Source organism: Paeniglutamicibacter sp. ZC-3 (assembly GCF_025847175.2).
GTDB classification, from domain to species: domain Bacteria; phylum Actinomycetota; class Actinomycetes; order Actinomycetales; family Micrococcaceae; genus Paeniglutamicibacter; species Paeniglutamicibacter sulfureus.
In genome coordinates this window covers 1-57,671 of record NZ_JAOYTG010000004.1, presented here as the reverse complement: position 1 = coordinate 57,671, position 57,671 = coordinate 1, and the positions used below count along the sequence as shown (strand labels likewise).

44 protein-coding genes and 2 tRNA genes are annotated in these 57,671 nt (G+C 66.9%); 20 read left to right on the top strand and 26 right to left on the bottom strand.

Annotated features, from left to right (window positions below):
- Positions 1-41: 41 nt before the first annotated feature.
- Positions 42-254: a hypothetical protein gene (locus tag OIU93_RS06365; RefSeq protein WP_264269251.1), complete on the top strand. Its 213-nt coding sequence runs from the start codon at positions 42-44 to the stop codon at positions 252-254.
- Positions 255-282: 28 nt separating this feature from the next.
- Here the strand turns inward: OIU93_RS06365 and OIU93_RS06360 are convergent, their stop codons facing one another.
- A complete protein-coding gene (locus tag OIU93_RS06360) occupies positions 283-654 on the bottom strand; it encodes an iron chaperone (protein ID WP_264269250.1) in 372 nt (123 codons plus the stop codon).
- A 178-nt stretch (positions 655-832) separates the two neighbouring features.
- Between OIU93_RS06360 and OIU93_RS06355 the strand changes: the two genes are divergently transcribed.
- Both OIU93_RS06355 and cls read left to right on the top strand, forming a co-directional pair.
- Complete coding sequence (locus OIU93_RS06355; protein WP_264269249.1) at positions 833-2,299, top strand: carboxylesterase/lipase family protein; 1,467 nt, start codon at positions 833-835, stop codon at positions 2,297-2,299.
- A 143-nt stretch (positions 2,300-2,442) separates the two neighbouring features.
- Positions 2,443-3,951 carry a cardiolipin synthase gene (cls, locus tag OIU93_RS06350; protein ID WP_264269248.1) on the top strand — a complete coding sequence of 503 codons (1,509 nt, stop codon included), beginning with the start codon at positions 2,443-2,445 and terminating at the stop codon, positions 3,949-3,951.
- A gap of 206 nt (positions 3,952-4,157) precedes the next feature.
- On the opposite strand, the gene OIU93_RS06345 is transcribed toward cls, so the two are convergent.
- The 3 genes from OIU93_RS06345 to OIU93_RS06335 form a co-directional block, all read right to left on the bottom strand.
- Complete coding sequence (locus OIU93_RS06345) at positions 4,158-4,949, bottom strand: ABC transporter ATP-binding protein (RefSeq protein WP_264269247.1); 792 nt, start codon at positions 4,947-4,949, stop codon at positions 4,158-4,160.
- Positions 4,942-5,865, bottom strand: coding sequence for an ABC transporter permease (locus OIU93_RS06340; RefSeq protein ID WP_264269246.1), 924 nt, complete (start codon positions 5,863-5,865; stop codon positions 4,942-4,944). Before OIU93_RS06340 ends, OIU93_RS06345 begins: the two co-directional genes overlap by 8 nt.
- 93 nt (positions 5,866-5,958) lie before the next feature.
- Positions 5,959-6,966: an ABC transporter substrate-binding protein gene (locus OIU93_RS06335; protein WP_264269245.1), complete on the bottom strand. Its 1,008-nt coding sequence runs from the start codon at positions 6,964-6,966 to the stop codon at positions 5,959-5,961.
- A gap of 416 nt (positions 6,967-7,382) precedes the next feature.
- Between OIU93_RS06335 and hrpA the strand changes: the two genes are divergently transcribed.
- A complete protein-coding gene (gene hrpA / locus OIU93_RS06330) occupies positions 7,383-11,369 on the top strand; it encodes an ATP-dependent RNA helicase HrpA (protein WP_264269244.1) in 3,987 nt (1,328 codons plus the stop codon).
- A gap of 154 nt (positions 11,370-11,523) precedes the next feature.
- Here the strand turns inward: hrpA and OIU93_RS06325 are convergent, their stop codons facing one another.
- The 3 genes from OIU93_RS06325 to OIU93_RS06315 all read right to left on the bottom strand — a co-directional run bounded on the left by OIU93_RS06325 (position 11,524) and on the right by OIU93_RS06315 (position 13,822).
- The gene (locus tag OIU93_RS06325) at positions 11,524-11,952 is read right to left on the bottom strand and encodes an HIT family protein (protein ID WP_264269243.1); all 429 of its coding nucleotides are present in this window, start codon (positions 11,950-11,952) and stop codon (positions 11,524-11,526) included.
- 9 nt (positions 11,953-11,961) lie between these two features.
- Positions 11,962-12,897, bottom strand: coding sequence for an alcohol dehydrogenase catalytic domain-containing protein (locus tag OIU93_RS06320; protein WP_264269242.1), 936 nt, complete (start codon positions 12,895-12,897; stop codon positions 11,962-11,964).
- Between the two features lie 67 nt (positions 12,898-12,964).
- Positions 12,965-13,822 (bottom strand): sulfurtransferase, encoded by an 858-nt coding sequence (locus tag OIU93_RS06315; protein ID WP_264269241.1) that lies wholly within the window; start codon positions 13,820-13,822, stop codon positions 12,965-12,967.
- Between the two features lie 302 nt (positions 13,823-14,124).
- Here OIU93_RS06315 and OIU93_RS06310 point away from each other — a divergent pair, with 302 nt between their 5' ends.
- Positions 14,125-15,147 (top strand): PLP-dependent cysteine synthase family protein, encoded by a 1,023-nt coding sequence (locus tag OIU93_RS06310; protein WP_264269432.1) that lies wholly within the window; start codon positions 14,125-14,127, stop codon positions 15,145-15,147.
- 33 nt (positions 15,148-15,180) lie between these two features.
- Here the strand turns inward: OIU93_RS06310 and OIU93_RS06305 are convergent, their stop codons facing one another.
- Positions 15,181-15,858: an MBL fold metallo-hydrolase gene (locus OIU93_RS06305; RefSeq protein ID WP_264269240.1), complete on the bottom strand. Its 678-nt coding sequence runs from the start codon at positions 15,856-15,858 to the stop codon at positions 15,181-15,183.
- Positions 15,859-16,056: 198 nt separating this feature from the next.
- On the opposite strand from OIU93_RS06305, the gene OIU93_RS06300 reads away from it, so the two are divergent.
- On the top strand, positions 16,057-16,497 hold the full coding sequence (locus OIU93_RS06300; RefSeq protein WP_264269239.1) for a Fur family transcriptional regulator: 441 nt from the start codon (positions 16,057-16,059) through the stop codon (positions 16,495-16,497).
- 174 nt (positions 16,498-16,671) lie between these two features.
- Here OIU93_RS06300 and OIU93_RS06295 read toward each other — a convergent pair whose 3' ends face one another.
- From OIU93_RS06295 to OIU93_RS06275, 5 genes are all read right to left on the bottom strand, one after another.
- Entirely contained in the window at positions 16,672-17,550 is an 879-nt protein-coding gene (locus OIU93_RS06295; RefSeq protein WP_264269238.1) for a metal ABC transporter permease, read from the bottom strand.
- Positions 17,551-17,555: 5 nt separating this feature from the next.
- Positions 17,556-18,353 carry a metal ABC transporter ATP-binding protein gene (locus OIU93_RS06290; protein WP_264269431.1) on the bottom strand — a complete coding sequence of 266 codons (798 nt, stop codon included), beginning with the start codon at positions 18,351-18,353 and terminating at the stop codon, positions 17,556-17,558.
- A 40-nt stretch (positions 18,354-18,393) separates the two neighbouring features.
- Complete coding sequence (locus tag OIU93_RS06285) at positions 18,394-18,555, bottom strand: hypothetical protein (RefSeq protein WP_264269237.1); 162 nt, start codon at positions 18,553-18,555, stop codon at positions 18,394-18,396.
- Between the two features lie 177 nt (positions 18,556-18,732).
- Positions 18,733-19,800 carry a hemolysin family protein gene (locus OIU93_RS06280; protein WP_264269236.1) on the bottom strand — a complete coding sequence of 356 codons (1,068 nt, stop codon included), beginning with the start codon at positions 19,798-19,800 and terminating at the stop codon, positions 18,733-18,735.
- Complete coding sequence (locus OIU93_RS06275; RefSeq protein ID WP_264269235.1) at positions 19,797-21,176, bottom strand: hemolysin family protein; 1,380 nt, start codon at positions 21,174-21,176, stop codon at positions 19,797-19,799. The genes OIU93_RS06280 and OIU93_RS06275 overlap by 4 nt, the downstream gene beginning before the upstream one ends.
- 482 nt (positions 21,177-21,658) lie before the next feature.
- Here OIU93_RS06275 and OIU93_RS06270 point away from each other — a divergent pair, with 482 nt between their 5' ends.
- From OIU93_RS06270 to OIU93_RS06260, 3 genes are all read left to right on the top strand, one after another.
- Entirely contained in the window at positions 21,659-25,453 is a 3,795-nt protein-coding gene (locus OIU93_RS06270) for a multifunctional oxoglutarate decarboxylase/oxoglutarate dehydrogenase thiamine pyrophosphate-binding subunit/dihydrolipoyllysine-residue succinyltransferase subunit (protein ID WP_264269234.1), read from the top strand.
- Positions 25,454-25,598: 145 nt separating this feature from the next.
- On the top strand, positions 25,599-26,204 hold the full coding sequence (locus OIU93_RS06265; protein WP_264269233.1) for a GDSL-type esterase/lipase family protein: 606 nt from the start codon (positions 25,599-25,601) through the stop codon (positions 26,202-26,204).
- A 102-nt stretch (positions 26,205-26,306) separates the two neighbouring features.
- A complete protein-coding gene (locus OIU93_RS06260; RefSeq protein ID WP_372342882.1) occupies positions 26,307-26,381 on the top strand; it encodes a 50S ribosomal protein bL37 in 75 nt (24 codons plus the stop codon).
- Between the two features lie 129 nt (positions 26,382-26,510).
- Here OIU93_RS06260 and rsrA read toward each other — a convergent pair whose 3' ends face one another.
- Positions 26,511-26,777, bottom strand: a complete 267-nt coding sequence (gene rsrA, locus OIU93_RS06255) for a mycothiol system anti-sigma-R factor (RefSeq protein ID WP_264269232.1) — start codon at positions 26,775-26,777, stop codon at positions 26,511-26,513.
- The gene (locus OIU93_RS06250) at positions 26,777-27,430 is read right to left on the bottom strand and encodes a sigma-70 family RNA polymerase sigma factor (RefSeq protein ID WP_264269231.1); all 654 of its coding nucleotides are present in this window, start codon (positions 27,428-27,430) and stop codon (positions 26,777-26,779) included. The genes rsrA and OIU93_RS06250 overlap by 1 nt, the downstream gene beginning before the upstream one ends.
- 452 nt (positions 27,431-27,882) lie before the next feature.
- Between OIU93_RS06250 and aroA the strand changes: the two genes are divergently transcribed.
- The 6 genes from aroA (at position 27,883) to OIU93_RS06220 (ending at position 32,819) form a co-directional block, all read left to right on the top strand.
- On the top strand, positions 27,883-29,190 hold the full coding sequence (gene aroA / locus OIU93_RS06245) for a 3-phosphoshikimate 1-carboxyvinyltransferase (protein WP_264269230.1): 1,308 nt from the start codon (positions 27,883-27,885) through the stop codon (positions 29,188-29,190).
- Between the two features lie 4 nt (positions 29,191-29,194).
- The gene (gene rsgA, locus OIU93_RS06240) at positions 29,195-30,298 is read left to right on the top strand and encodes a ribosome small subunit-dependent GTPase A (RefSeq protein WP_264269229.1); all 1,104 of its coding nucleotides are present in this window, start codon (positions 29,195-29,197) and stop codon (positions 30,296-30,298) included.
- A gap of 115 nt (positions 30,299-30,413) precedes the next feature.
- Complete coding sequence (gene hisN / locus OIU93_RS06235; protein ID WP_264269228.1) at positions 30,414-31,214, top strand: histidinol-phosphatase; 801 nt, start codon at positions 30,414-30,416, stop codon at positions 31,212-31,214.
- The gene (locus OIU93_RS06230; protein WP_264269227.1) at positions 31,214-31,855 is read left to right on the top strand and encodes a metal-dependent transcriptional regulator; all 642 of its coding nucleotides are present in this window, start codon (positions 31,214-31,216) and stop codon (positions 31,853-31,855) included. Before hisN ends, OIU93_RS06230 begins: the two co-directional genes overlap by 1 nt.
- Positions 31,856-31,878: 23 nt before the next feature.
- Complete coding sequence (locus OIU93_RS06225; RefSeq protein WP_264269226.1) at positions 31,879-32,382, top strand: CrcB family protein; 504 nt, start codon at positions 31,879-31,881, stop codon at positions 32,380-32,382.
- A complete protein-coding gene (locus OIU93_RS06220) occupies positions 32,379-32,819 on the top strand; it encodes a CrcB family protein (protein ID WP_264269225.1) in 441 nt (146 codons plus the stop codon). Before OIU93_RS06225 ends, OIU93_RS06220 begins: the two co-directional genes overlap by 4 nt.
- A 59-nt stretch (positions 32,820-32,878) precedes the next feature.
- Here OIU93_RS06220 and OIU93_RS06215 read toward each other — a convergent pair whose 3' ends face one another.
- The 5 genes from OIU93_RS06215 to OIU93_RS06195 form a co-directional block, all read right to left on the bottom strand.
- Positions 32,879-33,757: a DUF2568 domain-containing protein gene (locus tag OIU93_RS06215; protein WP_264269224.1), complete on the bottom strand. Its 879-nt coding sequence runs from the start codon at positions 33,755-33,757 to the stop codon at positions 32,879-32,881.
- Between the two features lie 1,441 nt (positions 33,758-35,198).
- A tRNA-Met gene (locus tag OIU93_RS06210) sits at positions 35,199-35,272 on the bottom strand.
- Positions 35,273-35,495: 223 nt separating this feature from the next.
- Positions 35,496-35,569 (bottom strand) — tRNA-Met (locus OIU93_RS06205).
- Between the two features lie 113 nt (positions 35,570-35,682).
- The gene (locus OIU93_RS06200) at positions 35,683-38,610 is read right to left on the bottom strand and encodes a UPF0182 family protein (RefSeq protein WP_264269223.1); all 2,928 of its coding nucleotides are present in this window, start codon (positions 38,608-38,610) and stop codon (positions 35,683-35,685) included.
- Between the two features lie 273 nt (positions 38,611-38,883).
- Complete coding sequence (locus tag OIU93_RS06195) at positions 38,884-40,047, bottom strand: PDZ domain-containing protein (protein ID WP_264269222.1); 1,164 nt, start codon at positions 40,045-40,047, stop codon at positions 38,884-38,886.
- A 220-nt stretch (positions 40,048-40,267) separates the two neighbouring features.
- Between OIU93_RS06195 and OIU93_RS06190 the strand changes: the two genes are divergently transcribed.
- Complete coding sequence (locus tag OIU93_RS06190; RefSeq protein WP_264269221.1) at positions 40,268-41,755, top strand: zinc-dependent metalloprotease; 1,488 nt, start codon at positions 40,268-40,270, stop codon at positions 41,753-41,755.
- Between the two features lie 135 nt (positions 41,756-41,890).
- Here the strand turns inward: OIU93_RS06190 and OIU93_RS06185 are convergent, their stop codons facing one another.
- Positions 41,891-42,553: a M48 family metallopeptidase gene (locus OIU93_RS06185; RefSeq protein ID WP_264269220.1), complete on the bottom strand. Its 663-nt coding sequence runs from the start codon at positions 42,551-42,553 to the stop codon at positions 41,891-41,893.
- A 192-nt stretch (positions 42,554-42,745) separates the two neighbouring features.
- Between OIU93_RS06185 and OIU93_RS06180 the strand changes: the two genes are divergently transcribed.
- Positions 42,746-43,786 (top strand): ThiF family adenylyltransferase, encoded by a 1,041-nt coding sequence (locus OIU93_RS06180; protein WP_264269219.1) that lies wholly within the window; start codon positions 42,746-42,748, stop codon positions 43,784-43,786.
- 9 nt (positions 43,787-43,795) lie between these two features.
- Here the strand turns inward: OIU93_RS06180 and OIU93_RS06175 are convergent, their stop codons facing one another.
- Both OIU93_RS06175 and nudC read right to left on the bottom strand, forming a co-directional pair.
- A complete protein-coding gene (locus tag OIU93_RS06175; RefSeq protein WP_264269218.1) occupies positions 43,796-45,937 on the bottom strand; it encodes an ATP-dependent DNA helicase UvrD2 in 2,142 nt (713 codons plus the stop codon).
- Positions 45,938-45,940: 3 nt separating this feature from the next.
- Positions 45,941-46,906 (bottom strand): NAD(+) diphosphatase, encoded by a 966-nt coding sequence (nudC, locus tag OIU93_RS06170; RefSeq protein WP_264269217.1) that lies wholly within the window; start codon positions 46,904-46,906, stop codon positions 45,941-45,943.
- A 201-nt stretch (positions 46,907-47,107) separates the two neighbouring features.
- On the opposite strand from nudC, the gene OIU93_RS06165 reads away from it, so the two are divergent.
- Both OIU93_RS06165 and OIU93_RS06160 read left to right on the top strand, forming a co-directional pair.
- On the top strand, positions 47,108-48,619 hold the full coding sequence (locus tag OIU93_RS06165; RefSeq protein ID WP_264269216.1) for a macrolide 2'-phosphotransferase: 1,512 nt from the start codon (positions 47,108-47,110) through the stop codon (positions 48,617-48,619).
- Between the two features lie 157 nt (positions 48,620-48,776).
- On the top strand, positions 48,777-49,514 hold the full coding sequence (locus tag OIU93_RS06160; RefSeq protein ID WP_264269215.1) for a hypothetical protein: 738 nt from the start codon (positions 48,777-48,779) through the stop codon (positions 49,512-49,514).
- A 71-nt stretch (positions 49,515-49,585) separates the two neighbouring features.
- Here OIU93_RS06160 and OIU93_RS06155 read toward each other — a convergent pair whose 3' ends face one another.
- From OIU93_RS06155 to OIU93_RS06145, 3 genes are read right to left on the bottom strand one after another with little or no spacing between them, the layout of a single operon-like run.
- The gene (locus tag OIU93_RS06155; protein WP_264269214.1) at positions 49,586-53,074 is read right to left on the bottom strand and encodes an ATP-dependent DNA helicase; all 3,489 of its coding nucleotides are present in this window, start codon (positions 53,072-53,074) and stop codon (positions 49,586-49,588) included.
- The gene (locus OIU93_RS06150; RefSeq protein WP_264269213.1) at positions 53,071-56,427 is read right to left on the bottom strand and encodes an ATP-dependent DNA helicase; all 3,357 of its coding nucleotides are present in this window, start codon (positions 56,425-56,427) and stop codon (positions 53,071-53,073) included. Before OIU93_RS06150 ends, OIU93_RS06155 begins: the two co-directional genes overlap by 4 nt.
- A gap of 8 nt (positions 56,428-56,435) precedes the next feature.
- Positions 56,436-56,858, bottom strand: a complete 423-nt coding sequence (locus OIU93_RS06145; protein ID WP_264269212.1) for an MGMT family protein — start codon at positions 56,856-56,858, stop codon at positions 56,436-56,438.
- A 122-nt stretch (positions 56,859-56,980) separates the two neighbouring features.
- Between OIU93_RS06145 and OIU93_RS06140 the strand changes: the two genes are divergently transcribed.
- The gene (locus OIU93_RS06140) at positions 56,981-57,661 is read left to right on the top strand and encodes a 3'-5' exonuclease (RefSeq protein ID WP_264269211.1); all 681 of its coding nucleotides are present in this window, start codon (positions 56,981-56,983) and stop codon (positions 57,659-57,661) included.
- The last annotated feature ends 10 nt before the right edge of the window (positions 57,662-57,671 follow it).

The window sequence follows — 57,671 nt, the reverse complement described above, 5'->3', positions numbered from 1 at the left end:
GCCCGATGCGCACGGCAGGGAACGGGAGAAGACTTGGTGTCATGATGAGATTCCCCTCGCAGATCACATGCTCGCGCACGACCAAGGTCACGCGCGTGGCCGTCGCCCTCGCGGCACTGGCCGTCCTTGCCGCCTCGATCTTCGGCCTTTCACATGCCCTGCAGCCGGTGCCGGACGAGCCGCCGGACGCGTGGCATGCACCGACCGGATTCCGCGCCGGCCATAGCCCGATTCCCGCGATTTCCGCACTCTGAACCCGGGGCGGGAGGAGCCTGGCCTTCGTTACATCCAGCGCACGTATTGCTCCCGGAATTCCTTTTCCCTGGCCGTGGCCACCAGCTTGATGAGGTCCAGTGGGAGCGGCTCGTCGTGCGGAAGCTGGATGGATCCCTTGCCCAGCGTGTAGCCGCCCAGCTCCCCGGCGAGCGCCGCGCGTGAGCTGGGCGTGGTGTAGAGGTTGATGTGCTTGGAGAACACCGCGTAGGCCACCAGGATGGTGTCGTCCACGAAGGCAGGTTGCCCCCACTTGATCTGGACGCTGGCGCGGGGCAGCGTCTCGCACAGCGCCTGGTGCAGTGCCCTGGCGCGGGGCTGGAGTTCGGCGGGGACATTGCCGAGGTACTCCTCGGGGGTGGTGCCCGTGATCTTGGCCATGGTGCTCCTTGGGGTTCGGGAAAGGCGCCCCTCGATGGCGGGAGGGACATCGATCTGGCTACATTCTGCCCCATGGGGACCCCGGGAGATCCTCCTGTTCACCCCCCCTGCCCTTGGAGCGGGAAGCCGACTAATCTGGATTTAGGCGTTGGTGTCGCTGGATACGGGAGTGGTCTTGATGGGCCTTGGCAATGATCCGCATGGCATTTCGCTGGTCCGCGACACGCCCTGCGGCCCGGTGGAAGGCGTACTCATCGGCGGCGTCGAACGCTTCCTGGGGATTCCCTATGCCGCCGCGCCCGTGGGCAGAAACCGTTTTGCCGTCCCCACGCTCCCGGAACCCTGGAGCGAAACCCTGGCCGCCGGCCACTACGGACCCACCGCCGGACAGGTCCCCTATTCCGGGGCACTTGGCACGCTACTGCCCACCGTCGTCATTCCCGGCGACGCGTGCCTGAACGTGAATGTCTTTGCCCCCGCCAAGCGCACCTCGGGCTTGCGCCCGGTGCTGCTGTGGATCCACGGCGGGTCGCTGCAGCACGGGTCCAACGCGCTGCCCGGCTACGACGGCACCGCCTTTGCCCGGGACGCGGTGGTCTTCGTCGCGGCCAACTACCGGCTGGGCGCCGAGGGATTCTCGCTGCTGGAGGACGCCCCTCCGAACCTGGGGCTTGCCGATGTCATTGCCGCCCTGGAATGGACCAGGGCCAACATCGCTTCCTTCGGCGGGGACCCGGAGCAGGTCACCCTCATGGGACACGGGGCCGGCGGCACCATGGTGGCAGCACTGCTGGCACACCCGCGCGCCTCCTCGCTGTTCGCGCGCGCCATCATCCAAAGTGCCCCGCTGACCGCCTTGCCCCTGTCCCGGGCCCGACGGATGACCCAACGCATCGCCAAGGACCTGGGCATCGAAGCCACCCGGGAGGAATTCTCCGCCCGCACCCCCGCCGAGCTGCTGGCTTCCCACCTCCGGGTGGCAGCCGATTCAACGCCGTTGAATGGCGGTCCGGCCCATGGGCTGGCGATCGAGCCGCTGCTGGTGCCCCGGGACCCGCTGGAGGCCATGCTCGCCGGTGCCGGAATGGACACTCCCCTGTTGATCGGCACCACAACCCAGGAGTTCCGACTCTGGCTGGGGCCCACTGGCCGCGGCGCCAAGGTCTCCAGGGTGCACCTCGCTGTGGCGCGGCGGAAGGCCGGCATCTCCAAGGAGGCGCAGCGGCTCTACGGGCGCAATCGCCCCGGTGCCGGACCGGGTGAGATCCTGGGCGCCCTGGCCACCGACAAGGTGTTGCGGGTGCCGATGTACACGCTGGCGGATGCCAGACGCTACGCCGGAGGGCAGACCCAGGTCTACGAGTTCGCCTGGCACAGCCCGGTCCAGGACCTGGGCGCGGCACACCGGATGGAACTGCCCTTCGTCTTTGACAATCTGGGCACCAAGGACGCTGCGGGGCTGGTGGGCGAGGAGGCACCGCAGTCCCTGGCCACTGCCATGCACGAGGCCTGGGTCTGCTTTGCCACCCTGGGGTACGCCGAATGGCCGCACTGGGACATCCGCCGCCCGGTGAAGACGTTCAACGGACTGGGCAACGACGTCGTCTTCTCCCCGCGCGACGACGAGGCAGGGGCGATCTGCTGACGCCGCGATCCCCCGCCGACCTCGCCCGGCACCCCGTCACGGCGCTTCCCGTGGCCCACCCCCCCGTGGCGTCGCTGCCGGTTGCGGGCTTCGGCTAGCGTAGCTTGGGGAATGAACAGCGGAATTCGGGGAAAGTTGCATACATGTTTACAGGTGCCTGGTGGTGGGCGACCGCGCTGGTGGTCCTGGATTTGGCCATTCGCGTCCTTGCCGTGGTCTTCGTCCCGCGCAACCGCCGCCCCACCTCCGGGATGGCGTGGCTGCTGGCGATCTTCCTGATCCCCTACTTCGGGGTCATCGCCTTCCTGCTGATTGGTTCGCCCAAGCTGCCGCGAAAGCGCCGCGAGGTGCAGGAGGAGATCAACACGTTCATGCGCTCGATCAGCGCCGAGGAACCCCACGATGAAGCCCGCGGGAAAAACCCTGCCTGGTTCAACTCGCTGGTGGAGATGAACAACGCCTACGGCGGCCTACCCCTGTTGGCGGGGAACTCGGGCCGACTGCTGGGCGACTACGAGCAGACCATCCAAACCATGGCCGATGCCGTCGATGCGGCCACCGACCATGTCCACGTGCAGTTCTACATCCTCAGCGTGGATGCGACCACCGCCGGGTTCTTCGACGCACTGGAACGGGCCATTGCGCGCGGGGTGCGGGTGAACGTGATGCTTGACCACTGGGCCTCACGCGGCAAGCCGCACTATGCCGCCACCAAGGCGCGCCTGGATGCGATGGGCGCGGACTGGCGACTGATGCTTCCCCTGCAGCCGTTGAAGGGCAAGTTCCAGCGCCCGGACTTGCGCAACCACCGCAAGATCCTGGTCATCGACGGCACCGTCGGCTACATGGGCTCGCTAAACATGATTTCCCGCGACTACAACGTGAAGAAGAACATTGCCCGCGGCCTGAAGTGGAAGGAACTGGTCCTGGAGCTGCACGGACCGGGCGTGGCCACGCTGGATGCGGTGTTCATCTCCGACTGGTATTCCGAGACCGGGGAGGTCATCATCGAGGGCGTGCGCCGGGCGGAGCTGGTGGCCAGCGGCGATTCGCCGGGCCGACTGGGCACAGCGCTGATCGAGCACCGCGATGAGCGCGGAACCATGCTCACCCAGGTGGTCCCCTCGGGCCCGGGGTTCGAGCGCGAAAACAACCTGCGGCTCTTCCTGGGGCTGATCCACGCGGCCCAAAAACGCATCGTGATCACCTCTCCCTACTTCGTGCCCGACGAATCGCTGATGTACGCGGTCACCTCCGCTGTCGCCCGCGGGGTCCCGGTGGACCTGTTCGTCTCGGAGGTCGGGGACCAGGCGCTGGTCTACCATGCGCAGCGCTCCTACTACGAGGAACTGCTGCGCGCCGGGGTGCGGATCTACCTCTACCCGGCCCCGTACATCCTGCACGCCAAGCACTTCACCATCGACGACGAGACGGCGCTGATCGGCTCCAGCAACATGGACATGCGTTCCTTCGGCCTGAACATGGAGGTCTCGATGCTGGTGCGCGACGCGGGCTTCGTGGCGCAGATGCGCGAGGTCGAGGACGGATACCGCGGAGTCAGCCGGCTGCTCACGCTCGAGGAATGGCTCAAGCAGCCGCTGCGCTCCACGGTGCTGGACAATCTGGCCCGCCTGACCTCGGCGCTGCAGTAACAGCACCCGCCCGTTCACCGCCGACAGGGCAACCACCCCGCCCCGCGCAGCGCGTTGCCGAAAATGACCGGCGGGAAACGCACAAAGGAGCGGCACCGCCTGAACCGGGCAACCCCCGTTTCGGGGATCGCTCGTGTCTTGGCGTTACCGCTCCCTTGAAGGCTCCTCGCCTCCCTCAGGAGGCAGGCGCCGGGGCGTGGTCCGGGTTACTGAAGCATGGTCCGGTCATCGAGCTGGGCACCCTTGATCTTCTCGAACTCGTGCAGCAGGCCGGGAACCGTCATCTTGGCCTTCTGGGCCGAGTCCAGGTCCAGGATGATCTGTCCGTCGTGCATCATGATCAGTCGCGTCCCCAGGCGCAGGGCCTGTTCCATGTTGTGCGTGACCATCAACGTCGTCAGCTGGTGGCGCACGACGATTTCCTCGGTCAGACGTGCCACCAGCGCCGCACGCTGCGGGTCCAGTGCCGCGGTGTGCTCGTCGAGCAGCAGGATCTTGGGTCCGGAGAACGTGGCCATGAGCAGGCTCAGCGCTTGGCGCTGGCCACCGGAGAGCAGCCCGACCTTGGCCTTGAGCCGGTTTTCCAGGCCGAGTTCCAGCGAGCGCAATTCCTCCACGAACTTCTCGCGCTTGCGTTTGGTGACACCGGAGGCCAACGCACGCAAGGTGCCGCGGCCCAGGGCCAGCGACATGTTCTCTTCGATGGTCATGTTGGGCGCGGTGCCGGCCATCGGGTCCTGGAACACCCGTCCGATGAATCGGGCGCGTGAGTGGTCGGGAAGCTTGGTCACGTCCTTCCCGGCGATGCGCACCGCCCCGGTGTCGGGGCGAAGCTTGCCGCCCACCATGTTCAGCACCGTGGACTTGCCCGCTCCGTTGGAGCCGATCACCGTGACAAACTCGCCGTCGGTGAGCGTCAGGTTGATGTCGCGCAGCGCCTTGCGCTCGTTGACGGTTCCCGGGAAGAACGTCTTGTTCAGGTTGGTGATCTCAAGCATCGACGCCCACCTCCTTTTTGTCGTCGGTGGTGACGGACTTGCTGCGGATGCTGATGCGGTTGGCGAACTTCCCGAAGCCCTTCCACTGCGGCAGCAGCAGGGCGATGACCACCAGGACCGCAGAGATCAGCTTCATGTCGTTGACCTCGAGTCCGGCATTCAGTGCCAGCTGGATGACCAGGCGGTAGGCAACGGAGCCGAAGACGACGGCCAGCGCGGCAATCCAGATGAACTTCTGGCCGAAGATGGCCTGGCCCACGATGACCGACGCGAGGCCGATCAGGATGACGCCGATGCCCATGCCGATGTCGGCGAAGCCCTGAAACTGGGCGATGATCGCGCCGGAGAGTCCGACCAGGCCATTGGAGAGCGCCAGGCCCAGGATCTTCTGGTTGTCGGTGTTCACGCCGAGGGACCGGATCATTTCCTCGTTGTCGCCGGTGGCTCGCATGGCCAGGCCGACGTCGGTGCGCAGGAACCACACGATGGCCGCCACGGCAACCAGGCAGCCCAGGAACATCAACCCGACGGAGGTCCAGGTCCCCAGCCACTGGTTCTCGCGCAGGAAGGTCAGCACCGTGGTCTCGCCCAGAAGCGGGACGTTGGCCTTGGTCATGATGCGCAGGTTGATCGAGTACAGCGCGATCATGGTCAGGATACCGGCCAGCAGCCCGTCGATCTTGCCCTTGGTGTGGAGCAGGCCGGTGATGACACCGGCGATGGCGCCGATGAAGAAGGCGATGGCGGTGGCAATGAACGGGTTGACGCCATTGACAATCGAGATGGATGCGACTGCTGCGCCGGTGGTGAAGCTTCCGTCAACGGTCAGGTCGGGGAAGTCGAGTATGCGGAAGGTCAGGTAGACCCCGAGTGCCATGATCGCGTAGATCAGGCCTAGTTCAACCGCGGTGATCATGGTGGATCCTAGCGTCTTGGGTATTGGGTAAATGTTGGTGGCCGGTCGGAGCAAGCCGACCGGCCACCGGGTGGAACGCGTTGGCGATCGAGTTTACTTGTAGGTCTCTGCAGCCTCGGAGAGCATGTCCTCCGGGAAGGTCATCCCGATCTTCTCCGCAGCAGTGGTGTTGACGTACAGCTCGACCTGGGTGATGGTCTCGACCGGCATCGTTGCGGCTTCGGCCTCGCCCTTGAGGAGCTTCACGGCCATTGCAGCGGTCTGCTCGCCGAGCTTCTCGTAGTTCAGGCCGTAGGTGGCGGTGGCACCGCGCTTGACGGACTCGCCGTCGGCGGAAATCACCGGGATCTTCTTATCCTGGGCGGTCTGCAACAGGCCTTCCAGAGCGGAAACCACGGCGTTGTCGGTCGGCACGTAGAACGCATCGACGTTCAGGCCCGAGGCTGCCTGCTGGACCTCGGAGGAAGCCGAGATGGCCTTCTCTTCGATGGTCAGGCCGAGTTCGGCCGCTGCGTCCTTGGCCCACTGGACCTGGACCCCGGAGTTGACTTCGCCCGAGGAGTAAACGATGCCAACGGACTTGGCTTCCGGCTTGATCTTCTTGAGCAGCTCAAGCTGTTCCTTGACCGGGTTCTTGTCCGAGGTGCCGGTGACGTTGGCTCCCGGTGCTTCCAGGCTGGAGACCAGCTTGGCTTCCAGGGGATCGGTGACGGCGGAGAAAACGACCGGGATGTTCGTGATCGACTGGGCCGCGGCCTGCGCGGTCGGCGTGGCGATGGCCAGGACCAGGTCCATGTCGCCGTCGCTGGCGAACTTGCCCACCATTGCAGTGTTGGTGGCCTGGTCGGCCTGGGCGTTGGTGAAGTCGTACGTGACCTGGTCGCCCTCTGCGTAGCCGGCGTCGGTCATGCCCTTCTTGAAACCGGTCACCACGGCATCAAGGGACGGGTGGGACACATACTGGGCAATGCCGATCTTCACCGGGCCGGCCGCGGCCGAGGAACCGGTGGCCTCCGGCGTGCTGGATCCGCCACAAGCGGTGAGCACCAATGCGGTGGCCGCGACCGAGGCTGCGATCTGTAGGGACTTGAAGATTTTCATTGTGTTCCTTTCATGACGTGCGAGTGTCATGCCTGGTGTTCGGTTTCGGCCAATTCCGGGCAGTTTTCAGGAGTTTGTGCATCCTCGCCCAAACGGCAGGAAGTTCTCCCCATGAATTGCTTCGATACTACATGTGAAGCTACTCACATTTCTTCCATCTACCCTGAATTGCAAGACAAACGGTGATGCATTCATCATCTTGCCATGCATCTTTCATCAATCGCCATCGATAAACGGACAATTGGTATCCCAGTGTCTAGAGAATCAGACAGTACCGTGGACAAAGCCGTGTTTTGACACCTCAAACGCCCCGAAACGGATGACCGGCCGCCGATCCAAGGCGCCGTGCCACGTGTCCGGCCCGACGGCCGGGCAGGCACAGGCCGCCGACGCCGCTGACATAGACTTGGCTCATCATGGCCCTGACGATTTCCTATCCCGAAGCCCTTCCCGTTTCCGCGCGACGCGATGACATCATGTCCGCCATCAAGGACAACCAGGTGGTCATCGTCGCCGGTGAAACCGGTTCCGGCAAAACCACCCAGCTGCCCAAGATGCTCCTGGAGCTGGGCATGGGCGAACGCGGAATGATCGGTCACACCCAGCCCCGCCGCCTGGCTGCGCGCACCGTCGCCGAACGGATTGCCGAGGAACTGGGAACCAAGATCGGCGAGGACGTCGGATTCCACGTGCGCTTCACCGGCGAGGTCTCCCGGGCCACCAAGGTCAAGGTGATGACCGACGGCATCTTGCTGGCGGAGATCCAGCGCGACAAGCTGCTGAAGAAGTACAACGCCATCATCATTGACGAGGCCCACGAACGCAGCCTCAACATCGACTTCCTGCTCGGCTACCTGCGCCGGATACTGCCCCAGCGGCCGGATTTGAAGATCGTCATCACCTCCGCGACCATCGACCCGCAGCGCTTTGCCGAGCACTTCGCAGCAGCCGGACCCGAGGGCGAGGAGCCGGTGCCTGCTCCCATCATCGAGGTCTCCGGCCGCACCTTCCCCGTGGAACTGCGCTATCGGCCGTTGAACCCGGCCGACGGCATGGACGAGGACGAACTGGACCCCGATGCTCAGGCCGAGGACCGCGACCCGCTCGATGCCATCGCCGAGGCCGTGGATGAGCTCGCCATGGAGGCGCCCGGGGACATCCTGATCTTCTTCCCCGGCGAGCGCGAGATCCGCGACGCCGCCGAGGTGCTGCGTGCCCGGGTGAAGACCAACCGGCGCCTGGCCGGGACCGAGATCCTGCCGCTGTTCGCCCGGCTCTCGCTGGCCGAGCAACACCAGGTGTTCAACCCCGGGAAGAACCGGCGCATCGTGCTGGCCACCAACGTCGCCGAGACCTCGCTGACCGTGCCGGGCATCAAGTACGTCATCGACACCGGCACCGCCCGCATCTCGCGCTACTCCCACCGCACCAAGGTCCAGCGCCTGCCCATCGAACGCGTCTCCCAGGCCAGCGCCAACCAGCGTTCGGGCCGTTGCGGGCGCGTGAGTGACGGCATCGCCATCCGCCTGTACTCGCAGGAGGACTTCGAGACGCGCCCCGCGTTCACCGACCCGGAGATCCTGCGCACCAACCTGGCCGCGGTTATCCTGCAGATGAGCTCCATGGGCGTGGTGCGCACAGCCCGCGACGTCGCGGACTTCCCCTTCGTCCAGCCGCCGGATGCCAAGTCGGTCAACGACGGCGTGGCGCTGCTGCGCGAGCTCGGGGCGCTGAACACCGGCACCGAGGCCACCATCACCCCGGTCGGCAAGTCGCTGGCCCAGCTGCCGGTGGACGTGCGCCTGGGCCGGATGATCGTGGAGTCCGGTAACCGCGGCTGCGCCAAGGAGGTCATGGTGCTGGCCGCCGCCCTGTCCATCCAGGACCCGCGCGAGCGCCCCAGCGAGGAAACCGGCAAACGCGAGCGCGCCGCCGAAATGCACAAGCGCTTCATGGACGCGAAGTCGGACTTCTCCTCGCTGCTGAACCTCTGGCGCTACCTGCAGGAAAAGCAGAAGGAGCTCTCCTCCTCCGCGTTCCGCCGGCTGTGCAAGAACGAATACATCAACTATCTGCGCGTGCGCGAGTGGCAGGATCTGTTCACCCAGCTGCGCCAGCTGGCCAAGCCCCTGGGCATCGCGATCTCCCCCGAGCCGGTGGACCCGGCCGCGAACGAGGACGCGATCCACATTTCGCTGCTCACCGGGCTGCTGGGGCACGTGGGCTCCTGGGACGAGCGCAAGCGCGAATACGTCGGAGCCCGCGGCACCCGCTTCTCCGTCTTCCCCGGCTCCGCCCTGTCGCGGAAGTCCACCGAGTGGGTCATGGCCGCCGAGCTGGTGGAGACTTCCCGGCTCTGGGCACGCACCGTGGCCCGGCTCGATCCCAAGTGGGTCGAGGAGGTCGCCGGAGACCTGCTCAAGCGCAGCTACTCCGAACCGCACTGGTCGCGGAACTCCGGCGCGGTCATGGGGTACGAGAAGGTCACGCTCTTCGGACTGCCGATCGTGCCGCGCCGCCGCATCCAGTACTCGCGCGTGGACCCGGAGCTCTGCCGCGAGCTATTCATCCGCCACGCATTGGTGGAGGGCGACTGGAAGACCCACCACAAGTTCTTTGCCCGCAACCGCCGGGTGCTCGAGGACATCGAGGAACTCGAGACCCGCATGCGCCGGCGCGATTTGCGAGTGTCCGACGAGGACCTCTTCGAATTCTACGATTCGAAGCTGGGCCCCGAGGTGGTGTCCGAGCGGCACTTCGACCGCTGGTGGAAGGCCGCACGGCACGAAAACCCGACGCTGCTGGACTTCAACCCGGAGGACATGCTCCAGGCCGATGCCACGGAACTGGACGAAGACGCCTTCCCGCGCACCTGGCGCCACGGCACCCTGGACCTGGACCTGGTCTACGAGTACAACCCGGCGGCCCGCCCCGGGGAATCCGACGGCGTCTCGGTGCGCGTGCCGGTGCTCTTCCTGAACCAGCTGGACCCCGTGCGCTTCCGCTGGCTCATCCCCGGGCTGCGCGTGGAACTGGTCACCGCGCTGATCAAGTCGCTGCCCAAGGCCATCCGCAAGAACTTCGTGCCGGCCCCCGATGTCGCCCGCTCGGCAGTGGCCGCACTGGAGGCCGACTTCAACCCAGAGACCGATGACCTGGCCGCCTCGCTGGAGCTGGTGCTGCGCCGGCTCAAGGGAGTGGTCATCCCGCCCGGTTCCTGGAACTGGGAGGCCCTGCCGCCCCACCTGCGCTTCACCTTCACCGTCGTGGACTCCGAGGCCAAGATCCTGGACGAGTCCCAGGAGCTGGCCGTGCTGCAGCAGACGCTGGCCGCGGCCAACCGTTCGGCCCTGGCCCGTTCCCTGGGCGTCAAGCCCGGGGCCGCCCTGCCCACCGGGGCGGGCACCGGCGGTCCGAAGGCCGCAGTTGGCAACAACGCCAAGGGCGACGGGAAGTCCCGGGCCGCGGCGGCGGCCCAGCGCGGCAAGGGCGGCGCGGTGGCCACCACCATCTGGGAGCGCAGCGGGTTGACCGACTGGGACACCGGGGTGGGCATCAACGGCATCATCACCGAAAAGGTCGTCACCGAGGTCGCCGGGCAGCAGGTCACCGCCTACCCGGCGCTGCTGGATGAGAAGACTTCTGTGCGCCTGACGGTCTTCCGCAACCCCGTCGAGCAGATGGCCGCCCACCGCACCGGCGTCATCCGGCTGCTGCTGCTCAAGGTCCCCTCGCCCGCCAGGTACGTCCTTGACCACCTGAACAACCAGGAAAAACTGGTCTTCACGCAGAACCCGCACGGTTCGGTGGCTTCGCTGATCCAGGACTGCACCATGGCCGCGGTGGACCGGCTCGTTCCCGAGAAGCTGCCCTTCGACAAGGCGGAGTTCGACGCGCTCTACGAACGCGTCCGCGCCGAACTGATCGACACGGTCTTCGCGATCACCGCCATCGTGGAGAAGGTCCTCTCCGGCACCCGGCGGATCAACAAGGAGCTGAAGTCCGCCTCCTCGCTGGCCCTGGTCAATGCGCTGAACGATGTGAAGTCCCAGCTCGAGCAGCTGGTGTACCCGGGATTCGTGGCCAACACCGGCTATGCGCAACTGGCCCAGCTGCCGCGCTACATTGCGGCCATCGAAAAGCGGCTGGAAAAGCTCGGCACCGGGCACCTGGCGCGCGACAACGCCGCGACGCTGGACATCCAGGGACTCGAGGACGAGTACGACGCGGCGCTCGGGCAACTGGTGGCGGGCGTGCGCACGCCCGCCCCGCTGGCGGCGGTGAAGTGGATGCTGGAGGAATACCGGGTCTCGCTCTTCGCCCAGGAGCTGGGCACGGCCTACTCGGTCTCCCCCAAGCGGATTCGCACCGCGATGCGCGAGGGGCTCGCCGCGGCGAAGTAGCCCGGCCACAACGCGGGGCCACCACGGGGATGATCAGTCATCTCGTGGTGGCCCCGTCGTCGTTCACCCGCCCAGTCTCGGCGCTTCGGCCTCGCTCCGGCGGCGCTCCGGCCACGCTCCGGCCTCGCTCCGGCGGCGGTCGCGCTGCCAGGGCCTAGGCGTCGGGGACCAGGCCCCCGTGGCCGTCGGCCCGCAGCGCCTCGCGCAGCTTCTGCGCGTTTGCATCCATCATGGCGGGATCGGGGTTGCTCTCAGCCCGCGTCAGGTCGAAGTCGGCCAGCGAGTTCGTGGGCCAGACGTGCACATGCAGGTGCGGTACCTCAAAACCGGCGACCATCAAGCCGGCACGCTCGGACCCAAACGCGCGGACCTGGGCGCGGCCGATGTGCCCGGCCACCGCGATGAGGTGGTTCATCAAATCGGCCGGTGCGTCGACCCAGTGGTCGACTTCCGCGCGCGGCACCACCAGGGTGTGGCCGTGCGTGATCGGCCCGATGGTCAGGAACGCCACGGCTTGCTCGTCCTTCCAGACGAAGCGGCCGGGGATCTCGCCGTTGATGATCTTGGTAAACAGCGTGCTCATGCACCCTCCTTAGTCGTTCCCGCCCAATGTGGCGAGGTCCAGGACAAACCCGTGTTGCACGTCCGCGGCAAGGATCCGCTCCCATGCCTCGTTGAGCCCCTGCGCACCAACCAGCTCAAAGCCGGGTGCCACTTGGTGTTTCGCGCAGAATTCGAGCAACTGGCGGGTTTCTGCCACCGAGCCTACCAACGATGGGACCCTCGGCCCGGTGTCGATGACCACCTGAAGTGGATCCGCAGCGGCCGGCACGTTCACAGCCGCCCCCATGGCCGCCGCCAGCCTGGCGGCCAGGGCGCCGCGTCCGCCCGGGTCCGGGACGCCCACCGTGCTGCCTGGTCCCACCCCGGGGTGCAGCAGCGTCGAGTACGCCCGGATCCCGGCGCAGGGCAGCGAAGCGGCGATGGCCAGCTCCAGCGCGGCCGGGATCCGCAGGACGAAGTCCCTGTCGACGACGATGCGCCTGGAGTACCCGCCGTGGGTGTAATCGCCGGTGCGCGGATCGAGCGCGCCATAGGTCGCCACCGACCCGGCGCAGAGCTGCTCTTGTCCGGCACGGCATGGCGCGCATTCCCTGCACGAATCGACCAGCGCGCCCACGCCGACCCGGGCACCGGGTTCCAGGTCCGCGGCCCCGGCACCGGTCCGGGCCACGACGCCGACGATCTGGTGTCCCGGGACCAGGGGAAGGCGCGCGGCCGGCCCTTCCTTGCGCCCCTCCCGCACGTCGCAATCGCACAGACCGCAGAAGAGGATATCGATGACCACGTCGCGAGGCCCCGGTTCGCGGCGGCGGATCTCCAGGGGCACCAGCGGTCCCCCGGCCACCCTAACTCCCAGCGCAGACACGGCGTCCGGCATCATGGCCGCCGGTCCCTGCCGGCTGCGGGCACGCGCCCGGATCTTCGCGGCGGCATCCAGCCCAGGGGGCTTCGGGCGACCGATCATGTCCCGAACCCAGCGCTCACCGGGGCGCCGGGGCCGGCAGTCCGGAGGTCCGCGGCTTCCCGGCAGATCACGGCGTCGGTCCGGTGGCCGCGGGGCGCGCGGGGTCGGCGCTCCACTGGGACCAGGAGCCGGGGAACAGCGCGGCATGCACCCCGATGGTTTCCAGCGCGAGGACCTGGTGGGCGGCGGTGATCCCCGATCCGCAATACGCCGCCACGTCGGCTGCCCCGGCGCCGGGCTTCACGCCCAGTTGCGCAAACGCGCGGGCCAGCTCCTCCGATTCCAGCAGGCGCTTGCCCGCATCGAGGTTCCCTGTGGTGGGTCGGTTCAGCGCTCCGGGGATGTGCCCGGCGCGCGGGTCGACGGGTTCGACCTCGCCGCGGTAGCGCTCGGCGGCCCGGGAGTCCAGCAGGATCCCGTGGCCGGGGAACGCCGCAGCCTGCTCGATGTCGATGACCGGCATCTGCCCCCAGCCCGGCCGCACGTTGCCCGGGACAGCGGTGTTGTTCCCGGTTTCCAGCTCGCGCCCCGCGGCGACCCAGGCATCCAGTCCCCCGTCGAGCACCCGGACGTTGCCGATTCCGGCGTGGCGCAGCAGCCACCAGCCGCGGGCGGCGGCCAGGGCACCGGTGGCGTCGTACAGCACCACGGCGGAGCCGTTGTTGATGCCCCAGCTGCGCGCGGATGCCGCGAAGTTGCGCGCATCGGGCAGCGGGTGGCGCCCGGCCTCAGGGCTGGGCGCCGCGGAGAGCCCGGTCTCCAGGTCAACGAAGACGGCGCCGGGGATGTGCCCGGCCTCGTAGTGTTCCCTGCCGCGGGCATCGCCAAGCGCCCAGCGCACATCGAGCAGCACCGTGTCCCCTCCGGCCTCCAGGACCGTGGCCAGCTCCCCTGCGGTGATCAATGTCCGGCGTTCCCCACCCATGCCTCAGTGCTCCTTGGTTGCGTGTCAGTGAAAGTGTCGGTGTCGCCGGGGCGCGCCGGCCCCGTGGATCCCAGCCTAGTTCCCCGGCCCCTGCCCCGCACCGGTCCGCAAGGTTCGGCGCGGCTCGGTTCGGTTCGGCTCGGTTCGGTTCGGCGGCCATCCGGGCACGCCGCCGGACGCGCCGCCGCGCTTGGTTGGGTAGGCTTGCTCGGGTGGATACAACGTCTTTGATTTCGCTCCCCCGGCCCTCCGCGACCCGCGATTGGGTGGATGCGGCGGTACGCACCATCGAGGCCGAGTCGATGCGCTCGGCCGACACCCACCTGCACCGGCTGGACCTCCCCCGCCAGTGGGGCATCGACCTGTACCTGAAGGACGAATCGACGCACCGCACCGGCAGCCTCAAGCACCGGCTGGCCCGCTCCCTGTTCCTGTACGGACTGGTCAACGGGTGGATCACCGAGGGCACCACGATCGTGGAGGCCTCCTCCGGTTCCACCGCGGTCTCCGAGGCCTACTACGCGAAGCTCTTGGGCCTGCCCTTCATCGCGGTCATGGCAGCAAGCACCTCCCCGGAGAAGATCGCGCTGATCGAGGCCACCGGCGGCAGGTGCCATCTGGTCGATGACCCCTCAAGCGTGTACGCGGAATCCGAACGGCTGGCCGCGGCAACCAACGGGCACTACATGGACCAGTTCACCTACGCCGAGCGGGCGACGGACTGGCGCGGGAACAACAACATCGCCGAGTCGATCTTCGGCCAGCTGGCCATGGAGGAACACCCGGTGCCGGCATGGATCGTGGTGGGCGCCGGCACCGGCGGGACCTCTGCGACCATCGGGCGCTACGCCCGCTACCACCGCCACCACACCCGTCTGGCCGTCGCGGACCCCGAGGGCTCGGCGTTCCTGCCGGCCTGGCAGGCCGCGAACGCGGGCGGGAATCCGCGAACCGCCACCGGGCGCGCCAGCCGGATCGAGGGCATCGGCCGGGCCCGTCCGGAACCCAGCTTCGTGCCGGGCATCATCGATTTCCTGGCCACGGTGCCCGACGCCGCCTCGGTGGCGGCGATGCGCCACCTGCAGGAATTCGCGCACCTGTGCGCCGGGCCCTCGACGGGCACCAACCTCTGGCTGGCCTGGCAGGTCGTGGCGAACATGCTGGCCGCCGGCGAAAAGGGGTCGGTGGTCACGCTCCTCTGCGACAACGGGGAACGCTACGCCACGTCCTATTACGACGCCGCATGGCTTCAGGCCGCCGGACTGGATCCGGCTCCCTATGCCGGGCGGATCGAGCGCCTGCTGGCCACCGGCAGCTGGGACTAGCGGCCCCCGGGATCCGCGGCACCGGCCACGGCTTCAGGAGTCCAGGGAGACCGCCTCGCCATTGGCTATCCGGCGGTAGTCCAGCCCGCGCTCGGCTGCCACGCGCCCCAGGTGCCCGTCCACCAGCGCCAGGCCACGCTCGTTGAGCAGCCCGTCGTGGATGGGGAAGTTTTGCGCCGCCCCGATGATGGACAGGAATTCGATGGTCTCCCCGATCTTGGCCCAGGGCGCGTGCGCGGGGACCAGCAGCGTGTGCACTGGGATCCCCTCGGGCACCTGGTAGCTGTCGCCGGGGTGGAAGAGCCTGCGGTTGATGAAGTACCCGATGTTCGACACCCCCGGCAGGGAGTGGTGGATGACCGCGTGCATGCCGCCGTGGGTGGAGATCTCCATCCCCGCAGCCTCGAAGGAGGCACCCGGCCCGACCCCGTGGATGCGTGCTTCCGCATCCTGGACGCCCGCCGCAAGGGCAGCTGCCAGCACCGTGGAAGCCAGCGCAACTGGGGCATGGACGGTGAGGCCCGGGTTGGCAGCCAGCGCGCGCAGCACCGGCTCGAGGTCGAAGTGGTCGGCATGCTCGTGGGTGACCAGGATGGCCTCGACACCCGCAAGCGCCGCATCCAACGGCGACTGGTTGCCTGGATCGATGAGCAGGGCCCGGTTGGATGACGCCACCTTGATGCAGGCGTGGTTGAACTTGGTGATCTCCATGGCCCCAGCCTATGCATGCCGGGACCCGGGGCACCAGTGGGCCGGGCGCCGGGTCCCGGCTCCACCCGCGCCACTCCGGAGCACCCGCTGGTAAACTCGAGGTGTCAACCGGAGGTGCGTCCCGGCGCGGTGCCGGAATCGGTGTCCGCGGAACGTGCCCGGTGGCAATGTGCCGATCTACAAGGAGTGCTCCAACAAATGACGAATCCTGCGACCGAACGGCGCAGTTCCGAACAGCGGGTGACCAAGCAGCGCCTGGCGGTCAATGCCGCGCTGGAGACGGTCGATGACTTTGTGACGGCGCAGGAACTCCACCGGTGGCTCGTCGACGAGGGCGACAAGGTCTCCCTGGCCACGGTGTACCGCCTGCTGCTGTCGATGGCCGAGGACGGCCTGGTCGACGTGCTGCGCAACAACGAGGGCGAGGCGATGTACCGCCAGTGCGTCATCGAGCACCATCACCACCACCTGGTGTGCAGCAAGTGCGGCAAGGCCGTCGAGGTCGAGGCGCCGGCGGTGGAGAAGTGGGCGGCCCGGGTGGCCCAGGAGAACGGCTTTACCGAACCCACGCACACCGTGGAGATCTATGGGCTGTGCCCCTCTTGCTCCGCGGCCAAGGCCGCCGACGCCAAGGCCTGAGCCACGCCCGTTGGCATGGGCCCAGCAGTAACAGGGAGCACCAACAGCCACCCTCGGGGTAACCGACGGACAACCGGCGGACAACCCGCGGACAAGACGAAGGCGTGTGCCCCGCTCCCTCCAGGGGGTGCCGGGCACACGCCTTCGGTGTTTGTCGCGACTCGGTCGGCGGCCCTAGGCGGCGACGGCTGCCATCTTCTCCGAATGGCGCACCCGGTGCCGGCGCCAGGCAATGAGCCTGCACACCAGGTAGATGAGGAAGGAAATCGTGGTGACGTACGGGCTGATCGGCAACGAGCCGGCCAGGGCCAGCAGGATGCCGCCCACCACCGAGGTCATCGCGAAGGCCACCGAGAGCGACACCGTCAGCACCGGGTTGGAGGTCACCCGGATGGCCGCGGCCGCCGGGGTGATCAGCAGAGCGAGCACCAGCAGCGCGCCGACCACCTGGATCGACAGGGCCACCGCCAGGCCCAGGACCACCATGAAGGCGACGGAGAGCCGGGCGGCGGGAATCCCGCGCGCCGCCGCCACCGCGGGGTCCACGGAAATGAACGTCAGCGGGCGCCACATGGCCACCAGCGCCACCATCACAATCACCGAGCAGACGGCCAGCACGCCCAGCTGCACCGTGTCCACCGCGACGATCTGTCCGGTGAGCAGCCCGAACTTGTTCGCGCTGCGGCCCTGGTAGAGAGCCAGGAAGAGGATCCCCAGGCCCAGCCCGAAGGGCATCAACACGCCGATGATCGAGTTGCGGTCCTTGGCCGCGGCACCCATGATCCCCAGCAGCAGCGAGGCCAGCACGGAGCCGACCAGCGAGCCGACGACGACGTTGGTGCCGATCAGCAGGGCGAAGGCAGCCCCGGCAAAGGAAAGCTCGGCGATGCCGTGCACCGCGAAGGCCATGTCGCGCAGCATCACGAAGATGCCGATCATCCCGCCGACCAGGCCCAGCAGGGCACCGGCGATCAGCGAGTTGGAGACCAGCGGCAGGATCTCGGCATAGTCTTCGAAGCTGAAGACGGTGCTCCAGATCTCGGATAGGTCCATGGTTCCTAGGCTCCTTGAAGCGGGTGCGTGCGTTGCTGCGGATTGGCGTGGGTGACCGTCTCGGGCATGCCCACCACCACGATGCGGCCGTTGGATTCGAAGACCTCGATGGGCGATCCGTAGAGCTCGGAGAGGACCTCGGAGCGCATGACCTCCTGGGGGGTGCCGATGTGGAAGCGTCCGCCGGCCAGGTAGAGCACACGGTCCACGTATTGCAGGATCGGGTTGATCTCGTGGGTCACGAAGACCACCGCGGCGCCGTGGTCGCAGGCCTGCCGGTGGATCAGTGAGGAGATGGCCTGCTGGTGGTGCAGGTCGAGGGAGAGCAGCGGCTCGTCGCACAAGAGCAGGCGCGGGTCATCTGCCAGCGCCTGCGCGGCACGCAACCGCTGCTGTTCCCCGCCCGAAAGCACCCCGACGGGACGCTCGGCGTAGGAGGTGGCGCCGACCAGTTCCAGCAGCTGGTCCACGCGCCGGCGCATGGACTTGCGGCCCAACCGGATGCCCCACTTGTGTCCGTCGATGCCCAGGGCCACCAGGTCGCGGGCGCGCAGCGGGGTGTTGTCGTCGAAGGAACGCTGCTGCGGGATGGTGCCCACCTGCCGCGAGCCGCGGGTTGCCGGCTTGCCGGCAATCCTGACGGTTCCCCCGGAGAGCTCCTGAAGCCCCATCAGGGTACGCAGCATGGTGGTCTTGCCCGAGCCGTTGGGCCCGAGCACGGCCAGGAACTCGCCCGGGGCGATGTCTAGGTCCAGGCCGTCCCAGAGCAGGCGGTCGCCGAAGCGCAGCGAGGCGTTGCGCATGCTGACCACGGGTTCGGGCGTCGTCGCCCCGGTGCTGGCATTAGCGGCCAAGAGCCACCTCGAGTTGTTGCACGTTGGATTCCATCCAGGAGATGTGGTCCCGCCCGTCGGGCAGGGTTTGAGTCAGCTGCGGCACCGGGACCCCGTGGTCCCGGACCTTGGCCCCGTGGGAATACTGGTCCTGCGAGGTTTGCTCCACCATGGCGCCCACGCCAACCGCCGAACCGCAAACCGCGCCGGCACCCCGTTGGCACAGGCCGAAGGCAACAGGATCGAGGCGGCGACGGTAAGGGCGCGAAGTGGCTTGTTCATGCGGTGGTTGCGGGGCCTTTCGGGGAAATGCAGGACTCCAGACTATCTCAATTGCGATCCATTCGCATTATTGGGCGCTGCGGTTCTCCCGGCGGATGCCCCGCTTCTGGTTCTGGTCGTCGATCTCCCCGACCAGCTGCTCCAGCACGTCCTCCAGGAACAGGATTCCCAGGGTCGCACCGGATGCTTCGACCACGCGGGCCAGGTGCTTGCCGTCGGCCCGCATCTGCTCCAGCGCGTCCTCGATCTCCGTGTCCGGGGCCACCACGCCCATGGGCCGCAGCTCGATGCCGGAGACCGGCTGGCGGTACTGGCTGTCGGGCAGCGCCATGACGTCCTTCATGTGCCAGTAGCCCTTGAACTCGCCGGCCTCGGCGATGACGATGCGTGAGAAGCCGGTCCGCCCCACGGTGCGCTCGAACTCCTGCACCGTGGTGCCGCGCTGCAGGGCCACGACCCGATCGCGCGCGACCATGGTCCCGGCGGCCGTGAGGTCTGAGAACTCCAGCGCCTTGCGCAGCCGCAGTGCGTCGTCGGCCTCCAGCGTGCCGTAGAGCGCCGAGCTGGCGATAATCGACTGCACCTCGGCCGCGGTGAACGCGGAGTTCACCTCGTTCTTGGGCTCGACCTTCATCAGGTGCAGGAACTGGTTGGCGATCCAGTTCAGCGAGACCACGACCGGGTGCACGACGACGGAGAGCAGCAGCAGCGGCCCGGCTAGCAGCAGCACCGCCTTGTCGGCCATCGACACCGAGATGTTCTTGGGCACCATCTCGCCGAAGGTCACGTGCAGGAAGGTGACGAAGAGCAGCGCCAGAAGGAAGGCGATGGTCCCGGCCAGGGCCTCGGACACGCCCACGAATTCCAGCGGCACCACCAGTAGGTGGTGGATGGCAGGTTCGGCGACGTTCAGGATCAGCAGCGAACACACGGTGATGCCCAATTGGCACACCGCCAGCATGATGGACACCGATTCCATGGCCTTCAGCGCGAGGATCGCGCGTTTGTTCCCGGCGTCGGCCAGCGGTTCGATCTGCGAGCGGCGCGCCGACATGACGGCGAATTCCGCCGCCACGAAGAACGCGTTGCCCAGCAACAGGATGATCAGCCAGAAAAGGCCGGCAAAGTCGTTCATGCCCGACGCCCCCTGGCTTCATCCGGGCTGGACGCCGAGGCAGCGCTCGAGGCGCTGGAGGCGCTGGAGGCGCTGGAGGCGCTCACGATCCGCGGCACGAAATGCAGCTCGGCGACGCGACGCTTGTCCAGCGCGGTGACGGTGAATACGCCGCCCTCGGTGTCGACCGCATCCCCCAGGAACGGGATCCGGCCTAGCTCGGCCATCACGAACCCGCCCAGGGTTTCGTAGGCCGCGTCGTCGGGGATCTCCACCTCGCCGATGAGCTCGTTGAGCTGGTCCGGGCGGTACATGCCCGGGATCATCCAGGAGCCGTCGGACAGCTGCCGGACCTCGGGCGGGGCCGAGTCGTGTTCGTCGGCGACCTCGCCGACGATTTCCTCAATCAGGTCTTCCAAGGTGACCATTCCGGCGGTTCCGCCATATTCGTCAAGCACGATGGCCATTTGCAGGTTGGCACTGCGCAGCTGCACGAGCAGCGTGTCCAGGTGCACGGTTTCGGGGACAAAGATCACCGGGGTCTTGTTTTCGCCGACCTCCTTGCCGTTCCGCTTGTCACGCGGAATGGCGATGATGGTCTTGACGTGGCAGACGCCCTTGATCTCGTCGGAGGAGCCGTCTGTGACGGGAAAGCGGGAGTACCCGGTCTCCTTGGCCAGCTCGATGACCTCGTGGACGTGCGCGGTGTGCTCGATGGTCTGCATCTGGATGCGGGGTGTCATGACATCGGCCGCCGAGCGTTCGGAAAAACGCACGGTCCGGTCCAGGAACAGCGCCGCATCCTTGTCCAGCGTGCCCATTTCCGCACTGCGGCGCACCAGGGAGACCAGCTCGGCCGGGGAACGGGCCCCGGAAATCTCTTCCTTGACCTCGAGGCCAAAGAGATGCAGGACCTTGTTGGAGAAGCCATTGAGCACGATGATGGCCGGCTTGAAGATGGCGGTGAAGATCAACTGCGGGCGGGCGACGGCGCGCCCGATGTCGAAGGCCTTGGCGATGGCCAGGTTCTTGGGGACCAGCTCGCCGATGACCATCGAGAGCAGCGTGGCCAGCAACATGGCCACCACCAGGCTGACCGGCACGGCGGAGTCGCCGAGTCCCAGCGCCAGAAGCGGTTCCTGGAGAAGCTTGCCCACGGAAGGCTCAATGACGTAGCCGGTCAGCAGCGTGGTCAGCGTGATGCCCAATTGGCAGGAGGAAAGTTGGGTGGACAGGGACTTGAGGCATTGCAGCAGGGCCACGGCCTTGGTGTCGCCCTTGTCTACGGCTTCCTGGACGTTGGCCTGGTCCAGGGCGACGAGGGAAAACTCGACGGCGACGAAGAAACCGGTGCCCAGGATCAGCAGCAAGCCCAGGGCCAGCAGCAACCATTCCATCTAGCGTTTCACCGCCCCGTGGGCGGTTGTGCCTCGGGGGGCGGCAGTGCCGGGGCCCCGAAGTCTAGCGTCTGTGTGACCGCAACTGGAAGGCTCCGATAGCGAAGCGGAATTAGGCGGGCAATGACATGTGTGGCCGGCACCGCGTGATTTCACGACTGGCCGGCACAGAGAGTGGCTGTCCATAACAAATTCAGTGTATCTGAACTACGACACAGGCGTTCAGTCTCGCGAGCGACCGCGCGCGAGGTCCGCCGCCGCGCCCGGAGGCTTGTCGCCGGTTAAAAAGGGCGCTCGGCGTCATCGGGACACCCAACCCGGCCCTTCAAGGCGACGCGCATGTGATACCCGGCTCATTGGTTCCCATCCGGGGTCCAATTGTCACTAGACTACTAAGCAGGTCTAGAACTATGCCCCTTGGTGGTCATCCCCCTCGGCGGCGCTTGGACAAACGGAAATACAGGGAGAAGAGGCGTAATACCGTGCCAGATCAATCGCACCACCGACTCACCGAAGAGTTCGGCGGGAACGAATGGCTAGTCGATGAGCTGTACCAACAGTTCCTCAAGGACAAGAACTCGGTAGACAAGAAATGGTGGGACATCTTCGCGTCCCTCAATTCGGAACAGGTAGCCGCACCCCCGGCCGCAGAGGCCCCGGTTGCGGCGACTCCTGCGCCGGCCCCGGCCACTGCTGCCACCCCGGCCGGCGCACCGCGCGCCGCGACCCAGGCCCGCGTCGTTGACGTGTCCAGCAGCACGCCCAGCTCCTCCGCTGAATCCTCCGCCGCGGGCAAGTCCGCAGCCGCCGCCCCGCGCGTCCCGGCCGACCCGGCCCCAGCCACCAAGTCGCAGCCGATCCCCGCACAGGTCCCCAAGGCCACCGCTCCCGGTGCCATGGGCGAGGAAAAGCGCACCCCGTTGCGCGGCCCGGCCAAGGCGATTGCCACCAACATGGAGCAGTCCCTGACCGTCCCGACCGCCACCACGGTGCGCGCCGTCCCGGCCAAGGCCCTGATCGACAACCGCGTGGTCATCAACAACCACCTCAAGCGCGCCCGCGGCGGCAAGATCTCCTTCACGCACATCATCGGCTTCGCCGTGATCCGCGCCCTGAAGCTCTTCCCCTCGCAGAACGTCACCTACGCCGAGGTCGACGGCAAGCCGATGGCCATCACGCCGGCCCACGTGAACTTCGGCATCGCCATCGACATGCCCAAGCCCGATGGCTCGCGCATGCTGGCTGTGCCGAACATCAAGGCCGCCGAGAACATGAGCTTCAACGAGTTCTGGGACACCTACGAGGACCTGATCAAGCGCGCACGGGCCAACAAGCTCACCGCGGATGACTACGCCGGCACCACCGTCTCGTTGACCAACCCCGGCGGCATCGGCACCGTGCACTCTGTGCCGCGCCTTTCCAAGGGCCAGGCCACCATCGTCGGCGTTGGCGCCCTCGAGTACCCGGCAGCCTTCCGCGGTGCCGCGGACGTGACCGTTGCACTGCAGGGCGTCGGCAAGGTCATCACCCTGACTTCCACCTACGACCACCGCGTCATCCAGGGCGCCGGCTCGGGCGAATTCCTGAAGCTGGTCGAATCCCTGCTGCTGGGCGAACAGGGCTTCTACGACGAGATCTTCGAAGCACTGCGCATTCCCTATGAGCCTGTCCGCTGGGCAGTCGACAACCAGGTCGACGTCGACCTGCAGGTCAACAAGATCGCGCGCATCCAGCAGCTGATCCACTCGTACCGCGTGCGCGGCCACCTGATGGCCGACACCAACCCGCTGGAATACGTCCAGCGCCGCCACCCGGACCTCGACATCCAGACCTACGGCCTGACGCTGTGGGACCTGGACCGCGAATGGGTCACCGGCGGATTCGGCGGCAAGGACCGCCTGTTGCTGCGCGACATCCTCGGCGTGCTGCGCGATGCCTACTGCCGCACCATCGGCATCGAGTACATGCACATCCAGGATCCGGTGGAACGCAAGTGGTTCCAGGACGAGCTGGAGCACCCGTACACCAAGCCGACCCGCGAAGAGCAGTTGCGCATCCTCTCCAAGCTGAACTCCGCAGAGGCCTTCGAGACCTTCCTGCAGACCAAGTTCGTCGGGCAGAAGCGCTTCTCGCTGGAGGGCGGCGAATCCCTGATTCCGCTGCTTGACGGCATCATCTCCGATGCCGCAGACGCCGGCATGGAAGAGGTCGCCATCGGCATGGCCCACCGCGGCCGCCTCAACGTACTCACCAACATCGCCGGCAAGACCTACTCCCAGGTCTTCCGCGAATTCGAGGGCACCGCGACCCCGGGCTCGGTCCAGGGTTCGGGCGACGTGAAGTACCACCTGGGCACCGAGGGTTCCTACACCTCCGACGCCGGGAACCAGACCAAGGTCTACCTGGCGGCCAACCCCTCGCACCTGGAGGCCGTGAACCCGGTCCTCGAGGGCATCGTGCGCGCCAAGCAGGACCGCGAGGGATCCAAGGACTTCAACGTCCTGCCGATCCTGGTGCACGGCGACGCCGCCTTCGCCGGACAGGGCGTGGTCGGCGAGACCCTCACGCTCTCCCAGCTCGAGGGCTACAAGACCGGCGGCTCGATCCACGTGATCGTGAACAACCAGGTCGGCTTCACCACCGCCCCGACCGATTCGCGCTCCTCGGTGTACGCCACCGACGTGGCCAAGCAGGTCCAGGCACCGGTGTTCCACGTCAACGGCGACGAGCCGGAGTCCGTGGTCCACGTGGCCCAGCTGGCCTTCGCCTACCGCCAGCGCTTCAACAAGGACGTCGTCATCGACATGGTGTGCTACCGCCGCCGTGGGCACAACGAGGGCGACGACCCGTCGATGACCCAGCCGATGATGTACAACCTCATCGAGGCCAAGCGCTCGACCCGCAAGCTGTACACCGAGGCCCTCGTCGGTCGCGGCGACATCACGCAGGACGAGGCCGACCAGGCGTTGCGCGACTACCAGGAACGCCTGGAACGCGTCTTCGCCGAGACCCACGCCGCGCAGACCAGCCCGATCCCCGTCATCACCCCGGGCACCTCGGCGATCAACGACCTGGAGCTGCCGGCAGCCCAGCGAGCTGACGACGCCTCCGTCGCCGCACCGCGGGACACGGCCATCAGCGCCGAGACCCTGGCGCACATCGGCGCCGCCCACCTGGCCATCCCGGAGGACTTCACCGTCCACCCGAAGCTCAAGGTGCTCCTGGAGCGCCGCGAAAAGATGAGCCGCGAGGGCGGGATCGACTGGGGCATGGCGGAAATCGCCGCCTTCGGCACCCTGTCCATGGAAGGCGTGCCGGTCCGCCTGGCGGGCCAGGACTCGCGTCGCGGCACCTTCGTGCAGCGCCACGCGGTCTTCCACGACCGTCTCAACGGCGCCACCTGGTACCCGCTGCTGAACCTCTCCGAGGACCAGGCCAAGCTGTGGATCTACGACTCACTGCTGAGCGAATACGCGGCACTGGGCTTCGAATACGGCTACTCGGTGGAACGCCCGGACGCCCTGGTGCTCTGGGAAGCGCAGTTCGGCGACTTCGTCAACGGCGCCCAGACCGTGATCGACGAGTTCATTTCCTCCGCCGAGCAGAAGTGGGGCCAGCGCTCCAGCTTGGTCATGATGCTTCCGCACGGCTACGAGGGACAGGGCCCGGACCACTCCTCGGCCCGCATCGAGCGCTTCCTGCAGATGTGCGCGGAAAACAACATGGTCGTGGCCCAGCCTTCCACCGGCGCCAACCACTTCCACCTGCTGCGCCGCCAGGCCTACGCCCGTCCGCGCAAGCCGTTGGTGATCTTCACCCCGAAGCAGCTGTTGCGCCTGAAGGCCGCCGCATCCGCAGTCGAGGACTTCACCACCGGCACCTTCCAGGAAGTCATTGGCGACACCGCGAACCTGAACCCGGCAGACGTTGATCGCGTGCTGCTGGTTTCCGGCCGCCTGTACTACGACCTGGCAGCCGCCCGCACCAAGGCGAACGACACCAAGACCGCGATCATTCGCGTCGAGCAGCTCTACCCGCTGCCCGCCGAGGAAATCGCCGCGGAACTGGCCAAGTACCCGAACGCCGAGGTCGTCTGGGCGCAGGACGAGCCGGCCAACCAGGGCCCGTGGCCTTTCGTCGGGCTGAACCTGCCCGCCGAGCTGGGCAAGCCCGTTCGCTTGGTGGCCCGCAAGGCCTCCGCCGCGACCTCCACCGGCACGCACAAGCGCCACGAGGTCGAGCAGGCCCGCCTGCTCACCGCAGCGTTCACGCGCTAAGGCAGCACGACACGCGCGGAGTCCACTTCGCTGGGCTCCGCGCGTGAACACCCTCCCTCGGGGCGGGACACTGACGGTGTCCCGCCCCGAGGTCGCTTAACCGACTGCTAGTGTTGTTTGGTACGCGCCCTGAGAAAGGTCATTCGTGGATTACCGCACTATTCGACTTACCGCCATCGGCGACGAGCTCCTGGCCGGACACGGGGACCCGCGGGCCCTGGGCTGGTACGGCCGGGTGCTGGCACGCACCTCGAACACCGACGTCCGCATCGAGAGCTACACGCTCGCTGCCCCCGGAGAGGGTTCCGAGGCGCTGAGCACCCGCTGGTTCGACGAGGCGTCACGCCGTTTCGGCGACAACGTCGACAACCGCCTGATTATCGCGCTTTCGGACCGGGACCTGGACCTGGGCCTGTCCACCGCGCGCAGCCGGCTGAACCTGGCCAACATCCTGGATTCCGCCTCGCAAATGAGCATCAAGGCCCTGGTCGTGGGCCCGGCCCCGGGACTGGATCCCGAGCGCAACGCCCGCCTCGCCGAGCTCTCCCACGTCTACGCGGACGTGGCCACGCGCCGCAAGCACCATTACGTCGACACCTTCACCCCGCTGCAGAACCACGCGCAGTGGCGCAATGACCTGTCGGTGAACGGCGGGTTGCCAGGACAGGCAGGCTACGGGCTGATGGCCTGGCTGGTGCTGCACCGCGGCTGGTACACCTGGCTGGGGCTGCCGGAACCCGGCGCCAGCTGAGATTTTCCCGCGGCGACGGCACCGGTTGTTGGGTCCGGGTTCTCGGGTGTGGCAGACTGGACGAAGTCCAACCTGGGACCAAGATCACAAAGGAGTCCTCACATGAGCAAACGATCACGTAAGCGTAAGGATCGCAAGCGCGGCGGCGCCAACCACGGCAAGCGCCCCAACACCTAAACAGCTGCCTCCGGCCCGGTGAAAACCGGGCAGGAATGTTAACTGCGAAAGGGCCGGACCCCGGAACCATCGAAAGATGGCGAACCGGGGTCCGGCCCTTTTGACGTGTGTCGGACGGGCCAGTGGCGCCTAGGCGTGGCCGGATTCCACGCGGATCTCGGAAATCCGCGTGATGATCTTCGACTTCAACGTGTCGGGCGCGATTTCCTGGCAGCTGCGGCGCACAACGGAGCGGATGATGCACTCCAGGTCGTACTCCTCGGCGCATTCCTCACAATGCTCCAGGTGTGCCTTGACCTCGTTGAGATCCTTCAGCGAGAGCGCACCGTCAAGGTACTCGTAGAGGCGGACGATGCGATTGTCGTCGCAGTCGCCCAGCGAATGGCAGTCACCCATTATTTCTTCTCCGCTCCGGGCGTGGGTGCCCCTTGTGTCTTTGGTGCTGCACCGATGCCGCGTTCGTGCGCGTAGTCGGCGAGCAATTCTCGCAATTGTTTACGGCCCCTGTGTAGCCGTGACATCACCGTGCCGATCGGTACACCGAGGATCTCGGCGGCATCCTTGTAGGGGAAACCTTCGACGTCCACGAAGTACACCGCCAACCGGAACTCCTCGGCAATCGACTGCAACGCGTTCTTCACGTCCGAGTCCGGCAGGTGGTCAAGGGCCTCGACCTCGGCCGAACGCAGCCCGGCCGGGGTGTGCTCCGCGGCCTTGGCCATTTGCCAGTCCTCGACGGTGTCGGTCCCGGTGCGCAATGGCTCGCGTTGACGCTTGCGGTAGAGGTTGATGTACGTGTTGGTCAGGATCCGGTACAGCCAGGCCTTCAGGTTCGTCCCGGGCTTGTACTGGTGGAAGGCCGAATACGCCTTGGTGTAGGCCTCCTGGACCAGGTCCTCGGCGTCCGTGGGGTTGCGCGCCATGCGCATCGCCGCGGAGTAGAGCTGGTCGACATATTGCAGCGCGTCGCGTTCGAAGCGCTCGCGCCGTTGTGCTTCGGTCTCATTGGCTACCGGTACAGTGTCGGTGCCCTGTATATTCTCGGTCATCACGGCCAAGTCTACGCGCAGCCGGGGCTCGCTCGGGGCCGGGGATTCCGCCAGCAGTACTCCCATAAGTCCTCCGCTTCTTGCCATGGTTGGTTCACTTGCCCATGGCACCGCCCTCTGCGTTCCGCAACGCAGCAAACGTGCCACATAGGGGGTAACACGCAAGGGCGCGACTCTATTCCACCGGCGGTAGCCTCCTGCGGCTAGAATTGGGGCCACGGGGGAAAGCATTTTCCCGGCGCACGGCCCCGGTGCCGCGCACCGCACCGAATGCCTGCACCCGATGAGCAAGCTTTTGGCGGCACACGGCCGTCAAACAACGATCGGCGGCAACGGCGCAGCCACCGACCATGACACCCCCCATTCCCACTCCCCCAATCACCGCCGCCCGTCCCGCGGCACACCCCCCCACCCTTGACACCCGGAGGCAGCCGTTGAGCAACCAAGACACCATGGACACCACGTGGGACGCCCCGCACCCCGCACAACCCGTTGACGGCACCGTCATCGTCCCGGCGTCCAAGTCGTTGACCAACAGGTACTTGCTTCTCGCCGCCCTGGCCGACGGGCCCTCGCGCATTTCCAACGCGCTGGCCTCCCGCGACTCGGACCTGATGATCGCCGCCCTGCGCGCCCTGGGCACCGGCATCGAAAGCGTCGACTCCCCCGACGGCACCGTCCAGCTGCGTATTACCCCGATGGACCTGGAGGCGCAGATGGGCCAGGTCGACATCGACTGCGGCCTGGCCGGAACCGTCATGCGCTTCGTCCCGCCGCTGGCGGCACTGGCCCGCGGCTCCTTCACCTTCGACGGGGACCCGCACGCGCGCCTGCGCCCGATGGCCCCGGTGCTCACCGCCCTTTCCGACCTCGGGGTTCAGGTCACCGGGCACGGGGAACCCGGGCTGCTTCCGGCAACAGTCAACGGCACCGGGTCCCTGGCCGGCGGGCGCATCGAAATCGACGCCTCCGGTTCCTCGCAGTTCATCAGCGCCTTGATGCTGGTGGCCCCACGCACCACGCACGGGGTGGAGATCGTCGCCGCCGAGGGACGCATCGCCAGCCCCGACCACATCGAGATGACGGTGCAGACCCTGCGCGAGCTCGGCGTCGTCATCACCCGCCCCGACGAGCGCAGCTGGAGGGTCGAACCCGGGAAGATCCGCGCCTTCGAACGCACCATGGAACCGGACCTGTCCAACGCCGGGCCGTTCCTGGCAGCGGCCATGGTCACCGGCGGCACCGTGCGCATCCCGCACTGGCCAAGCACCACCACCCAGGTCGGGGACCAGTGGCGCACGATCCTCACCCGCATGGGCGCGCGCATCACGCACCACCAGGACGGCACGCTCCAGCTCACGGGTCCCGCAGAGATTTCGGGCATCGACTATGCCGACTCGTCCGAACTCGCCCCGACGCTGGCGGCCATCTGCGCTCTGGCGACCGGCACGTCCCGGCTGACCGGCATCGCGCACCTGCGCGGGCACGAGACCGACAGGCTCGCCGCGCTCGCCACCGAAATCAACAACCTCGGCGGCAGGGTCACCGAGCTGGAGGACGGACTGCTCATCGAACCCGCCCCCTTGCACGGCGGCAGCTTCGCCACCTATGCCGACCACCGCATGGCCACCGCCGGTGCCATCATCGGCCTGGCGGTTCCCGGGGTGGAGGTCGTTGACATCGCGACCACCGCCAAGACAATGCCCGATTTCCCCACACTTTGGACCACGCTGGCCGCCAGCGGGAAGGCCTCACGCTAAGCACATGACACGCAACGCACGGGAATGGGATGAATCGGATGTCCGCATCCGCCCCAACAAAAAGGGATCACGACCCCGCACCAAGGACCGCCCCGCCTACGAGGATGCGCTCATTGGCCGGATCATCACGGTGGACCGCGGCCGCTACCGGGCCATCCTCGACGAGGACACCCCCGAGGAGCGGATCGTGATTGCCGCCCGCGCCCGCGAGTTGCGCCGCAACCCGGTGGTGCCAGGGGATTTCGTGGCACTGGTGGGCGACACCTCCGGGGAGCCCGACACGCTGGCTCGGCTGGTGCGCATCGAGGACCGCAGCACCCTGCTGCGCCGCAGCGCCGATGACACCGATCCGGTGGAGCGAGTCGTGGTGGCCAACGTGGACCAGCTGGTCATCGTGGTGGCGGCAGCGAACCCGGAGCCACGCACCGGATTCATCGACAGGGCCATCGTCGCCGCCTTCGACGCGGGGATCCACCCGCTGCTGTGCATCACCAAGGCCGATGTGCGCGACCCCGAGCCGTTCCTGGAGAACTACCGGCACCTGGACATCGACATCGTCGTCTCGCGCACCACCGACGAATCGGCCACCGGCATCGACGCACGCTCGGCCGACGGGCTCTCGGCACGCCTGGCCGGCACCCCGGTGGAGGAATTGCGCGAGCACCTGGCCTCCAAGGTCTCGGTGGTCATCGGGCACTCGGGCGTGGGCAAGTCCACCCTGGTCAACGCCCTCACCGGGGCGCAGCGGGCCACCGGCAACGTCAACGCCGTCACCGGCCGCGGCCGACACACCTCTTCCTCCGCGCTGGCACTGCGCATCGACGACGCGCCGGCCGGTTCCTGGATCATCGACACCCCCGGCATCCGCTCCTTCGGGCTCGCGCTGGTGGACCCGGAAAACATCCTCAACGCCTTCGACGACCTGGTCCCGATCGCCAACAAGTGCGCCCGCGGCTGCACCCACAAGGCAGCCGAGCCGCAGTGCGCCCTCGATGCGTGGGTCGCCTCCGGGGAGGCGGGCCCGGTGGGCATCGCCCGGCTCGAATCCTTCCGCCGGTTGCTCGGACAGGACGAAACCGCAGAGGCCAAGGAACTGGGCACCGCCTAGCAGCGCGGGCCCGATGGTGCCCCAGCCCACACCACGGTGCGGCCGGGCATCACGTGACGCCGCCGTACCGACATCTTGCAGTGCTGCCGCCGCCTCGTGGGATAGGTTTGAGGGTATGAAAACCGATGTCATGACCTACAACGATGACCTGCGCCTGGCCCACGTCATTGCCGACTCGGTCGACGCCCTGACCCTTTCGCGCTTCAACGCCGTGGACCTGGTGGTGGAGACCAAGCCCGATTTGACCCCGGTCTCGGATGCCGACAAGGCGGCGGAGGAAGCCATCCGGTCGCACATCTCCCGTGCCCGGCCGCGCGACGCCATCACCGGCGAGGAATTCGGCACCACCGGCAAGTCCACCCGGCACTGGGTCATCGACCCCATTGACGGCACCAAGAACTTCGTGCGCGGTGTCCCGGTGTGGGCCACGCTGATCGCGTTGATCGACGACGGTGAGCCCGTCGTCGGCCTGGTCTCCGCACCGGCGCTGAACCGGCGCTGGTGGGCGGCCAAGGACATGGGCGCCTACACCGGCCGCTCCATGGCCAGCGCCCACAAGCTGAAGGTCTCCTCGGTGGCCAAGCTCGAGGACGCCTCGCTGTCGTATTCCTCGCTCTCCGGCTGGAAGGAGCGCGACCAGCTGCAGAACATGCTCAACCTCACCGACGCCCTGTGGCGCACGCGCGCCTATGGCGACTTCTGGTCCTATTGCATGGTGGCCGAGGGCGCCGTCGACCTGGCCTGCGAACCCGAACTGAACCTTTACGACATGGCCGCACTGGTGCCCATTATTCGCGAGGCCGGCGGCCGCTTCACCTCCGTCGAGGGCGTTGAGGGCTGCAACGGTGGAAACGCCGTGGCCAGCAACGGCCTGGTCCACGACGCCGCACTGGAAATCCTGAACCTGGGCCGCTGATGCTCCCGACACGCCTGACCTCCAGCGAGGAAAACTACCTCAAGGCGCTCTACTCGCTGACCGAGTGGGAAGACGACCCGGTCACCACCGGCACCATTGCCGCACAGCTAGGAGTCGCCCCGGCTTCGGCCACCGCGATGGTGTCCAAGCTCGCCGGCAAGGGCCTGATGGTCCACCCGCGCTACGGGGCCATCACATTCACCGATTCGGGCCGCCTGGCTGCGTTGAGCGTGGTGCGCCGGCACCGCCTGATTGAGACGTTCCTGCTCGATGAACTCGACTACGGCTGGGACGAGGTGCATGAGGAGGCCGAACTGCTCGAGCACACCGTTTCCACCCGCTTCATCGAGGCCCTGGCCGCGCGGCTGGGGCACCCGGCAGCGGATCCGCATGGCGACCCGATCCCCGGCCCCGACGGCACCCTGGAGATGCCGCCGGCCATCCGGCTCGACCGCTTCGAGGCGAACGGATCACCGACCCTGGCGATCCTGTGCCGAATCAGCGACGAAGATCCGGAGCTGCTGCGTCGGTGCACCGATCTGGGCATCTCCCCCGGCAGCTCCATCGTGTTGCCCCACCCGGAGCTCAGCAACATCGACGCGACCATGCTGTGGGTGCTTCCGGCACCCCATGGTGCATAGCCGCCAAGGAACGGGAACCTGACGTGGGCGCACCGAACGGACCAACCGGCGTGGGCACCACAAGGCCAGCCGAGTCGACGTCGCGCGCCCACGGAGTAAACCTGGTTGCCGTGGCCGTGGGCGGTTTCTGCGGTGCAGCCCTGCGCGTGGGGCTTGGACTCTGGTTCCCTGATGCCCCGGGCTTCCCGGCCACTACCTTGGCGATCAATGTCACCGGCACCGCTGCCTTGGCTGCGCTGACCAGTTACTGGCAGATCACCCGCCGCGCTCCAGGTTGGCTGCGCGCGGGGGTCGGCACCGGATTCCTTGGGGCCTTCACCACCTTTTCGGCGCTGGTCCTTTTTGCTCTGGGTTCCACCCCGCCCCGGGCCGCGCTGGATCTGGTCGTATCCCTGATACTCTGTGCTGCTGCCGCATGGGCAGCGATGTGGTGGGTCGAGCGCGCCCTGGCTGGCCGGCAAAAGCTGGCACAGTCAGTTCAGGCATCGCTGCCCGCCGCGGATCCGGACGGCGGGGGTGCACCATGAGCTCATGGGGCATGGGCGGATTCCTGGTCATTGCGCTGGCTGGCGCCATCGGTGCCCTGGGTCGCTATGTACTGGACATTGCCGTCTCCGGCGCCCAGCATCGCAGGGCCGGGTCCGGCGGCGGGATCTTCCCACTGGGCATCCTGGCCGCGAACACCGCAGCATGTTTCCTGGTGGGCGCCGCGGCTTCCTGGGCGAACAACCACGGGGTTGACTGGGCCGCGGGCAGCCTGTCCGGGGTACCGGGCCTACTGGTCATGGCATTGATCCTGGGCATCGGCGGCGGCTTGAGCACCATGAGCACCTTCATGGTGGCCGCGGTGTCGTTGTGGCGCTCAGGCAACCGCGCCATGGCCGTCACCTACCTGGGCCTGACCTTCGGTGCCGGGCTTGCAGCGGGTGTGTTCGGAGGACTCGCGGCGACGTTGCTGCCCTGAGACCCACCGTGCGACCCTACCGGGACTCTCCACGGAGGTCCTAGCCTGAGCCACACACATTAGCGCGCAGCGCGGCGGCCGGTGGCCTTCTTGCGACTCTCCACGTTCTGGCCCCGGACAGCCACCGTCAATGCCAGGCTGATAGCCGTCAGTACACCCATGCACACGGCCAGCACCGGCTGACCGGCAATGGCGAGCAATCCGGCACCCGTGGCAAAGAGCAGGTGGGCCACTACCGCGTGGTATGGCTGTGGCAATCGCAAGTTTGCCTTTGGCGACATGAAGAGTGCCCAGAAAATGAATACGGGCAGCACTGCGATGATGACGGCCACGAGGGGGCTGAAGGGCAGCATTGTCATGGCCCAGATGCCCAGTGCGCCCAATAGCGCGACTTCCAGGATAAACGAAACGATCATCAGCGCCATCATGATGCCGCCGCCGGCTCCGGCACGGTCCTGGCCTGCATCCGCATCGGAAATCGTGGACTCTTCTGCTGGCCTCGACGAGTCGGCTGGTCCAACGTTCTCGTTGACCTCGGCGGGCCACGAATTCGACTCATCGCGCTCGGCAGCCGGCTCGCGGTTCGTCGGTTCCTCGGCACCGGCTGCTTCAATAATCGCCTCATCGGCAGTTGTCGTCTCGGCCGTTTTCGAGGTATCCGGGGTGGCGGGTGGGGTCGAGTCCGCCCTGGCAGCTGGGAATTCCGGGTTGCTTCCACCGGCCTCGGGTGCCGCGGGAGATGCGCTTCCAGATTTTGTGGATTTAGAGACCGTGCGGGCCGCTATTTCGAATTCTGGTTGGTTTAACGCTTCGTTTGCTGTTTCGGCTTTCGTTTCCTTGGCCACAACGCCAGGCTTGGCCGTCGGCGCGCCAACGGGTTTCAGCGGAGCGCTGGTCAATTTAGTGCCCTCAAGAGAGGCGGCAGGCCGGTTGCCCACCGAGGAATCCCGTGCCGTGGCTTTTCCAGCGTCCTGTGCTGCTTGTGCGGGCTTGGCAATCGGGAGAGTGCCGGATGTCGCGGTAGGAGACGTCCCGGGCTTTAGGGGCCCGGCAACCTCATTCTTCTTTGGTTCGTTCGGAGCGTCTGGTCGATTGGCAAGCGCCGGAGATCCAACGGGCGTCTTCTTGACCGGGCCAGCAGCAACGAAGGGCTTCTTCTCGCCCGCCGCGGCTTTGGTGGGAACCTGTCGGACGCCGGGCTTCGCGGAAGACGAATTCGGGGTTTTGGCCGTTGATGAAACGGATTGCCGAGCAGCGGGCGAAACCGTCTTCGCCGGACCCGGAGCGGGTATGGCACCGGCGGACTTGGCAGGAGCCACCGTCTTCGCCGGACCCGGAGCGGGTATGGCACCGGCGGACTTGGCAGGAGCCACCGTCTTCGCCGGACCCGGAGCGGGTACGGCACCGGCGGACTTGGCAGGAGCCACCGTCTTCGCCGGACCCGGAGCAGGCACGGCACCGGCGGACTTGGTCTTGCTAATTGAGTCGACGACGGGCTTGGCGGGGCTCGCCACAAATCGCGGGGAAGGCCCGTCTATTCCTGCTCCAGAATTGGAGTTCTTTTTTCCGCCGGGCTTGCCCTTGGAAACTTTTTGCACGTTGTCGGGCGTGACTTGGTTTTTCTTGGGCGGTCCGGGCTTGGGAGAACGTGCAAGGGAGCTTGGCGAAGCGGCTACCGCTTCCTTTGCGGCCCCGGGCGTCCCACCGATCGCATCGCTCGCGACGTCAACTGGGACGGTGTTCTTCGCTGGCACACCGTTTTTCGACGTTGGCTGCTCCGGCATGTTGGCCCTACCTCAGATGGACTCGACAAAGCCCGACTTACGCCGAGCTGACCATTTACCAGCCAAGTCTATTGCGTCGGACCGACGGGAAGGCAAAATGCCATGTCACACTGCATTTCCAATAAATACAAATCGTCGACCAGACCCAAGATGTGATCGCCGGAACACGGCCCGGAAACGACGAACGAACCTTCGGGAGGGTCCCGAGAGGAGCCGTGAGTTCGGACGTTCGGACACAGACGCCGTTCATATCCGGCTCAAGGGGCGCAGGTCGGACCACTTGGAGAGCATCACAACCTTTAGGTGTTCCGTCTAGTAATGCAAAAGAACCGGAAAGCACGATTGCCCAGCGTTCTCTTTGTTGGCGGGCCACCCTCACGTGCAAGCCGTAGACTCGAATTCGCTACTTCGGAAGCATCGCACCCCGGCCATCACTTCGAGGAAACTTCAACCCTCAGCGACGAATAGCTGATTGCCTGGTGATTCAGCTAGAACACCAGCTTCGGGCCGACAGGCCAGTGTGTCCGGGCTTCGGCACTTGCTGTTAAACCAAACGATCCATGGTCCTGAATCAGGACCACGGATCGTTTCTTTGTGGCGGGGACAGGATTTGAACCTGTGACCTCCGGGTTATGAGCCCGGCGAGCTACCGAACTGCTCCACCCCGCGTCGGTAAATACAACGATACCAGCGCGTTCACGTCACGCCTAATCGAGCCGTGGATTCGTCGATGGTTGACATTCCAGTCAGCATGTTCGACCCACGCCAGGGACGCAGGAACGTTTTTCTGCATCGGGGAACAACTTCAATGAAATTAACTTCCACCAGGGACACCCATCAGTAAAAAGCAAAGGACCCCGACCGGGTTTCCCTGGTCGGGGTCCTTCATTCGTGGCGGGGACAGGATTTGAACCTGTGACCTCCGGGTTATGAGCCCGGCGAGCTACCGAACTGCTCCACCCCGCGGCGATATAACAATCATCGCCGATTGGGTGAACAGTAAGCAAATCCTGGAGGTGTCGCCCTGCTCACATACGTGGCAAGGCGACACCTTGATGCCCCGGATAGATCCCTTCGCCTTACGGCGCGGGGGTCTCTGAGGCCGGGGCCTCGGGAGCGGGTGCATCGGTCGCGGGTGCATCCGTCGGTGCCGCGGCACCTGTCAGTGCATCCTGTGCCTCGGTGGCGCGCTCGAGCGCATCCTGCAGCTTGGCCTGCTCCTCGCCGTACTTGGCGAAGTCACCCTCGGCAAGCGCGGCCTGGCCGGCGGTGATGGCAGCGTTGGCGGCCTGCAGTGCCGCGCTGAGCTGCTGCTCGGCGGTCTGGGTCGCCGGAGGAGTTCCGGGTTCCTCGCCGTTGCCTTCACCATCACCGTTTTCGCTGGTGACGGCGCCCGAGGTTCCCTCGAACACCTGGTCAAGTGCCTCGCCAAGGGTGTCCGCGAATCCGACCCTGTCGCCGAAGGCAACCAGTACCTTGCGCAATGTCGGGTAGGAAGTCTGTCCGGAGGACTGCACGTAGACCGGCTGGACGTAAAGGATGCCGCCGCCAACCGGCAGCGAGAGCAGGTTGCCGTTCTTGACTTCCGAAGCGCCCTGGCGCAGCAGGTTGAGCGCCTGCGACACGGTGGCGTTGGAGTCGAAGTTCTGCTGTGCCTGGCCGGGGCCGGGCACGGAGAGCTCGCGCGGAATGGCAAGCAACCGAAGCTTGCCGTAGCCCTCGGCCTTTACTCCCGCCTCGGTGCCGGCATCGGCTTCCGCGGACAGGAAGCCGAAGAGCACGTTGCGCTGCTGTCCCCCGGAGGCGGTCTGCGGGATGAAGGTCGACGTCAGCGAGAAGGCTTCCTTGTCCTGTCCCGGCATCCGCAGCGACAGGTAGTACGGGGGCTGCTTGATGCTGGCGTTGGACTGCGTCGGATCGGAAGGGACCGACCAGGCATCGTTGGCGTCGTAGAAGCCCCCCGGATCAGTCACGTGGTAGGTGGCGAGCAGTTCGCGCTGCACCTTGAACAGGTCCTCGGGGTAGCGCACGTGGCTCATCAGCTCAGCGGACATGTCCTTGTAGGACTTGATGTTCGTCGGGAAGACCTTCTGCCATGCCTGCAGCAGTGGCTCTTCCGGCTCCCAGGCGTACAGCGTGACCGAGCCGTCGTAGGCGTCGACAGTGGCCTTGACCGAGTTGCGGATGTAGTTGATCTGCCCGGTCTGGGACACCGCACGGGTGCCGCCGGTCAACGAGTCGGTGACCGCCGAATCCAGTGCCTGCTGCTTGGAGTACGGGTAGTTCTTCGAGGTGGTGTAGGCATCGACGATCCACTGCACCCGCCCGTCGACGATCGCCGGGTAGGCGTTGGAGTCCACGGTCAGGTACGGGGCGACCTTCTCCACGCGCTGCTTCGGGTTGCGGTCGTAGAGGATCTGGGAGTCCGAGTTGATCGCGTCGGAGAGCAACAGGTCGGTCGAGGCGAACTTCAGCGAGTACACCAGGCGGTTGAAGAAGTTTCCGACCGCCGGTCCACCGTCGCCGTCAAAGGTGTTGCGGGTGTCCTGGCTGCCCGAGCCGGAGGCCGGCCGGTCAAGCTCGCGCGGTTCCCAGTCGTCGGGTCCCCCGACGATCGAGTAGTCAGGGGACATCTCGCCGAAGTAGATCCGCGGCTCGTAGGTCTCGTCGCTGGCCAGCACGCCCTGGGTGGGGATGCCGGAGAGCATGAAGTCCGGGCGCCCGCCGGCGGCAACGCGGTTGCCGAAGGCTGCCACCAGGCCGTAGCCGTGGGTGTAGGTGATGTGCTGGTTGACCCAGGTGTCGGTCGGGTCGACGTTCACTTCGCGCACACCGATCACGGTGTCCTCGACGGTGCCGTCGATTTCGTACCTGTCCACGTTCAGCGTCGGGGTGAACTTGTAGTAGGTACGGAACTGCTGCAGCTGGTCGAACGCGGCCGAGACCAGGTTCGGGTCCAGCAGCCGGATGTTGGTGGTGGTGGCCCGGTCCTGGGCCAAGGCGTTCTTCTGCGGGTTCAACTCGACGTCGTAGTCGGTTTCGTCCACCGAGTCCAGGCCGTAGGCCTTGCGCGTCATGTCGATGTTCTTTTGGATGAACTCGCGTTCCAGCGTCTTTTCCGAGGGAATGACCTGGTACTGCTGAACGATGAACGGGTAGATGCCGCCGGCGATGATGACCGTCACCAGCAACATGGCGGTGCCGATGATCGGCAGGCGCCAGCGGCCCATGATGGCAGCGACGATGAAGGTGATCGCCACCAGCACCGCGGCAATGGCCAGGATGGTCTTGGTCGGGATGACGGCATGCACATCGGTGTACAGGGCACCGGCAACGCGGCCGTTTTGCGAGAGCAGCGTGGAGTAGCGGTCGACCCAGAAGTTCACTGCCTGCAGCAGCAGGAAGCCGACGGCGAAGACGGCAATGTGGATGCGTGCGGGCTTGCCGATGACAATGCCGCCGCGCTCCTCAACGCGGATTCCGCCGTAGAGGTAGTGGGTGAGCAGGCCGGCGATCCCGGCAATGAGCACGACCGAGATCAGGTACCCGTTGAGCAGGCCGATGAACGGCAGCGAGAACATGTAGAACGACAGATCCATGCCGAACTGCGGGTCGGCCTCGTTGAAGTCGACCTGGTTGAAGAAGAGCAGCACCTCTTGCCACTGCGAGGTCACCGCGGTGGCGGCGAAGACGCCGATGACAACCGGGACACCGATCATCAGCAGGCGGCGCATGGGCTCAAGCTGCGACTGGTACTTGGACATCGCGTCCTGGCGCTGCCCGTCCGGCGCGTAGACCGGCCGCGAACGGTAGGCCAGGCGCAGGGAGATCCAGATCGCGAAGGCCATGAGCAGGAATGCCACGATGAAGATCGCGGCCTTGGACAGGTACTCGGTCCAGAACACGCGCTCGAAGCCGAGCTGGTTGTACCAGAGCACATCCGCGTAGACGCTGGAGACGAACACGAAAACGGCAACAAGGATACCGATGACGATGATCGTGGGCATCAGCGGGGATGGGCGTCGCTGACGGGGCTGCGGGTCGGGTCGTCCTTCGGGGCCCCGCGGGGGGCCCTCAAAGGGACTGCCAGTGCCAAAACTCAATTTTTACCTCACCATTGGAACGTTCGGCGCGCGGGAAACGCGCCTGAAATGTGTCTTTGTTCCCATTCTGCCTTGCATCGGCGCCCGGCGAAGCACCCCTAAGGATGATGTCGCGGAAATGTGAGGTGATTGTGACCCGCACCGAGGCACATCGCAGCCGCGGGCCCCGGGTGCCGGTTATCCGCAGGAAGGGAACGCGGCGGGGTCCTGGCCCGCGGCGATCCCCTCGACGGCCGCCCGGGCCTCGGCAAGGGTGGCTACCTTGATGACATCGAGCCCGTCGGGGACCCGGCCTGTGACATCGGCACAGTTCTCCGCCGGGGCCAGGAAGTACTCGGCCCCCTGGTCCTTGGCGCCGACGAGCTTTTGAGCGATCCCGCCGATGGGTTCGACCTTTCCTTCGGCGGTGATGGCGCCGGTGCCGGCAAAGTGCTTGCCCCCGGTCATTTCACCTTCGGTCAGCTGGTCCACGATCGCCAGGGCGAACATCATGCCGGCACTGGGACCGCCGACGTTTTCCAGCCCGAACTTCACCTCCAGCGGGAAATCGAAGCTGCCCGAGAGCAAGATCCCCAGCTGCCGCTGGCCCGCCGGTCCGGCGTCGGTGCCCACCGTGACAGTCATCGGCTTCCCGTCGCGGATGATGCCCAACCTGCTGGGCGACTCCCCCGCCGCGTCGAGCTGTTTCTTCAGCGATTCAAGGTCGGTGATTTCCTGGCCGTTGATGGTCTCGAGCCGGTCAGAGACCTTCAGGGCACCGGAATTCCGCTCGGTGGCGAACCCGACCACGCCCAGGTGGCTGGAGTAGGGGATCTTCAGCTCGTGCAGGGCAGCGGCGGTGGAGAGCTGCTGCGAATCGTCCATCATCAGGGTGTTTTGTTCGCTCTGCTCGGTCGTGGTGGTGCCGCGCGGCAGCACTGTCTCCTCGGGCACCACGTCCTCGTCCGGGTTGATCCAGCCCCACAGCACGCTGAAGAACGGCAACCGCTGTTGCCCCCCGCCCTGGACGTACACGGTGGTCATGTCCAATTGCCCGGAGGTGGGGTAGGTCGGGGCCCCGCTGATGTCGAGCAGCCTGGTGCCCTCCACGCTGCCGATGGTGTTCAGCGCCGGACCCGCGGATTCGACCACGAAGTGAGTGGGCAGCAGCGTGGCCGCCGCGATGATCACCATGGCGAGCCAGCCGGCCCCCGCGCGCTTGTGGCGCAGCAGGCCCTGGCCGGGATCGGTTGCCGGCCAGCGGTGGGTCAGCGGCCGGTGGTCGGCGCCGTCCGGGTCCGGGTGTGCTCCCGGGGCCACGTCGGTGTGCCGGCCGTGCTCCGGTCCTGGTCCTTCATGCACTGCTGGCACGACTCCCTCTTTCATTGCTCGTGTTCGCGCTCGCGGCGCAGGGGGTTGTACACCTTGCGCCGTGGCATCCTCCAGCCTACAAGCCCCTTGCAGGACCGGGCGTCGTCGGCGCCGGACCACCGAGGACTTCACAGTGTTTTCCGATGTGCCCACAGCGAACTGCAACTCCAGTTCATGTGTTGATGCCGCGGGCCGGGGGTACCGTTGAACCATGGCTGAAAATCCCCCATCAAACCGACCCGACGACTCCGAAAACGATGACGAGAACGCGAAGGACCCGTTCTCCGAGATGTTCGGCTCTCTCTTTGGCGGCGCCGGCGGATTTGACCCCAAGAACCTTCCCGCGGGGCTGGGCGAGGCCATGGGCCTGTCCGACAACCCCGAGGCCATGGCGCAGATGATGGCGCAGGCCCAGGCGATGATGGCAGCGATGGCCAAGGGCGACGGCGGCCCGGTGAACTGGAAGATGGCCACCGATGCCGCCCGCCAGTCCATCGCCTCCAACGACCCCTCCATTTCCGCGAACCGCGCCTCGGCCGTGGCAAACGCCGCCCGGCTGGCCGAGATGTGGCTCGATGCCGCAACCGTGTTCGAGGCCGACGGCAGCGAATGCCGGGCCTTCTCCCGCGCCGAATGGGTGGAAAAGACCATGCCGGTGTGGAAGTCGCTGACCGAACCCGTCGCACTGAGCGTGGGCAAGGCCATCACTGCGGCGTTGGGCGAGCAGATCCCCGAGCAGATGCGCCCGATGATGGGTGGGGCACAGGGCATGCTACAGCAACTGGGCGGCACCATGTTCGGCATGCAGCTGGGCACCGCCGTCGGCGGCCTGGCCAAGGACGTGCTCGGCGCCACCGACATCGGGCTGCCGCTGGCCGGATCGGCACCTGCCCTGGTGCCCACCAACATCGCCGCCTTCGGCGAGGGCCTGGAAATCCCGGAGCAGGAAATCCTGCTCTTTGCCGCACTGCGCGAATGCGCCCACGCCCGCCTGTTCAACCGCGTGCCGTGGCTGCGTTCCTCGGTGATTTCCGCCGTCGAGTCCTACGCCCGCGGCATCCACATCGACATGTCGCGCATCGAGGAAGCAGTGCGGGACATCGACCCGATGAACCCCGAATCCTTCCAGTCGCTGATGGGCGAAGGCCTGTTCATGCCCAAGCGCACCGCTGCCCAGGAAACCGCGCTGGCCAAACTCGAACTGGTGCTGGCATTGATCGAGGGCTGGGTCGACGAGGTCGTGGCCGCCGCCGCGGCGAACCTGCCCGGCGCCCCCGGCCTGCGCGAGACCATCCGTCGCCGCCGGGCAGCCGGCGGGCCGGCAGAGAACGCCTTCGCCTCCCTGGTGGGCCTGGAACTCCGCCCACGCCGCCTGCGCGAGGCAGCCGCCCTCTGGGCGCACCTGCTGGAGGAACGCGGGCTGGAGGGACGCGACGCGATCTGGGCGCACCCCGACCTGCTGCCCACCGACGAGGATCTCAAGGACCCGCAGGGATTCACGTCCCGTCGCCAGCTGGCCGAGGCCAGCATGGACGACATCGATGCGGCGCTGAGCAAGTTGCTGGCTGGCGGCTTCGACGAACCCGAGGCCGGCAAGGACGATGCCTCGGACACCCCGGAGGAAGGCGGGAAGCCAGATTCCCCCACCGACTCCGGGGCCGAGAAGGGTCCGGAACCGGAGAGCCCGGGCGACAAGTAGTTGTGACCAACGACGAAGGGGGTGTCCGCGCCATGTGCGCGGGCACCCCCTTCGTCGTTGGCGGTTGGGCCTGACTGGGGGAAAGGTCGTGGCCACCCGGAATGCCGAAGCCGCTTGGTCCGGCAGCGGGCAGTCCTACCCGGCGGCTTGGCCGAACTCCCCGAACCCGCCGTCAAGATCATCGAAGTCGTCGATGTCATCCTCCCCGCCCAAAGGCAGGTCACCGGGTGCATGGGCCCCGGGCTTGGCCGCTGCATGGTAGCCGTGGCTGACCCCGGAGAGGAAGATGTTGGCATCGTGCACCCGTGGGTAGCGTGAAAGCGCCGCCTTGAACCGCGGGCCGTGGCCGTCTCGCGGCTCCACCAGGTGGGCGAGTTCGTGGGCCAGCACATAGTCCTGTACCCATTGGGGCATGGCGCGCAGCCGGTCCGAGAGCCGGATCCGGCGGCTGTTCAAGCTGGCCGAACCCCAGCGCCGGTTCTGGTTTGACACCCAGGACACCGAGGACGGATCGGCACGCCCGCCAAAGAGCTGGGCATCCATTTCCCGGGCCCGGGCCGCCAGCTGCGCGTCCGGGTCCGTCGCGGATCCGCGGGCGACCTTGCGCATGACCTTCTTCACCATGTCGGCCACCAAAAGCCGTTCGGCGTGCTCGGTCAGGCCAGCTGGCACCGAGACCACCATGGTGTCCTGCTTCCACGCCCCGGAGATGGTCTTCTTGCGCTTGGCCGAGCGCACCACGCGGATGGGGGTGCCCTTCTCGTCCACGTACTCGATGGTCGATGGTTGGGTTCGCATGTTGGTGTCCTTTCCGCCACTGCGTGGTGCCGCTGCCTGTGCCGATGCCCGGTCCCCGGTGCCGGGGCACTTTCCCGCTCCAGGGTGTGGATAGCCGGCGAGTCCCCCGCGGCCGGTGCCACGATGGGTTCATTCAGGGCGCCGGCGACGGGGAATCGTGCCGGTGCCGCCGTTCCCCCAAGGAGAAACATCATGAGGATCAACCCGGGCTTGCAGGTACTTAGCCTAGTGGAGGGCGCCATCCAGATTGGCACCGGGCAGCGCGCGCGGTGGATAACCGGGCTCACTCCGGCGGAAAAGCGTTTTGTGCTCTCCCTCTGCGAGCACGGCCCGCGCCCTGCAAGCCCCGCGCCCGACCTGCCTGATGAGCGGCGGCGGACAGAGATCCTGGCGATGCTGGGCCCGGCGCTGGTCCAGTCCTCCACACAGCCTCCGCTCGCGGAAGGAGCGGAACCTGTCGGTGCGCTTGGCACGGGATCCGGGCTTGGGGCGCGCCTGGTGCCCGATGTCCTGCAATGGGGAGCCGCATACCAAATGGATGCCGTCCCGGTGCTGCGGCGCCGCGCCGAGGCCAAGGTGGCTCTCTACGGCTGCGGGCGGATGGGCCAGCTGCTGGCCCATGTCCTGGCCGGCGCCGGCGTCGGGTCCCTGATGCTCTGCGACGGTTCCCCGCTGGATGCCGGGGACCTGGGTGCAGGGACCACGGGCATCACCGGCGTGGGGGCCCCGCGTGCCCGTGCCACGGCCCGGGCCCTGCAGTCGACATACCCGCACCTGGTGGTGGCGGATGCCGCCGGTCGCAGTCCCGACGCAGCGGCCCTGGACATGGCGGTGGTGATGGCAGGCGGCATGCTGCCGCCGCTGGAATCCCTGGCCGTCGATGCCGCGATGCTGCCGGTGCTGTTCACCGATTCGGGAATGCACCTGGGTCCGATGGTCATCGACGGTCTCACCATGTGCGCCGCATGCGCGTGGGAACAATGCGACCCCACGCTGCGGATGCTCGACGCCCGGGAGTCTGTCGGACGGGCACCGGCGTTGCGCCCCGAGGCCTCGCTGGCTGCCGTGGCCGCCGGCCTTGCCGCCATGGCGGTGCTGATGGCCCTGGACCGCATCAATATCCCGGCGGCGGCCGGATCCATGACCGTCTGCGACCTTCCCACCGGCTCCATCACCTCCGTGCCGGCCAGGGCCAGGTCCCGCTGCACCTGCCTGGACCCGCTGGCGGCCTGAGCTTCGCTTCTAGTCCACGGTGTCGCCGGCCAGAATGGCCAGCACGGCCTCGCCGTAGCGCTCCAGCTTGCCCTTGCCGACGCCGGACACCTGGCCCAGGCCGGCAAGACCGTCGGGTTTGGACTCGGCAATGGCCATCAGCGTGGCATCGGTGAAGATCACGAAGGCCGGAAGCGAGTTGGCCTGGGCCACCTGCAGCCGCCAGGCCCGAAGGGACTCGAACACCGCTTCGTCGTACCCCGCCGGGCAATTGCCGCAGCGGCCCAGCTTGCGTTCGGTGGCACTGGTCAGCAGTGTCCCGCAGACCCTGCACTTCGGCGGTCCCGCCGGGCTCCGGCGCCGGGCGGCCTTGGGCGCGGAGGCGACGCGGGAGGTTCCCGCCGGACGCAACCCGTCCAGGAAGCGGGAGGGCCGGCGGTTGGCCCGCCCTCCGGGCGTGCGCGCCAGCGACCAGGACAGGCCAAGGTGAACGCGGGCGCGGGTGATGCCCACGTAGAGCAGGCGCCGTTCTTCATCGTATCCGGCTTGGTCGTCGGCGAAGGAGATCGGCATCAAGCCCTCGGAGAGCCCGACCAGGAACACCGCGTCCCATTCCAGGCCCTTGGCCGCGTGCAGCGAGGCCAGCGTGACCCCCTGCACCGTGGGGGCGTGCTGGCTGGCTGCGCGTTCCTCCAGCTCGGCCACGAAGGTGTGCAGCGTGAACGGGACCTCGGAACCTGCTCGGGCCTCCGCCATCTCGTCGGCGAGCGCCACCAGGGCGGAAAGCGACTCCCACTTTTCGCGCACTGCGCCGGAGGCGGCCGGTGCCGTGGCGCTGTAGCCCAGCGAAACCAGGATGTCGCGGGTCAGCTGCGGGACGGTTGCCCCGTCGACCTCGGTGGTGGCGTGTCGGGCGGCGGAGCGCAATTGCAGCATCGCGTCGCGCACCTCGCGCCTGGCGAAGAAGCGTTCCCCGCCGCGCAACAGGTAGCCCACACCGGCCGAGGCCAGCGCCTGCTCGTAGGCGGCGGACTGCCCGTTGGTGCGGAAGAGGATCGCGATTTCGGACGCGGGGGTGCCCTCGGCAATAAGTTTCTTGATGCGCTGGGCGATCTCCGAGGCCTCGGCCTCATCGTCCTTGGCCTCGAAGAAGGTGGGCTCGGGCCCGTTCTCGCGCTGGGCGATGAGTTCCAGCGGGGTGGGCCAGTTGATGTCACGGTCCGGGACCCCTGGTTCGGGGCGGCGGGCGGCAAGCACGCGGTTGGCAAGGTGCACCACCTGCGGGGTGGAGCGGTAGTCGCGCACCAGCTTCACCACCGGGGCCTGCTCATAGGTGGCGGTGAAATCCAGCAGGTGGCGCGGGGTGGCGCCGGTGAAGGAGTAGATGGTCTGGGACGCATCGCCCACCACGCAGAGTTCGTCGCGCCCGCCGAGCCACAGGTCCAGCAGCCGTTGCTGCAGCGGGGAAACGTCCTGGTACTCGTCGACCACGAAGTGCCGGTATTGTCCGCGTACCGAGGCGGCGACCCGTTCGTCGTCCTCCAGGATCGCCACGGTCAACAGCAGGACGTCCTCGAAGTCGATGAACTGCCTATCGGTCTTGACGTCCTCATAGGCCTGGAAAATCCGCGAAACGGTGATCGGATCCAGCCCGCCGGGCTGCCCGCGGTCCGCGGCGGCTGCCACGTAGGACTCGGGGGTGAGCATCGAGACCTTGGCCCACTCGATCTCGCTGGCCAGATCCCGAACCGTCGCACGGTCCGCGGTGGTGCGCAGCCGGCGGGCGGCCTCGGTGATCAACGGCGCCTTGTAGTCGACGATGGACGGCAGCTGCCCGCCAATGGACTGCGGCCAGAAGTATTGCAGCTGGCGCAGGGCAGCGGCGTGGAAGGTGCGGGTCTGCACGGCCCCGGCCCCCAGCTCCCGCAGGCGCGAGCGCATTTCGGCGGCGGCGCGGGCGGTAAAGGTCACCGCGAGCAGGGAGGAGGGCTTGTACACCCCGGTGTGCACGCCATAGGCGATGCGGTGGGTGATGGCGCGGGTCTTGCCGGTTCCGGCGCCGGCCAGCACGCACAACGGCCCGCGCAGGGTGGTGGCAACCTGTCGCTGTTCCTCGTCCAGCCCGGCGAGGATGCGTTCTTCCAGGGCCCCCATGTCGGTCGTCTCCGTCATGTTCTAGTTTGCCAGCCGTTCGGGTTCGGGCAGCACGCCGCCGTACCAGTTTTCGACCAGGGCACTGGCGATGGAGGTTCCGGTGGGAACTCCGATGGAGCCGGAGCGGACGGCCTCGGCAAGTTCATCGCGGGTGAACCAGCGCAGGTCGATGATCTCCTCCCCGTCGGGGACCAGCTCGGTGCCAACGGCGGTGGCGGTGAAGCCGAGCATCAGCGAGCGCGGGAACGGCCAGGGCTGCGAGCCCATGTAGCGGGGGTTGCGCACCACGACTCCCGATTCCTCGGCGACCTCGCGGATGACGGCGGATTCCAGGGACTCGCCCGGCTCCACGAATCCGGCCAAGGTCGAGAAGCGCGTCCCGCCCCATGCCTTGTTGGCACCCAGCAGCAACCTGTCATCCTCGTCGGTGATGGCGACAATGACCGCAGGGTCGGTGCGCGGGAAATGCTCCAGGTCCTCGGCCGGGCAGTGCTTGACCCAGCCCGAGGCGCGCAGGTCCAGCTTGCCGCCGCAACGCGGGCAGAAGTTCACCGCGTGGTTCCAGTTGGCGATGGCGACGGCCTCGACGAAGAGCCCCGCGTCGCGGGCACCGAGTCCGGCGGCGACGTCGCGCAGCCCCAGCCACTGCTCCGGATCCGTGGAACCGGCCGACGGCTGGCCGTCGGACGTGACAGGGGCATCGTGGAAGGAATGCAGCACGATTTCGGACGTGCCGTCAAAACCTAGGTAGATCTCCGTGCCGCCGGCCGGCACCGCGGCCAGCTCAATCAACACCAATTCACCATCGAGCACCCTGGCACGACCGCCAACCAGCACCAGGTGGCGGGTCGCGGGATCAGCGCGCAGTACATCGAGCCAGCCCTCGTCGGTGCGCCGCTCGCAACCGCGGTCGGTGGTGGCACGCGCCAAGGGCAGGGCTCCTAGCGCCGGGAAGCTGGTCACAGGGTTCTGCACGGTATCGCTCATAGCACCAACCGTACTGAGAGTTGTGGCCCAACGCCTACTTCAAGGCACCGGTTGTGGCCATCGGCGCACCTTCCCGTGGCGCGGGGCACCGTCCCTCCGACCCTCCCCGCGAGGGGCAACCGGAAGGAGTTGAACGCAAAACATGCGACTCGCCGCCGCACCGCAGGACGCGGGCACGGCTTGCGGTCTACGGTGGAGGATGTGAAACGCTCTCCCATGGAACTCGCTGCCATCGCCACCGCCGCGGTCCCCGGCTTGGCGCCCACGGGCGTGGCATCGCTGCCGGACGACGGCAACGATTTCGACTCGGTGCTTATTGTCGATGCCGCCAAGAACCGGTGGCGCGTGCGCTCCCCGCGCCACGAGGAAGCCAGCATGCGCCTCGAAACGGAATTGGCCGCCCTGCGCGCCTTTTCCGCCGGCATTCGCGCCTCGCTGCCCTTCCAGTTGCCCTCCGTCGCCGGAACCGTGCGACAGGGCCCGCTGCGGACCTTCGTGTACAACCACGTTCCCGGCAAGCAGTACTCCCTCGAGGACCTGGTGTCCCAGGGCTCACGCTGCGCCCGCGACCTGGGGTCGGTCATGGCAGCCATCCACTCGATGCCCTCTTCCGCAATTGCCCGGGCGGACTTGCCCTCTTACACGGCTGAGCAGGTTCGCCAGCGCCGCCTGAACGAGCTCGACGCCGCGGCGACCACCGGCATGATCCCCTCGCGGCTCTTGCGCCGCTGGGAACACGCGCTGGAAGACGTGGCCCTGTGGCGCTTCAACGCAACCGTCATCCACGGGGACCTGCACGAGGACCAGTTGCTGGTCCAGGACGCCAAGGTCGTTGCCGTCACCGGGTGGACCGACCTGCAGGTCGGGGATCCGGCCGACGACTTCGCCTGGCTCGCGGCCGTGCACGAGCAGTCCTTCGCCGAGGCAGCCTTCGAAAGCTACGTTGCAGTGCGCGGGGACCGCGCCGATCCACACATCATGCGTCGTGCCGCACTGGCAGCCGAGTTTGCGCTGGCCCAGTGGCTGGTCAAGGCAATTGCCGGCGGCGACGCCGAGCGCATAGCCGAGGCAAAAATCATGCTCGAGGAACTCGATTCGGATATTGCCGAGTATGGCGGGCAGCCCATCTCCGTGGTCGAGCCCCCGCGTGCAGCGCGCCCCATAGCGACCGACGAACAGCCCGAACCCGTCAGCGTCGCCGAAAAGTTGCCCGTCGCCAAGAAAGTCACCGTATCCGGCATCGCGCCAGTGGACGATGCCGGGCCCGATGCGGATAAATCATCGAGTCCTGCCGAGCCGGAAACGTCGGCCCTTAGGATCGTGCCCTCCCCCGTGAGCGCCGTACCGACGCCACCTGCCGTACCGCCGGTCCCGGCCGCTGCCCCGCCAAAACCTGCCAGCTCCCCTAAGACCGGCTCGGAGTCGAGGTGCGACTCCGAGCCGGGATCGACGGACAAGCAATCCAAGGCCTCGTCCTCCCCGGACACAGCGCCGGGCCAGGACACCGACGCCAAGGAAACAAAGGACGAGAAGGATACGGCGGATACCAACGAATCCGTCACTTCGGCTGAATCCCCCGTGAACTCGTCGAAGGCGAACGTCTCCGAAGATGGCACCTTAACGTCCGGAGAGCAGACCCCGAACGGTAGGGAAAAGGATTCCGCAGGGAGCGACACCACCGCGATCCCCGTCCAGCCTGCCCACCCTAAATAGCAGGCAGGCGTCTGTGTTGGCGAACCTCCTGTTACGGATCGCTTCATATTAAGTCCACTTGATAGAGTGAGGCTTGCTCTTCCTGACGTCGGTGAGCGACTTCCAACTTCCTATGCATAGCGGGGACAAACGTATGAAAAATTTCAAGAACAGCACCATGCTGCTCTCAGCAACCGCCGGGGTATTGCTGGCCCTGACCGGATGTTCGGCCGCCGTGGAACAGTCCGCCGGGGCGTCGACTGCCGGATCCGAGGCCGCCTCGGTGGAGGCCGAAATCGTGGTGCCGGAAGCCAAGGAAATCTTCCCCAAGACGTCCGCCGCCCTTAAGAAGGCCACCTCGGCAACCGTCATCGGTGACATCGCCAACGGTTCCGAGAAAGGCAATTTCGAGCTTTCGGGCACCGTCGACGGAACCAATTCCCTGATGAAAATGAGCCAGGACGACGCCTCCATCGAACTACTGACGGTCGACAACGTCTCGTACATGAAGCCCAACAAGGCATTTTTGACCCAAAGAGCCGGGGCCGAGGCCGCGAAGATGCTCGATACGGTCGCAGCGAACAAGTGGATTTCAACGAAGAACGCCGACCAGTTCGGGGACTTCACGGTGGGTTCCTTCCTTGCATCGATGGACACCGATGAACTCGGAACGATGGAAGCCCCAAAGATTACCAAGAAGTCCCTCGACGACCTCAACGGCGCCAAGGCCTTCAAGTACACCGGCAGCGACACCATTTTCTGGATCGCCGCCGAGGGCGAACCCCACCTGCTGAAGATTGAATCAACCGGATCCGCAAGCGAAGGCACCGGATCCATGACCTTCAGCGAGTGGAACGCCGTCAAGCCGAACGAGGCTCCGTCCAAGTCCGACGTGGTCAGCGTTCCGGGCCTCTAGGCCGCAACGCAAGGGGCGGGGACGATCGGATCGTCCCCGCCCCTTGCGTTTGCCCCGCGAAGTGTCGGCAATCAGCCGTTCAGCGCGCCCATTGAATTGCTGATCAGGCTCTCGAGTTCGGCTTCATCCGCCAGGTCGTGCGGCCGGATGGTGGTGCCGGAACCCACGTAGTAGAACGCCGCACGAACCTCGGACACGTCAATGCCACGCAGCCGCGCCCAGCCCAGCCGGTACACCGCCAGCTGCAGGGCCTTGATCCGCAGCTCCTCGCCGCGCGGCACCCGACCGGTCTTCCAGTCCACCAGCAGCCAGGCCCCGTCGGGTTCCTGGAAGATCGCATCAATGCGGCCACGCACCGACACCGGGCCGATGCGCGTCTCAATGGCTGCCTCCACGAATGCCGGCTGGCGGTTGGCCCATTCGGAGTCCAGGAAGGCGTTCTTCATGTCCTCCAGGTCAAGCGCGTCGTCGATGTACGCGTCGGCTGCTTCCATGTAGTCACCCAGTTCCAGCATCCCGGTGGAGTCGAAGTACTCCTCCAGCCAGGCGTGGAACGCGGTGCCGCGGCGGGCTGCGGTCCCCGGGCGGCGCGGCACGGGACGGCGCAGCTCGGCCAGCACCGCTGAGGCGTCGGTGGCCAGGTCCACGAAGACGGAGGCACGCACGTGCTTCGGTATCACCGTGGTCCGTTCTTCGGCTGCTTCCTGTGCCTTCCGGGCCAGCAAGAGCTCGGCTTCCTTGAACCAGCTCTCGCCAGTGGGGGTCTGCCAGGTCCCTTGCTGCACGGGGAGGCCTTCACCATCCTTGGATTCGGCTGACGGAGCGGCCCGCGCCACGGTGCCGTCGGAAGCATGCCGGGCGGCCTGGAGTACTGCCGTGGCCGAGGCTTCCAGCTTGGCGCGGCGTCCCGGTGGCCGGGGGCGTTGCATCCCGCCGCCTGTAACAATCGGTCCTTCCAACGGATCGTAAGGCCACCTGGCCTCCAGCGGCGCCTCGCGGAACGGATTGGCCTCCGGCGCGTCTTCGTCCGCCACCCACGTCGTGGATGCGGCCGTGGGGTTCGGCGGATCGACGAGCGGCAGCATGTCCAGGAGGAAACCGGAGGGCTCGGTGAGCTTGGTGCGCGTGCCGGTCCACGCGGTGGCCGAACAGATCAGCAAGGACTTGGCCCGGGTCAGCGCAACGTAGGCCAGGCGCCGTTCCTCCAGTTCGGCGTGGGCCAGCACCTCCGACTTGAACATCCCCTCGGCTTTGACCGCATCGAAGAGGCACTCCTGGTCGGTGTCCCACTGCGGCAGGTCGTGCTTGTCCCCGCGCAATGGCCACGGCAGTGCCGCGTCCCCGCTGGTCCAGCGCGAATCGTTGGCACTGGGGAACACGCCATCGTTCATCCCCGTCACAGCGACCACATCCCATTCCAGGCCCTTGGACGCGTGGATGGTCAGCAGCTGCACCGCGTCCGGATTCGATTCACCGGGCACGATCGCCAGCCCGCCCTCCTTTTCGGCGGCTGCCTCCAGCCAGGTCAGGAATCCCGCAAGGTCGACGCGTGCGGAGGTGCTGGCGTAGTCCTGGGCAATGTCGGCGAAGGCATCAAGGTGGCGCCGGGCCTCGTGGATGCCGACCCCGGGCTTCGCGGCCACCTCGATGTCCAGCCCCATGGCCCGTTCGGTCTCGCGCAGCAGGGCCTCGAGGTCGTCGTCGATGAAGCCGCGCAGGTAACGCAGCTCGTCGCGCAGCGTGCGCAACCGGGCCAGGGCCTCGGGAGTCAGGGCGCGACCGTCGCCGGAGACCCAGTCCGGATGCGGCAGGTGGTCCAGGGCCTCGATCAGGCTCGCGGCGTCGTTCAATTCAGCCCTGGCCTCCCCGCGGGTGACTTCCTCGGCGCTCTCGGGCGCGTCAAGGTTCTCCGGTCTGCCGTCCTTCAGCGCAAACTCGCGGCGCCTGGCCAGGAAGCGCGACCAGTCGGCAAAGGCCATCAGGTCGGCAGGACCGATGCGCCAGCGCGCCCCGGCCAGCAGCCGCACCAGGTGGTCCGAACGGTTGGGGTCAACCAGCACGTTGAGCGTCGCGACGATGTCGGTGACCTCGGGCATGCTCAGCAGCCCGCCGAGGCCCAGGATCTCGTACGGGATCCCGGCGTCCTCCAAACCGCGGGAAATGGGGGTCAGCTGCGAGCGGGTGCGGCAGAGCACCGCCATGGACGGGTTGCGCCCGTGCTCGGCGAAGAAGGAATTGCGCTCGGCGACGAAGCGCCGGGCCAGTGCTGCCGCTTCCTGGGACCCGGTGGCGTAGCGGGCCAGTTCCACCTTTCCTGTTCCGGCAAAGGCGCTGGGTTTCAGCGACGGCACCGAAATTCCGGAGGGTGCTACCGAGTTCAGCTTCGCGGAAACGGCGTTGGCCGCCTGGAGGACATTGACCGAGTTGCGCCAGGCGGTGCTTAGATACGCCACCGAGGCGGGGCGCAGTCCCTCGCCCCCGTCCACGCCTGAGAGGTGGGTACGGGCAGGGAATTCCGTGGGGAAACGGAAGAGCTGCCCGGCCGAGGCTCCACGGAAGCCGTAGATGGACTGGTTGGGATCCCCCACCGCGGTCAGCGCGTGCCCGTCGCCGAAGATGCAGGAGAAGAGCACCATCTGGGCGTGCGAGGTGTCCTGGAACTCGTCGAGCAGCACCACCTTGAAGCGCGCTCGTTCACTGTGCGCGGCCTCGGGGATTTCCCTGGCGATGCGGGCGGCCAGCGCCACCAGGTCGCCGTAGTCGAGGGCTCCGCGGGCGGCCTTGGCCTGCGCGTATCCAACTGCCAGTTCGGCGATGGTGGAACGGGTGCGCAGCTTGTCCAGCAGCTTGCGGGCCTCCTGGGAGGGTGCTGCGGGCTTGTCGATGCGGTAGGGCAGCGCCTCGAGCCGCCCGACCAGCGTATCGATCCATTCCTTGGCGTCCACCGGGGAAACCAGGTGCTCCGCGCATTCCCCGGCGAAGGTCACCACGGCGTCGATGAGCGTGTTCTTGGACGAAGCCAGGTGCTCGTAGTCCCCGGTGTACCCCTCGACCACTGCCGCGGCAACCTGCCAGGCCTGTGCGGTGCCCAAAAGCGCGGTGTCGGACTCGACGCCGATGCGCAGACCGTGTTCCTTCACCAGCGTGTTGGCGTAGGAATGGTAGGTGGACACCGAAGGATCCAGCAGGCCCTCGTCCTCGAGCTCCAGCAACCCGGAACGGGCCAGCTTCTCCAGCTGCCCGCGGATGCGCTGGGCCAGCTCACCGGCGGCCTTGCGGGTGAAGGTCACGCCGAGGATTTCCTCGGGGCGCACCTTGTTGTTGGCCACCAGCCAAATGACCCGGTCGGCCATCGTGGCGGTCTTGCCCGACCCGGCGCCGGCGATGACCAGCAGCGGCTCCAGCGGGGAGGAGATGATCGCCGACTGCTCTGGGGTGGGCTGGTGCTGGCCCAGGATATCGGCCAGCTCCTCGGGCGAATACACCCGTTGATCCGTGGCGGGCGAGTCGAATCCGGCCAGCTCATCGGCCGGCGGCGTTGCTGCTTCGGTGCGGCTCACGGCTCGGTGACCTGCCTTCCTTCAGAACACAATGGACAAATTCCCGGCAACCGGCAGTTGCTGCCGCTGCGTCCTCCGCGGGCAGGGTCGTGGCGGGAGAGGAAGTCCGCATCCCCCATCAACTGGGCGGCGGACAAAACCATCGGGGTGGCCCAGTCTTCGTCGGTGATGGCGGGCTGGGCCTGTTCACGCGGGGACTTGGTGCCGGTTCCCAATTGCACCAGCGAAGCACCGGCCGGAACGCGCGTGAGTTCCTCGGCGGTCTTCCTGTCCAGCGCACCGTTGATGACGGCAGCCTGGTAGGCGCCAAGCTGCGGATGTTTTTCCACGTCCTTGCCGCTGGGCTGGGATTTACCGGTCTTCAGGTCAACGACCCACGGGTTGCCGTCCGCGTCGGCCTCTACGCGGTCCACAACCCCGCGCAGCAAGGCCGCGCGCGGTGCGCTGTGATCGGCTGGCGTCGAGGGGGAGGTGGCAGGATCCTCGATGGCGGGAGGTGCGGGGATCGTGACCTCGAAGGGGATCTCCCGGCCGATGAGTCGCCGGTTTTCCGTGCGCATCATGACGTTGTACTGTGCCAGCTTCTTGAGCATCGATTCGGCGCGTTCCCTGTCCCGGGCACCTTCCCAGTTCTCCGGCATTTCCAGTTCGCCCCAGCGCTCCTCGAGCACTCGCAGGTATTCGCCTCCGCTGGCCTCGGGGTGTTCCTCGGCGATGGAGTGCACCAGGGTGCCCAGCGAGCGGGCAAAGTCGGTTGCTGCCTCTCCCCCGGCTGCCTGGACGAACCAGTTGAGCGGTGAGTTCATCACGGCCTCGACCTTCGAGGGGGAAACCTTGACCGGGTCACCGGGCGGGACCACGGGTCCGCTGGAGGTGGATTCGGCCAGTCCCCACCAGCCGGCGGGATGCGCCCCGCGGACCGGGTGCGGTGCGGCGACCAGGGTTCCAAGCACGGTGGTGGCGTCGTGGTGCAGCGGCGCCCTGGCTTCGTCCAGGGCCGTGGCTTCGGCGGCCTGGCGCAGCTCCGCCACCAGGGCGCCGAGGGTCCGGGGTCGCGGGACGAAGATCGTCCGGCGGCCCTGGATCGCCCCGTCGGGGTCCACGATGTCCAGGAAGGACGAGGGCGCGGTGTCCTCGGAGGCCACGGCGATGGCCAGGACCTTGGACTTTGCGCGCGAGATCGCATTGGCGAAGGTGCGCAGTTCGTCGGCGCGGGTCTCGCGGATGAGGGAGGCGACATTGCGGACGGGGAGAATCTGCGGGCCGTGTTCGATCACGTCGCTGAGCGCTCCCCCGCCCAGCAGCTCGCCGCGGAGCTTGGTGTTGGGCCAGATGCCTTCCTGCATGCCCGGCACCAGCACCAGGTCCCATTCGCGCCCGGCGGCCGCCGCAGTGGTGAGAACCTGGACGGAGGCGGCGGACCCGCCCCTGTTGGCCAGGGTGTCCATGGGCAGCTCCTGGCCCAGCACGTGCTCCACGAACTGCGACACGGAGGAACCGGGCAGCTGGTCAACGAAGCGTTCGGCGGATTGGAAGATGGCCAGCATGGCATCGAGGTCGTGGTCGGCACGCGTTCCCAGGATGCCGCCGGCCAGCGCAGCATCGGTCCATTTCTGGGCCATGCCGCTTGCCGCCCACAACGACCAGAGAGCGGTCTCGGCGTTGACGTCGTTGCTCGCCAGTTCGGTGCGGAGCGCCTGGTACATCCTGGCCAGGCGCCTGGCCCCTGCTGCCTCGCGGCCCATGGTCTCGAGCAGCTCCAGCTGGTCCAGCATCCCGGTGAGCAGTTCGGCGCTGGAGCGGTTGCCTCCGGCCGCGACCTCGTGGCGGCGCAGTCCTTGGCGCAACCGCCGCACGTCCAGTGCCGAGGCGTTGGCGTAGCGGGACATCAAGAGTTCCTGTAGCAACAACGGATCCTGCGGCGCCTCCGGTGCCAGTGCCAGTTGCATCAAGTCCAGCAGCGGACGCACCGCGGGTTCCTCGCGCAGCGGGGTTTCCGCGGGCGGGGTGTTCACCGCGATGCCGGTCCCGGCCAGGTACTTGGCCATGGAGCGGACCTGTGACCCGTTGCGAAGGATCACCGCCATGGTGTCCAACGGCCGGTGGTGGATCAGGTGTTCTTCCAGCAGCCGCTGGGCGACGAGGCGCTGTTCGTGGATGGGCGAGTCCACCAGCAGCACCTCGAGGTTGCCCGGCGCGGGCACCTCCGGCGCGTCGGGTTCGCTGTCCGACACGCCTCGCGCTCCGGCTTCGGCCACTTGGCTTGCGGAGGAGTGATCCGTGTTCCCGTCCTCGGGCACATCAAGGATCCTCCCGGCGCCACCGGCCGCGACGGGAATCCGTCTGGCCACTCGGCCCCAGGCGAACGCGAGCTCCTCGTTCAGGCGATAGGAAGTCGTCAGCTCGATCGTGCGCGCCGGATAGTTTTCGGTACCCAGGCGGGCACCGAATTCGCCCAGCATGTCCGGGCGTGCGCCACGGAATCCCTGCACGACATTGTCTGGTGCGGCAAAGGCCACCAAGTCGCGCCCGCGGGCCAGCAGCGACAGCAGGCGATGCTGCGCCGGGTTGGCTTCCTGCAGGTCATCGACCATCACCAGGTGCAGGCGTTCATGCTCGGCGGCCAGGAACTCCGGGTTGTATTCCAGGATGCCGGCGGCGGCAGCCAGCAGTCCGGCCGGGTCGAAGGCCTCGGCACTGCCCAGGTCCAAGAGGTCGCGGTACTCCTGGTAGAACTGGGCGGCGGCGATCCATTCGGGGCGGCCCAGGGACTCGCCAAGGTCCTGCAGGGCCCCGGCTTCGAGCCCGTGCTCGGAAATCCTGTCGAAGAGTTCACGCAGCTCCTTGCGGAATCCCCGGGTGCCGATCGCCTCACCCAGGGATTCGGGCCACTCCGGGCCTGTCGTGATTCCCAGGGCATGGCCCTCGAGCAGGTGCCCGATCAAGGTGTCCTGCTCGGGTCCCGAAAGCAGCCGGGGTGGCCGTTGCAATGCCGGCAGCAGCCCGTCCAGCCGGGCCCTGCGGATCAGGTCGAACGCGTAGGCAGACCAGGTGCGCACGGCAGGTTCGGAGAACGTCTTGTCGGTGCCGGCGGAGAGGTCGTCGCGGAGCGTGGCCGCGGCGGAGCGTGTAGGGGAAAGCACCAGCACGTGCTGCGGATCAAGCCCGGTGTCCAGCCGCGCCGTGAGCACTCGCAGCAGCGTCGTGGTCTTCCCGGTCCCGGGTCCGCCCAACACCAACACCGGTCCGTGGCCGGGTTCGAGCTCCAGCAATTCCTGCTGCGCGGCATCGGCGACCAAGGCGTGGTCCGCGGCGGTAAGCGCGATATCGCGGGTGGATGCGAGGGTGTCCATGTGCTCCATCAGATCATTCGCGGGTGACGTTTTGGAATCGGCAGCAGTTCGGCCACGCGGTCAATGCGCGCGTGGTCTGCCTCGGAGGGTTGCCAGCGGGCCTTCGCCATACGGACACCGGAGGCGGTGCGGGGCGTGGATTCCCGGTCCCAGTGCACGTTGGCGATCGACTGCAAGTCCGCCGGAAGGGTCCCGTTGGAGCGGATGACCCGCCACCAGGTGACATCGTCTCCGCCGCGGCCCATCGTCTTGCCGACCTGGCGCGGGCCGCCGGAACCGAGCAGCTCCGCAATGTCGCCGTAGGAAAGGACCTTCCCGGAGGGAATCAGCGCAACGAGGGCAAAGACGGCTTCGTCATAGTCCAACCCGGCAGTACCGCCGTCAGCTTGGCCGGTTTGGTCCCGCAGCGGCTCTTGGCCTGGTTGAGTCAACGATTGTCCCCTTTCCCTTTCCCCACACGTATCACTCCATTATCCGGTCTCTCGCAGGGTGTTCATCCACGCTCGTGCTGCGGTGGGCCAAAGTGTCTCTGGTTCCCGGTAGCGTTGGTTTCATGAATTCTTGGCACAATCTCCCCCGCGCTGCATTCGACCTGGAAACCACTGGTCGCGATCCACTCGACGCCCGCATCGTCACCGCTTCCATCGTCGTGGTCAACGGGCGCTCGGAAATCCTGCAGACCAGGGAATGGCTCGTCGACCCCGGCGTGGCGATTCCTGAAGAGGCAGCGGCGATCCACGGCATCACCACCGCCAAGGCCCAGGCAGAGGGAATGGACTCCGCCACGGCCGTTGCCGAGATCTCGGCCTTCCTTGCCGATCTGTTCCAGACCATGCCTGTCATGGCCTTCAACGCCGCGTATGACTTCACGGTTCTTGACCGAGAGGCCAAGCGCCACCTGCTGGACCCGCTTGTCGCCTCGCCGGTCATCGACCCGTACGTCCTGGACAAGCAGGTGGACAAGTACCGCCGCGGCAAGCGAAACCTCTCGGTGATGAGCGAGTTCTATGGCGTTCAGCTGGTGAACGCACACACGTCGGCAGCCGATGCCGCAGCCACCATCGGGATTGCCGATGCGCAGGCCGCCAAGTACCCGAACCTGCAGATTGATGCTGCGGACTTGCACGATTTCCAGGTCGACTGGGCTAAGGAGCAAGCAGCTAGCCTGCAGGAGTTCTTCCGCCGCAAGGACCCAGCTGCCGTCGTCGACGGGCAGTGGCCGGTCAAGGCCTAGCCCCCCCCCC

Excerpts from the sequence above, each read along its gene's own strand:
- OIU93_RS06310 (WP_264269432.1), top strand. The coding sequence starts at position 14,125 with ATGCGCTCGGCCGACACCCACCTGCACCGGCTGGACCTCCCCCGCCAG.
- OIU93_RS06300 (WP_264269239.1), top strand. The coding sequence starts at position 16,057 with ATGACGAATCCTGCGACCGAACGGCGCAGTTCCGAACAGCGGGTGACC.
- OIU93_RS06305 (WP_264269240.1), bottom strand. The coding sequence starts at position 15,858 with ATGGAGATCACCAAGTTCAACCACGCCTGCATCAAGGTGGCGTCATCC.
- hrpA (WP_264269244.1), top strand. The coding sequence starts at position 7,383 with ATGGCCCTGACGATTTCCTATCCCGAAGCCCTTCCCGTTTCCGCGCGA.
- rsgA (WP_264269229.1), top strand. The coding sequence starts at position 29,195 with ATGACACGCAACGCACGGGAATGGGATGAATCGGATGTCCGCATCCGC.
- OIU93_RS06190 (WP_264269221.1), top strand. The coding sequence starts at position 40,268 with ATGGCTGAAAATCCCCCATCAAACCGACCCGACGACTCCGAAAACGAT.
- OIU93_RS06335 (WP_264269245.1), bottom strand. The coding sequence starts at position 6,966 with ATGAAAATCTTCAAGTCCCTACAGATCGCAGCCTCGGTCGCGGCCACC.
- OIU93_RS06365 (WP_264269251.1), top strand. The coding sequence starts at position 42 with ATGATGAGATTCCCCTCGCAGATCACATGCTCGCGCACGACCAAGGTC.
- OIU93_RS06340 (WP_264269246.1), bottom strand. The coding sequence starts at position 5,865 with ATGATCACCGCGGTTGAACTAGGCCTGATCTACGCGATCATGGCACTC.
- OIU93_RS06200 (WP_264269223.1), bottom strand. The coding sequence starts at position 38,610 with ATGCCCACGATCATCGTCATCGGTATCCTTGTTGCCGTTTTCGTGTTC.
- OIU93_RS06290 (WP_264269431.1), bottom strand. The coding sequence starts at position 18,353 with ATGCGCAACGCCTCGCTGCGCTTCGGCGACCGCCTGCTCTGGGACGGC.
- OIU93_RS06220 (WP_264269225.1), top strand. The coding sequence starts at position 32,379 with ATGAGCTCATGGGGCATGGGCGGATTCCTGGTCATTGCGCTGGCTGGC.
- OIU93_RS06345 (WP_264269247.1), bottom strand. The coding sequence starts at position 4,949 with ATGCTTGAGATCACCAACCTGAACAAGACGTTCTTCCCGGGAACCGTC.
- OIU93_RS06280 (WP_264269236.1), bottom strand. The coding sequence starts at position 19,800 with ATGAACGACTTTGCCGGCCTTTTCTGGCTGATCATCCTGTTGCTGGGC.
- cls (WP_264269248.1), top strand. The coding sequence starts at position 2,443 with ATGTTTACAGGTGCCTGGTGGTGGGCGACCGCGCTGGTGGTCCTGGAT.
- OIU93_RS06250 (WP_264269231.1), bottom strand. The coding sequence starts at position 27,430 with ATGACCGAGAATATACAGGGCACCGACACTGTACCGGTAGCCAATGAG.
- OIU93_RS06160 (WP_264269215.1), top strand. The coding sequence starts at position 48,777 with ATGCTGCTCTCAGCAACCGCCGGGGTATTGCTGGCCCTGACCGGATGT.
- OIU93_RS06140 (WP_264269211.1), top strand. The coding sequence starts at position 56,981 with ATGAATTCTTGGCACAATCTCCCCCGCGCTGCATTCGACCTGGAAACC.
- OIU93_RS06185 (WP_264269220.1), bottom strand. The coding sequence starts at position 42,553 with ATGCGAACCCAACCATCGACCATCGAGTACGTGGACGAGAAGGGCACC.
- nudC (WP_264269217.1), bottom strand. The coding sequence starts at position 46,906 with ATGAGCGATACCGTGCAGAACCCTGTGACCAGCTTCCCGGCGCTAGGA.
- rsrA (WP_264269232.1), bottom strand. The coding sequence starts at position 26,777 with ATGGGTGACTGCCATTCGCTGGGCGACTGCGACGACAATCGCATCGTC.
- OIU93_RS06175 (WP_264269218.1), bottom strand. The coding sequence starts at position 45,937 with ATGACGGAGACGACCGACATGGGGGCCCTGGAAGAACGCATCCTCGCC.
- OIU93_RS06355 (WP_264269249.1), top strand. The coding sequence starts at position 833 with ATGGGCCTTGGCAATGATCCGCATGGCATTTCGCTGGTCCGCGACACG.
- OIU93_RS06230 (WP_264269227.1), top strand. The coding sequence starts at position 31,214 with ATGCTCCCGACACGCCTGACCTCCAGCGAGGAAAACTACCTCAAGGCG.
- OIU93_RS06285 (WP_264269237.1), bottom strand. The coding sequence starts at position 18,555 with ATGGTGGAGCAAACCTCGCAGGACCAGTATTCCCACGGGGCCAAGGTC.
- OIU93_RS06325 (WP_264269243.1), bottom strand. The coding sequence starts at position 11,952 with ATGAGCACGCTGTTTACCAAGATCATCAACGGCGAGATCCCCGGCCGC.
- OIU93_RS06295 (WP_264269238.1), bottom strand. The coding sequence starts at position 17,550 with ATGGACCTATCCGAGATCTGGAGCACCGTCTTCAGCTTCGAAGACTAT.
- aroA (WP_264269230.1), top strand. The coding sequence starts at position 27,883 with ATGGACACCACGTGGGACGCCCCGCACCCCGCACAACCCGTTGACGGC.
- OIU93_RS06275 (WP_264269235.1), bottom strand. The coding sequence starts at position 21,176 with ATGGAATGGTTGCTGCTGGCCCTGGGCTTGCTGCTGATCCTGGGCACC.
- OIU93_RS06315 (WP_264269241.1), bottom strand. The coding sequence starts at position 13,822 with ATGGGTGGGGAACGCCGGACATTGATCACCGCAGGGGAGCTGGCCACG.
- OIU93_RS06180 (WP_264269219.1), top strand. The coding sequence starts at position 42,746 with ATGAGGATCAACCCGGGCTTGCAGGTACTTAGCCTAGTGGAGGGCGCC.
- OIU93_RS06150 (WP_264269213.1), bottom strand. The coding sequence starts at position 56,427 with ATGGACACCCTCGCATCCACCCGCGATATCGCGCTTACCGCCGCGGAC.
- OIU93_RS06360 (WP_264269250.1), bottom strand. The coding sequence starts at position 654 with ATGGCCAAGATCACGGGCACCACCCCCGAGGAGTACCTCGGCAATGTC.
- hisN (WP_264269228.1), top strand. The coding sequence starts at position 30,414 with ATGAAAACCGATGTCATGACCTACAACGATGACCTGCGCCTGGCCCAC.
- OIU93_RS06320 (WP_264269242.1), bottom strand. The coding sequence starts at position 12,897 with ATGATCGGTCGCCCGAAGCCCCCTGGGCTGGATGCCGCCGCGAAGATC.